The sequence below is a fragment of the Pseudomonas sp. RA_15y_Pfl1_P11 genome, assembly GCF_963970975.1.
Taxonomy (GTDB): domain Bacteria; phylum Pseudomonadota; class Gammaproteobacteria; order Pseudomonadales; family Pseudomonadaceae; genus Aquipseudomonas; species Aquipseudomonas tritici.
Genome location: NZ_CAXAOY010000012.1, coordinates 1 through 57671, shown reverse-complemented (window position 1 = coordinate 57671; position 57671 = coordinate 1). Strand labels below are relative to the sequence as shown.

The window sequence follows — 57671 nt, the reverse complement described above, 5'->3', positions numbered from 1 at the left end:
CCGCCCAAGGCTTGCTGCTGACCACCTACGCCAAGCATCAGGCGCAAGACCCGCAGTTGAGCCGTGAAGCCCTGCTGGAATTACTCAGCCAATGTGCCGACCTGTTTAAGTCTTTGGGTGAAACCGCCACCGCACAAGGCGCCCAGGCACTCGATCACGCCGGTATCGAAGCGCTGCGCCAAACCCTGAGTCAGTGGCCCGCTGCCGACAGTTCAGCCAGCGGTGAACCGCTGATCGCGATCACCAGTGAGGCTGGCATCGTCAGTGCCACCCCTGCATCCCAAGCCCATTACGCCGGGGGCAATCACGACACGACCGCCCAGGATCATCTGCAAATGACCAGCGGCGCGGCCATGCGCCTGCACGCGGGCCAAGGTATTTCCGCGTTTGCCCAGGACGCTGGCATCAGCGCCATCGCCAATCGCGGCAAAGTACTTGTGCAGGCTCAAAACGACGACATCGCCCTCAATGCACAAAAGAACCTGCACGCCTCGGCGGCTGAAGGTGAAATCGTCCTGACGGCGCCGACCATTCGTTTGGTCGCTGATGACGGCAGCTACATCAAGATTGGCGGCGGCATCGAGATTGGTACGTCGGGCAGCGCCATCGTACACGCGGCAGACCATGACTGGGTGGGTCCCAAGACCGACCGCGTACCGATGCCAGCGTTTGGCCGTACTGGGGCAGATCAGCGTCACGTTTTGCACTTTGAGGGTGACGCAAAGGCTGCTGCGTTATCGCAGGCTTACAACGTCACGTTGGAGGATGGCAGCGTGGTGCGAGGGATCACTGGAGGTGACGGGGGTACGGAACAGATTCAGCGGGAAGCCATGCAGTTGGCGAATGTGAATGCGTTGAGGCCGTTGCTCTAGTCCACCGGACAACGTGGCCTGAAATGGCCTCAGCGCACGCAATGCGCGTGGCGCATGAAAAAACAGCCAAAGGAACTAAGGCATGAGCGAACCTAACTACACTGTTATCGCGGAACAACGCAGTCGGCTTGTCCCTAATCGACCGGGTGATCGTCTGGTCGCTATCCCACGTGACATGCCCGGCATCGTGATTTTCTTGCATGGCGTTAACGATCCTGGCGCCTCGTATGAGTCGGTGGAAACCGGGTTGCTTCAAGGCTTGAACGAGCGGCTGCACCGCCCGGATTTATACGCGGGAAGTTATGGCGCTGACTTTGCGGCGGCAAAGGCGATTCCGGTAGAGCGCCTGTCTGCACGAAACAAAGACAGGCTCGACGACCCGGACACCTACCTCTACAAACGCAGCACCAACAAAACCACCCGCAGTTGTTTCATCCCGTTCTACTGGGGCTATCGCGCCGCGCCCGACGAAATCAAACGCGACAAAAACGGCGACCCGACCAAACTGCGCACCCAGTACCAGGACAACTTCGACAACCGTCTGGACCGGCACTTCGCCAAGGGCGGTGGGTTCTTCGCCAACGCCACCAACAATCTGTTGGAAATGTTTGGCGAGGGATTCAACAAAATCACCCGGCACGCCGCTAATCTTTCTCTGCCCAATCCACTGTTCATGGGCGCCAACCCGAAGCGCCGCTATTTCGTCCTGGCCGCCCATCGCTTGGCCATGCTGATCAGCGAAGCGCGCCGCCTGGCCCCCGATGAAACCATCACCATCATGGGCCACAGCCAGGGCACGCTGATCACCCTGCTCGCGCAGGCATTACTGGTGGATCGCGGCCAGCGCTGCGCCGACTGCGCGATCATGGTTGCCTCGCCGTATTCACTCTTACCGAATAAAACCCCGGAAGGCTCCGACACCCTCGGCACCCTGCTTGATATCGTGCAGGCCGTTACCGACACGCCTCACCCAGCACCGCCCCTCACGGCGATGCAATACGCGCAACCCGGTTATGGCGGTCGCACCGGCCCGAACTGGTCGCCCGGACAAGGCCAGCGCCTGGGGCCGGACGACCGCACGGTGGTGTTTCCCGAGCGTGACAATCGCGGCAAGGTGTACCTGTATTTCAGCCATGACGACTCGACCGTGGGCCTGAGCGATGTGAGCGGTATTGGCACCTTCGGGGTGCCGCCGCACTTGCCCGATGGCCAGCCTGCCATGGCCGCCATGCCTTCGGGCTTCTATCAGCGGTTGTGGAGCATGCGGCACCGCAATGAACAGCCGATCTACGTGGGTGCAGCGCCAGCCCTGGTGCCGTTGCGGGTTTGGGGTGAGCGCTACGCGGCGGAATATGATCCCCTCAAAGCGATATTGCAGGCCTCCGTCGGCATCGACGAAACCCGCTATATCAACGGCGAAGCGTTGGTGCCGCCGCATGCGCCGCAGATGTTCGGCGGCGAAGCCATCACGGGTAACCCGACCAGTCCAGGTATCGACGCACCGGACGCGGTGTCGCAGAACAATGCGCTGGGCAATAAAAACGCCACGTTCAAATGGGTTGAAGTGCGCAAAAGCCCACAGCGGGTGGACCTTGATCAGGCGTTGATTGCCTGGAATCAGGATAAACACCCGGATGACCAGACCCGTGTGCTGCGCCAGGGGATGTCGGGCAACCCGATGCTCAGCCCGGTCGGTCATTTTTTAATAGAACGCGAAGAAACCCCCAACGAAATCCGCGCCCGTCTGGCGGTAGATCCCGAGGAATGGGACAACAACAGCTATCACTCGGCAGTGTTGCGCAGCCCGGAAAACCATCGGTGGGTGACGGCGATGGATGTGGCGGTGGGGCAGGGTAAATGTTTGGACGATCCGCAGATTCGGGAGGTGTTGATTGCGATGGGGGATTGGCGGACGGATGAAAAAACATTCGAAAACGAAATTACACAAATGCCCGGATGGCCAAAGTTAAGTGCTGAGGCGCAGGCATTGGTTACCGCCAACTACAAGTATTACGACAAAGGAACATTCCCCTCCCCTGAACTGGTGCCAATGACGCCCCCGCCCATGGTCAGAAGACCCGGCCATCCAGGAGGTCAATCATGAGCAGCCGACCGCGTTTAACGGTTTTCCTCTGGATCGGGTTCGTACTGGTTCTCGGGTGGCTGACGTTCGTGACCCACGAAGTGATGAAATATATAGAGATTGAAGAGATGACGATGAGATCCGTTGGGCTGCCCACTCTCGCTGGGCTTGCTGCCATTTTTGGTGTGGTGGCGTTGCTGTATGGCGTGGTGTGGGGTGGCAAGGCCGTGATGCAGTGGGCCAATGGCGGCGCTGCTGTTGTTGCGCAACCCGTGCCATTGACCGCGGAGCAGATTGCCGAACGTGAACGGACTTATGCGTTGGAGATCAGGGCGGCGGGCTTGGCGGTGGATGAAAACCAGCAATCCGGTATTTGGCGCCTGATTCAAAAGAAAAACGACAACTTCAGTTCAATCCATTCACAGAACGCTCAGGATTATCCTTATAGTGCGGGCACCCGACGTGATGATGCCGCGATCAATACCCGCGCCGCTTTCCGCCATTCCGCCCGCGATGCCGTGGCCTACTGGCCCTTGCCGACCTTTGCGCTTGGTCCTCTCAAACGCCTCAATAGTACTGGCTCTGCGAGCAATATTTGGAGTGGCCGAAATGCCGCCACGCTCGGCGTGACGCTGTTTCTCTGGCAAGACGCAGACAACACTACTCACGCCCAACCCATGATCGAAAAGCTGTTTCAGTTTTTTGATGACAACCCAGAAGTACCAGAGGCATTGATCGTTAGCGAAGATGGCGATACGACGCGCAACGGTCTTCGGGTTACCGGAACACCAGGGATGCAGGATGGCTATGCGGTGCCCAAAGTCTATGAAGCCATGACCGGGCTGTTGGTCTCACGCTCAGACAGGGTCGATCAATACCTGCGTCCATTCGCCACCAACGAGGAAGAGGACAACCAAAACAAGCGCACTGACATGGGCAAGTTATGGGCGTTTTACTGGAAACACTCCCCGCTATTTCGCGAAGTCTATGAAGCAGAAAAACGTGCCGAAGGTTTCAAAGCCCCCAATGGCCCCGGCACCATGTCCAGCGCCTACTGGCACGCCCAACTCCCCGAACTGTGGCAAACCCTCAGCAATCGCGGCCCCGGCCGTTTCGAACCCACGCCCTGGCTCCCCGTGCGCTGGGCTGAGCATCAGATCAAGGAATTCGACGCCGCGCCCATGCTCGGCTACCTGCACCGCCCAATAAAAGTGGCGATGACCGACGAAAACGGCAAAAGCCTTAAACCCGCGCTACAAGTCAAAGCCCTGCAAGGCGCCTGGCTCACAGCCCTGAACACCCTGCCCGAAGGCGCCGCCCCAGTACGCGTGTTCTACGACAGCACCGACAACATCGACGGCCTGATTGCCCTGAACAACGCCCTGCACGCACTGAATACTGACGGCACCGGCATCGAACTGGGCAACGTCGAAGAAGGCTACGACCTGGGCCGTCGCCTGGGCAACACTGGCGTCAGCAGCGCATTGGTCGCCATCAACCTCGCCAGCATGGCCAGCTACCTCGATGGCGGCACCAGCGCCGTCGTCTACAACGGCAGCGACGGCACTACTACCGTACAAATGGTCCGCCCACCCGACGAAGCCACCAAAGCCCAAAACGCGAAAACCCGCTGGGCCGACCCCTTCCTCTTTGGCGCGCCGGGAGTGACGCAATGAAACGGCCTATCTGGGAGGACAGCATGCTTTCTGGCTTTGATACCGCTTGCCCGTGTTTTCAAGTACGAGCCGCAACAGCTACAGATAAGTGCCAGCCTCTGCATGACCTGCGAGAGCAAATCGGGCGTGCCAATTCAATAATACGTAAGGAGCGAACATGAGCTCTGATCAAAAATCAACTACCGGCGAGCGTGCTTTTCTGATTCTTGTAGGTATCGGCATATGGCTACCTATTATCGGTGTTGCTCTTTTATATATGACAAATGATCGCTCGCTGAACGGTGCATTGGCCTTTGCTTATTTCGTTATCCTTTTAGCGAAAGTGGAATTGGGTGGCATCCTGCTTTTACTCATCTACGCCGCGTGGTTTAAGCCCTGGAGGCTTACCGGTACGGTGCGTGATACATTCTATATCCACGTATTTGCCGCGAGTCTCGCCGTGCTTATTCCAGCGATATATTTCGTGCCTCTGGTGATTCGCGGTCACTGAGTTGAGTGCCTCTCTAGGTTCACATGTCGTTTCTTTTCAACTTCGACCCAGCCGGAGTCACGTAATGAAACAACCCGTTTGTTTAGGCGACGCCACCAGCAGTGGTGGTGAGGTCGTCGAGTGCCAGCTTGCAGGCACTCACCAGATCAACGGCAAAACCGTAGCCGTGCTCGGCGACAAAGTCACCTGCCCGTTGCATGTGGGTATCTACGCGTTCACGGAAGGCCATCCGCATCGACGCATGAACGGCCTAAGCATCGTCATGGATGGGCATCGGCTGGAATGCGGCTGTCATGGGGTAGCGAGCCACGCAGCCAACGTGCAGTTGGGTTGACTGCGAACTTAATACGTTTGGATTTGACCATCAACTTCGTTCCTGGGATTGAAGCAATATCATGTGCTTTCACCAAGGTGACCAGGTTTATCAATAGCTTAGGTTATTTTCCTACTTAAACAGATCCCGGTATGATCAATGACGCAGCAAGCGGAATAGGCCGTAGGGGTGTCCCCTGATCGGAGCGATGCAAAGATCAAGACAGTCCTACGAGCGCTAAGGGCAAAGCCAGCGTCTTGGAAAAAACACAAGTAAAATCAGGCCGCTACGGCAGGTTTATACTCTTAGCGTACGATTTTTTCCGAATTCTGTAGGCTCCGCGTGATAACCCTTGAGCTTGTCGGGGGCTGGCCCGCGCAAGGCGGTCACCCGCTCATTATCGGCATCCGGGTAGCTGGCGAGTGCCAGCCATGTCAATGTTCGATTCAGGCGCAGGGCGCGCAGGTCATTAGCGTTCTGGCGCAACCACCAGGCACAGAGGGAACGGGCTTGTTCCTGCAACGTACGCAGCAACTTGCTGGCGTCTTTTTCGTTGTCCACCACCGCTTCGGGTTTGAGCAATTGGCTGGTCGCCAGCTTGACCTGCGCAATGACGCCACTCAATCCCACCGCCGGGGTGTCGCCCTGCGCAGCCCGCTCCAATCGCTGGGCCAATTGCCTGCGTATCGGCAGCAGCAGCGGCGCTTCATCCCCCAAGTGCTTGGCCCACAGCTCATCGAGGCATATCAGGTGCTCAAGCACGGCACGAAATAGAGGCTGCTGGCTCTGCAGCGGCGGGCCCTGCATAAACAGGGGGTCAAGGCGCAACACCAACCATCCGAATGCCGCGCCGCGGGTGCGCGGTTTTTCAGGGTAGACCACCGACCAATGATGCTCGCAGAGATAACGCAGCAACCCGAGCCCGGCCAGTAAGCCTGGGAAGGATTCACGCTGGTGCAGCGCCCAGGTCAGCCAGACGGCCACCTTCAGGTCCTTGGACTGCTGGCGTAACAGGATCTCGCTGGTTTCCAGGACCTTATGCCAATCGGGCTGACCGTTGCCATGAATCGACTGCACCTTGGCCAGCTCTGATTCCAAGACTTCATACTCACTTGAAAAGCGCATATCGCTGCCCGCAAAACGTGTTTGCGTACACGGCGACCGTGCAACTTCAAGCCAATAATCACACAGCTCGTCCGAATAAGACATTTGGCACCGCGCGCAACTAACCGAGAAAAAAAGGCCAACTAATCGCATTAAAACTGCTTATCAGAAAGCCATCTTTACCTTGCCGAAACCCCTGCAAAGCTCCCAAACCTTAGCCACGCCTATAACATTCAGCAAGCGACGAAATTACACTTAATCCTTTTCCTACAAACATCCTAAATCGACGAATGCGCAACTTTTTGCGCAATTAAACAACCGTAGATGCTCGTCCTCTTCGAAAACTGTAAGTTTTACCAAGCGATCTACCTGAGCAACTAAATGCGCACCACTGCGCAATCAAATACCTTCCAAAGCAATCAAAAACCGCCTATCTCATAGAAACTCCATGCGCATATAACGCCGCCCCCTACTTTTATTGGGCAACGTACTTTCAGGCACGCTTTTTGTTAGAGGTATTTGCCCAGTCGGCACAATTATCGGTTGGGGCTACCTCATTAATCAGGCAAGGAAACCCGTCATGCCAACACCCGCGTATCTCTCCATCACCGGTGTCAAACAAGGTTTGATTACGGCAGGCACGTTTACCCAGGACTCGGTAGGTAACATTTATCAGGAAGGCCATGAGGACCAGATCCTGGTCCAGGCCTTTGCTCATCAGGTGATCATTCCCCGCGATCCGCAGTCGGGCCAGCCAACGGGACAGAGGGTCCACAAGCCTTTGATGATCAGCAAGGTCTTCGATAAGTCTTCACCATTGCTGTTCAGCGCATTGACCAGCGGCGAAGAGGTCAAGTGTCGGCTGGAGTGGTTGCGCACCTCGTCGGCCGGCACCCAGGAACACTACTTCACCATTGAGTTGGAAGGGGCGACCATCGTTGACATCCAGTCACGCATGCCCAATTGCCAGGACCCGGACAACGCCCATTTCACGCACCTGGAAGATGTGTACTTCACGTATCGCAAGATCGTGTGGACCCATGAAGTGTCCGGGACATCGGGGTCTGATGACTGGCGCAGCCCGGTTGCGGGCTAGATAGGATTGATACAGAAACGGCGCCAAGGAAGACGCCGTTCCTGCCAGTTGGCTACACCATCGCCAACGCATGCTTGCGCTTGGGCGCGCCAAACACGTGATCGATAGCGTCCAGGTCGTGCTCATCCAGTACCAGCTTGGCGGCGGCTGCGTTGAGTCGCACGTGCTCCGGGGTGACGGCCTTGGGTATCGCGATCACACCGTCCTGGCGCAACACCCAGGCCAGGGAAACCTGGGCGGGCGTCACCTCGTGGCGCCGCGCTATCTGCTTGAGGGTCGGGCTGGCCAACAACTCGCCACCCTGGGCGATCGGGCAGTACGCCATCAAGGGCAAGTGATGCTGTTGCCACCAGGGCAGCAGGTCGAATTCGATACCACGCTCCTCGATGTTGTAGAGCACTTGGTTGGTGGCGCAGGCTGGGGATGCGAGCTCCTGCAGGTCGGCCACGTCGAAATTGGAGACGCCCCAGCGGCCAATCTTGCCGGCCTCGCGCAAGCGCTCGAAGGCGTCGACGGTTTCTTCAAGAGGATATTGGCCACGCCAGTGCAACAGATATAGATCAATGTATTCCGTGCCCAGGCGCTGGAGGCTGGCTTCACAGGCACGGGGAGCGCCTTTGTGACTGGCGTTGTGCGGGTAGACCTTGCTCACCAGGAACACCTGGTCACGCCGACCGCGAATGGCTTCGCCGACGACTGTTTCAGCACCACCCTCGCCATACATTTCGGCAGTATCGATCAGGGTCATGCCCTCATCAATGCCCAGTTGCAACGCCGCGACTTCGGCGCGGTGCTGGTCGGGGTTTTCGCCCATGCGCCAGGTTCCCTGGCCGATGACAGGGACGGGAACGCCCGCCAGATCAATGGTACGCATGACAACCTCCTGATGAGTTCGCGGATTAACAGTGTGGCATTGACCGGACAAAAGGGTTCAATCGAAGTATGGTTAGCCTTTGCCAAGTCGCCAGGAAGAACCTGCAATGCTGTTTGTCGTCATGCTTGGGGGCAAGCACCCTCGCGCAAAGATTGAAGTGCACGATGTGGTATTCGCTGTGGCCGACACGCTGGAAGCGGCCTACCCGCAATTACGCGCCGACTGGTTCGGCAGCCCCAAGGGCGTGCATATCGATTCGTGGATGGCAGTGGACGGCGTCGACGGCTGGAAAGTCGAGATAAGCCACCTGGCACCGGCTGCCAGCGCGCATCACCTGTACTTCATCAACCTGGGTGGTTATGAAGCCAACAGCTTTGGCGAGGCTCACCACTACCTGCTGGTGGTCGCACGCAACAAGCAGGAAGCGATGAGCAAAGGCAAGCAACAGATGCTGCGTCACTGGTCCCAGGCCCATACTGACGCTGTGATGGATATAGACGACTGCCTCCCCATCGACCTGGTGGATGGCCGTTATCTGCACTTGGTGCAAGGCCCGCATCGGCCCATCATCCAGCAAAACGACTATATCGTCCTGCTTTGAACGCTTATGAGCGCTACGCCGAAGCAGCTGAACAATGGACAGATGCCTACCCAGGTTTAGCGCAGCACCCGAAACCCAGTGGAACTTTGCCAGGAAATAACCGCCTGAATCCGGTACGCTCACCCTTTTTACTCAAGGAGTTACTTCCCATGGCCAAAGCCACCGCCCGTCACATCCTCGTTTCCACTGAAGACAAGTGCAACGAACTCAAGGCCCAAATCGAAGGCGGCGCCGATTTCGCAGAAATCGCCAAAGCCAACTCCAGCTGCCCGTCCAGCCGCGACGGCGGCAACCTGGGGTCGTTCGGTCCAGGCCAGATGGTAAAAGAGTTCGACACTGTCGTATTCAGCGCCCCGGTCAACGCCGTGCAAGGCCCGGTGAAAACCCAGTTCGGCTACCACCTGCTGGAAGTCACCAGCCGCCAGGACTGATCCAGTCTGCGCTGACGCTATAAACAACGGCCCGCCTTTTGGTGGGCCGTTGTGCATGTGACGACTGGCGACGCTGATGCCGTTAGCGTACAAATCCCTTTTCTACTTCACACGGCGTTCAAGGCTGACAATGCGATTGGCTTTTTCCTACCTTTTTAGCTCGACGCTGGTCCTGTTGCTGACCAGCACCGCCCTGATTGCGGCGCCCCAACCTTACCTTACGGTATACGGCGAACCGGCCAAGTACCCCGCGGGCTTTAGCCATTTCGACTACGCCAACCCGAATGCCCCCAAGGGCGGTAGCCTGAGCCGATCAGCGATCGAAATCGGGCGCTTCGACCATGTGCTGCCGTATATCGACAAAGGCATTGGTGTTTCCCAGGTCGATGGCTGGCTCTATGCGCCACTGGCACAGCGCTCCCTGGATGAGCCCTACACGGTCTACGGCCTGGTCGCCGAGAACATGGAGCGCGCCGACGATGGCCTGTCGCTGCGCTTTTTCCTCAACCCCAAGGCACGCTTTGCCGACGGCAAACCGATCACCGCCGAAGACGTGCGCTACAGCTTCGACCTGTTGATGACCCAAGGCAGCCTGCGCTTTCGCACGCTGTTCGCCGACGTCACGCACGTCGACGTCGAGGGCGAGCGCCAAGTGCGTTTTGACTTCTCTAGCAATGAAAACCGCACCCTGCCCCTGGACATTGCCACCCTGCCCGTCTTCCCGGAGCACTGGTGGAAAACCCGTGATTTCGCCAATGGTGGCGGTTACGAGGCCCCGCTGGGCAGCGGTCCGTACAAAATCAGCAAGATCGACTCCGGCAGCACCATCACCTTTACACGCGACCCGAATTGGTGGGGCAAGGACTTGCCTGTCAGCCGTGGCCTGTACAACTTCGATCACCTGAGCCTGGAGTATTTCGGTGACACCGAAGTGGCCCGCCAGGTCTTGCGCGGCGGCGCCTACGACTTCAACCGCGAGTTTTCCGCCACCGGCTATTCCATCGGCTACAACGGCCCGGCCCTCGACGATGGCCGCTTGCAACGCGCGCATTTGGCCAAGCAGATGCCGCAAGCGGCCCAGGGTTATGTATTCAACGTGCAAAAACCGATGTTCAAGGACCGCCGCGTGCGCCAGGCGCTGGCGATGCTGTGGGACTTCGAATGGGCCAACCGGCAGATGATGCGCAACATGTACATCCGCCAGCAGAGCTTCTTCTCCAATAGCCCGCTGGCTGCCAGCCAGCTACCAAGCAAAGAAGAGCTGGCGATTCTCGAGCCCTTGCGCGGCCAGGTCCCCGACGAGGTCTTCACCCAAGTGTTCAAGGCGCCGGTGACCGATGGCAGCGGCATGATTCGCGACAAACAGCTGCAAGCCCTGGCCTTGCTGGAAGACGCCGGCTGGAGACCTGAAGGCGATAAGCTGGTGAACGCCGAGGGCGAGCCACTGGCGTTCACATTCCTCAATACGCAGAACGGCCTTGAGCGTCTGCTGCTGCCGTACAAACGCAACCTGGCACAGATCGGCATCACCTTGAATATCCGCCGTATTGACGCTTCTCAGTACGTGAATCGGATCATGACTCGGGATTACGACATGATCGTGATCGGCTTTCCCGTCACCACGTCGCCAGGCATGGAGCTGTACAACTACTTCGGCTCGGCTGCGGCCTATGACCCCGGCGCCAATAACTACATGGTGCTCAAGGATCCGGCCGTCGACACCTTGATCAAAGGCCTGGTCAAGGCCGACACCCAGGCGCAGATGCTCACCTACGCGCATGCCCTGGACCGGGTATTGCAATGGAATTACCTGTGGATCCCCAACTACTACCCACCGGGCACCTCGGCCGCGTGGTGGAACCGCTTCGGTCGCCCGGCCATCGAGGCGAAGAACGACGAAGCCCTGGAAACCTGGTGGGAAATCAGTCCCACGCCACTGACCAATGAACAAATGACAGCCGAGCTGAAAAAACGCGGAGGTTCGCGCTGATGTTTGCCTATATCGTTCGGCGCTTGTTGCTGATCATCCCGACGTTGGTGATCATCCTGCTGGTGAATTTCGTGATCGTACAGGCCGCCCCCGGCGGTCCGGTTGAGCAAGCCATCGCCCACCTGCAAGGCATCGGCGGCGGTGGCGTCGGTGGTTCATCCGGCGAAGGCATCAGCAGCGGTTCCCGCGCCAGTCGTGGCCTGGACCCGAAGTTGATCAAGGACATCGAAAAACAATACGGTTTCGACAAGCCCGCGCCGGAACGCCTCTGGCTGATGCTCAAGAGCTATGCCCAGTTGGATTTTGGTAACAGCTTCTTTCGCGGTAAAACAGTGATCGACCTGATCCTGGAAAAAATGCCAGTGACCATTTCCCTTGGTTTATGGGCAACGCTGATCACCTACCTGGTGTCGATCCCCCTGGGAATTCGCAAGGCCGTGCGCCATGGCAGCAGCTTCGATGTGTGGAGCAGCACCGCCATCGTCATTGGTTATGCAATGCCGGCGTTCCTGTTCGCGATGTTCCTGATCGTGGTGTTTGCCGGCGGCACCTCGCTGAACTGGTTCCCGGTGCGCGGGCTGGTCTCGGAAAACTTCGAAGAACTGAGCACCGTGGGCAAGATCGCCGATTATTTCTGGCACCTGGTATTGCCGGTAACGTCGTTGGTGATTGGCGGTTTCGCCACGCTGACGATCCTCACCAAAAACTCGTTTCTCAATGAAATCACGCGCCAGTATGTGGTGACCGCACGCGCGAAGGGCTTGAGCGAAAGACGCGTGCTGTACGGCCATGTATTTCGCAACGCCATGTTGCTGGTGATCTCGGGCATTCCCCAGGCGTTTATCAGTGTGTTCTTCGCCGGTTCCTTGCTGATTGAAGTGATCTTCTCCCTCGACGGCCTGGGCCGCATGAGTTACGAAGCCGCCGTATCGCGGGACTATCCGGTGGTATTCGGCTCGTTGTTTATCTTCACGTTGTTCGGCCTCTTGATAAAACTGATCGGTGACCTCTGCTACACCCTGGTGGACCCGCGTATCGACTTCGCCGCGAGGAACGCCTGATGCTTAATCTGTCTCCCGTTGCCCGTCGGCGTTTCGAGCGGTTCAAGAAGAACCGTCGCGGCTGGTGGTCGCTGTGGCTGTTTATCGGCCTGTTTATCCTGACACTCGGCGGCGAGTTGATCGCCAACGACAAGCCCTTGGTGCTGAGCTTCAAGAACGAGCTGTATTTTCCGGTGTTCAAGCGTTACACCGAGCAGCAATTCGGTGGTCAGCTGCCGTTCCAGGCCGACTATCGCAGCGATTACGTGCAAAAGCTGATCAAGCACGACGGCGGTTGGATGCTGTTCCCACCGATCCCGTTCAGCGATGACACGCCCAACTACGAGCTGACCCGCCCTGCCCCCAGCCCACCTTCAACGGTGAACTGGCTGGGCACCGATGACCAGTCGCGGGATGTGTTGGCGCGGGTGATCTTTGGCGCGCGGGTGTCGATCCTGTTTGCCTTGGCGCTCACGGCGATCAGCGCCGCCATCGGCATTGCGGCGGGTGCCTTGCAGGGCTACTACGGTGGCTGGGTGGATTTGATTGGCCAGCGCGTTCTGGAGGTGTGGTCCGGGCTGCCGGTGCTGTACCTGCTGATCATCCTTTCCGGCTTTGTCGAGCCGAATTTCTGGTGGCTGCTGGGGATCATGGCGCTGTTTTCCTGGCTGGCCCTGGTGGATGTGGTGCGCGCCGAGTTCCTGCGCGGGCGCAACCTGGAATACGTCAAGGCCGCACGCGCGTTGGGGTTGGGTGACGGCAAGATCATTCGCCGGCATATCCTGCCCAACGCGATGACCGCGACGTTGAGCTACCTGCCGTTTATCTTGACTGGGGCGATTTCGACCTTGAGCGCGCTGGATTTCCTGGGCTTTGGCATGCCGGCAGGCAGCGCGTCGCTGGGCGAACTGATCGCCCAGGGTAAACAGAACCTGCAAGCGCCGTGGCTGGGCCTGACGGCGTTTTTCACCTTGGCGCTGATCCTGTCGCTGCTGGTATTTATCGGCGAGGCACTGCGTGATGCCTTCGACCCCCGTTCGTGAGTGCTCCCGTATGAACCTGATCGAAATCCGCGACCTCAGCGTCGCGTTCAGTGGCCAGACCGTGGTGCGCAACCTGAGCCTGGATGTGCGCCCCGGTGAATGCCTGGCGCTGGTGGGCGAGTCGGGCTCGGGCAAGTCGGTGACGGCCCATTCAATCCTGCAATTGCTGCCCGAAGCGGGTACGCAAACCACAGGTTCGGTGAAGTATCGTGGCCAGGAATTGATCGGTGCCTCAGCGGCAACCCTGCAAAAGCTGCGCGGCAACCGCATTGCGATGGTCTTTCAGGAGCCGATGACCTCCCTCAATCCACTGCACAGCATCGAAAAGCAGATCGGCGAAACCCTGCTGGTGCACAAGGGCCTGGGCGGTAAGGCGGCGCAGGCGCGCATCCTCGAATTGCTTGAGCTGGTGGGCATCCAGAAACCCCAGGAGCGGCTCAAGGCCTACCCGCACCAGCTCTCCGGTGGTCAACGCCAGCGGGTGATGATCGCCATGGCCCTGGCCTGCGAGCCGGAGTTGCTGATCGCCGATGAACCCACCACCGCCCTGGACGTGACCGTGCAGCGCAAGATCCTGCTGCTGCTCAAGTCCTTACAGCAACGCCTGGGCATGTCGCTCCTGCTGATCAGCCATGACCTCAACCTGGTGCGCAGCATTGCCCAACGCGTGTGCGTAATGCACGCCGGGGAGATTGTCGAACAGGCCGACTGCCAGACCCTGTTCAATTCGCCTCAGCACCCTTACAGCCGCCTGCTGCTGGATGCTGAACCGGCCGGTGATGCGCTGTGCAGCGATGAGCGCGAGACGGTGTTGCAGGTCGACGACCTGAGCGTGCAATTCCCGCTGAGCAGCGGCCTGTTTCGGCACAAAACCTATCTGCGTGCGGTGGATGGCATCAGCCTCAGCGTGCAGCGTGGCAAGACCCTGGGGATCGTCGGCGAGTCTGGCTCGGGTAAATCCACCCTGGGCCAGGCGATCCTGCGTTTGCTCGATTCCACCGGCAGCATCCGCTTCCAGGGTGCAGCCCTTGACCCGCTGAATAACCAGCAAATGCGCCCATGGCGCAAGCAGATGCAGGTGGTGTTCCAGGACCCTTACGGCAGCCTCAGCCCACGCATGACCGTGGAGCAGATCATCAGCGAAGGCCTGGAAGTACACGCGCCGTGCAGCCTGGCCGACCGCGATGCGCAGGTGGTTCAGGTGCTCGAGGACGTGGGCCTTGACCCTGCTAGCCGGCACCGCTATCCGCATGAGTTTTCTGGCGGTCAGCGCCAACGTATCGCCATCGCCCGCGCCCTGGTGCTCAAGCCGGCGCTGATGCTGCTGGACGAACCCACCTCGGCCCTCGATCGTACGGTGCAGAAACAAGTGGTGGCACTTCTGCGTGAACTGCAACAGAAATACGGCCTGACTTACCTGTTTATCAGCCATGACCTGGCGGTGGTGCGCGCCATGGCACACGACATGATCGTGATCAAGGACGGCAAGGTGGTGGAGGCCGGCGCGAGCCACCAGGTGTTTGATTCACCGCAGCATGCCTATACCAAAGAGCTTTTAGCAGCGGCGCACATTCCCTTATAGGCGTGCGCGCCCACAAGGATCGCGATTCCATGTCCAATTTGTGTTGGTAGCCTAAACATGAACATCACCGATAACCTCAAGGACTACCAACAGGTTCGCGGCCTGGCCATCCAGTCGCTGTTCGAGATTATCGAGCAGTCCAGCGAGGGCACAGTGATTGTCGACCGCGACGCCAATATTGTCTGGATGAACGAGCGTTACGCCAAGCGCTTCGGCCTGAAAAGCGCTGACGAAGCCATCGGCCAGCCCTGTGAACAGGTGATTTCCAACAGCCTGCTGCGCCAGGTGGTGCGCAATGATCAGCCGATCTTGCTGGATATCCAGGACACGCCCAAAGGCCCGCTGGTGGTGATGCGCCTGCCGATCCACAACGACGCAGGCGCGGTGATCGGGGCGATTGGTTTTGCCTTGTTTGATGAGCTGCGCAACCTGTCGCCATTGATCGAACGTTACCTGAGCATGCAACAGGAGCTGGCCTCCACTCGCTCATTGCTGCGTTCGCGCCAGAGCAAATACAACTTTGCGCACTTCATCGGCACCAGCGCCGCCAGCCTTGAAGTGAAACGCCGGGCGCGGCGCAGTGCGAGTGCCGAATCGCCGGTATTGTTACTGGGGGAAACCGGCACCGGCAAGGAGTTGCTCGCCCAGGCGATTCACGGCGCCTCCACGCGGGCGCACAAGGCCTTCGTCAGCGTCAACAGCGCGGCGATTCCCGCAGACCTGCTGGAAGCCGAGTTCTTCGGCACCGCACCGGGCGCGTTTACCGGTGCTGACCGCAAGGGCCGTCCCGGTAAATTCCAGATCGCCCAAGGCGGCACGCTGTTCCTCGACGAGATCGGGGACATGCCCCTGCCGCTGCAAAGCAAATTGCTGCGGGTATTGCAGGAAAAAGAATTCGAGCCAGTAGGCTCCAACGAGATGCTGCACAGCGATGTGCGCGTGATTGCCGCGACGTCCATGGACCTGGAGGCGGCGATCAAGCGCGGCGAATTTCGTGCGGACCTGTATTACCGGCTGAATGTGCTGCCCATCCAGGTACCGCCGTTGCGTGAGCGGCTGGAGGATGTCCCGGCGCTGAGTGAGGCGATCCTTGAGGAACTGCGCAGCCAGCATGAACTGGATCATGAAGCGTTAGCGTTATTGGCGCAGCATGCGTGGCCGGGGAATATCCGTGAGCTACGTAACGTGCTGGAGCGCGCGGCGTTGTTGAGTGATGACTTGGTGTTGGATGCCCGGGAAATTCGTGCGGCAATTGGTACGTTCACCCCGGTGCAGCGTGGCAGTGCGGTGGTGCCGGTGGAGGGGGAGAGTTTCGGTGCGGCGCGGGAGCGGTTTGATCGGCAGGTGATAGGGGCGGCGTTGGAGGCGTGTGAGGGGAATGTGGTGGAGGCGGCGAAGCGGCTGGGGCTTGGGCGGTCGACGTTGTATAAGAAAATGGTGGCGTTGGGCATCAGCGAGTCTCAATAAAGAGACATAAATCTCGAATTCAAGACAATCTAATGTGGGAGCTGGCTTGCCTGCGATCGCTGTGGTTCAGCTTGCATATAGGCTAGCAGGAAGACCGCTATCGCAGGCAAGCCAGCTCCCAAATTTGAACTGCACCTGTCTCAAATAAGAGACAAACCTCAGAGCTGTTGTTTGAAATATCTTAAATATCCTTATATTTCAATAGCTTGTGATCTTGGCACACATCTCGCTATAGCCCTCCTTCAAGCCTCACCCCACAAAAATAACAACCCGATGGAGACACACCATGAGTGTGATCATTGCCCTGGCAGCCCTGGCGCTGCTGATGCTGGCTGCCTACCGTGGCTATAGCGTTATCCTGTTTGCCCCCATCGCCGCCCTCGGCGCTGTGCTGCTCACCGACCCGTCCGCCGTCGCCCCTGCGTTTACCGGGGTGTTCATGGAGAAAATGGTCGGATTTATCAAACTGTATTTCCCGGTGTTCCTGCTCGGTGCGGTGTTTGGCAAGCTGATCGAGTTGTCGGGCTTCTCGCGCTCGATTGTCGCCGCCGCGATCCGCTTGCTCGGCACGCGCCAGGCGATGCTGGTGATCGTGCTGGTCTGCGCCCTGCTCACCTATGGCGGCGTGTCGCTGTTCGTGGTGGTGTTTGCGGTGTACCCGTTCGCGGCGGAGATGTTTCGCCAGAGCAATATTCCCAAGCGGCTGATACCGGCAACCATCGCCCTCGGTGCGTTTTCGTTCACTATGGACGCCCTGCCCGGCACGCCGCAGATCCAGAACATCATCCCCAGCACCTTCTTCAACACCACCGCCTGGGCCGCGCCGTGGCTGGGGCTGGTCGGCACAATCTTCGTGTTCTGCGCCGGCATGCTGTACCTCGCGCGCCAGCGCAATAAGGCGCAACGTGCCGGTGAAGGCTATGGCACCGAACTGCGCAACGAGCCCGAAACCGCTGAGAACCTGACCCTGCCCAACCCATGGATCGCGCTGTCGCCGCTGATTCTGGTGGGGGTGATGAACCTGTTGTTCACCCACTGGATCCCGCAGTGGTACGGCAAGACCCACAGCCTCAGCCTGCCGGGCATGAGCACACCGGTGACCACCGACATCGCCAAGCTGACCGCAATCTGGGCGGTGCAGGCGGCGTTGCTGGTGGGCATCATCATGGTGCTGGTGTTCGGCTGGTCGGCGATCAAAAGCAAGCTGGCCGAAGGCAGTAAAAGTGCGGTCAGCGGTGCGCTGCTGGCGGCGATGAACACCGCCTCGGAATACGGTTTTGGCGCGGTGATCGCCTCGTTGCCAGGCTTTTTGGTACTGGCAGACTGGCTCAAAGGCATTCCCAACCCGCTGGTCAACGAAGCAATTACCGTGACCCTGCTGGCCGGTATTACCGGCTCCGCGTCGGGCGGCATGAGCATTGCCCTGGCGGCCATGTCCGAGAGCTTTATTTCGGCGGCCCATGCGGCCAATATCCCCCTTGAAGTGCTGCACCGGGTGGCGGCGATGGCCAGCGGCGGCATGGACACCCTGCCCCACAACGGCGCGGTGATCACGCTGTTGGCGGTGACTGGCCTGACCCACCGCGAAGCCTACAAGGACATTTTCGGCATCACGATCATCAAGACCCTCGCGGTGTTTGTGGTGATCGGTACTTTCTACGCCACCGGCATTGTGTGAGGTTTTCATGACGACATTGAACGGCAAGACCGCTCTGGTCACCGGCTCCACCAGCGGCATCGGCTTGGGCATCGCGTTGAGCCTGGCAAAGGCCGGGGCCAATCTGATCCTCAACGGCTTCGGCGACGCCGGCGCGGTGATCGCGCAAGTGCAAGCGTTTGGCGGCAAGGTCGGCCATCACCCGGCCGACGTCAGCGACCCGGCGCAGATCGCCGACATGATCGCCTACGCCGAGCGTGAATTCGGCGGCGTGGATATCCTGGTGAATAACGCCGGCATCCAGCACGTCGCGGCGGTGGAAGACTTCCCGGTTGAGCGCTGGGACTCGATCATCGCGATCAACCTGTCCTCGGTGTTCCACAGCACGCGCCTGAGCTTGCCGGGCATGAAAGCCAAGGGCTGGGGGCGCATCGTCAATATCGCGTCGGTGCACGGGCAAGTCGGTTCGGTGGGCAAGGCGGCGTATGTGGCGGCCAAGCACGGCGTGATCGGACTGACCAAAGTAGTGGGCCTGGAAACGGCAACCAGCAACGTCACGTGCAACGCCATCTGCCCTGGCTGGGTGCTGACGCCGCTGGTGCAGAAGCAGATTGATGATCGCGCCGCCAATGGCGTGGACCCGCAGCAGGCGCAGCATGATTTGCTGGCACAGAAGCAGCCGTCACTGGCGTTTGTCACGCCGCCGCAGCTGGGTGAGTTGGTGCTGTTTTTGTGCAGCGAAGCGGGTAGCCAGGTGCGCGGTGCGGCGTGGAATATGGATGGCGGTTGGCTGGCACAATAAACACAGACTTCCACACCAATGCAGATCCAAATATGGGAGTGGCGGTGCGACGATTCGACTTGCTCGCTCCCACATTGGATCTATGTTGTCTCGTAGATTTGTATAAGAACAAGAGACTCGCGCATGTCCGACATCCTCTGGCAACCCTCCCCGGCACGCATCGCCAACACGCGCATGGACCAGTTCCGTCGCTACCTCAACGAACGCTACAGCGTGCAGCTCAGCGACTACCCGGACCTGCACCAGTGGAGCATCGACCAGCGCGCGGATTTCTGGCGGGCGATCGTGGCGTTCTTCGACGTGCAATTTCGCAGTCCGCCCACGGCCGTGCTGATCGAAGACACCGAGATGCCCAGTGCCCACTGGTTCCCCGGCGCCACGCTGAATTTTGCCGAGCACCTGCTGCGCCGCCGCGACGATCACCCGGCGGTGGTCGCCATCGGCGAAGACGGCCAGCGCGAGCAATTGACCTACGCCGAACTGGCTGCCCATGTCGCCGGCCTGCAAAAAAGCCTGCGCGCTGCCGGCGTCACCCAGGGCGACCGGGTTGCCGCGTGCATGCCCAACACCTGGCAAACCCTGGTGGGCATGCTCGCGACCACCAGCCTGGGCGCGATCTGGTCGTGCTCATCGCCCGACTTTGGCACCCAGGGCGTGATCGACCGTTTCGGCCAGATCGAACCCAAAGTGCTGATCACCTGCGCCGGTTACCGCTATGCCGGTAAGCACATCGACCAGACCGCCAAGCTCAATGAAATCCTCGAGCGCCTGCCGTCCCTGGAACAGTTGATCATTGTGCCTTATGCACGGCCCCAGGCGCGGATCGAGGACTACCGCACCCACGCCAGCATCTCCCTGTGGCAGGACGCCTACCAAGCCGGTGGCGAGCCGGAATTCGTCGCCGTACCGTTCGATCATCCGCTGTACATCCTCTATTCCAGCGGCACCACCGGTATCCCTAAATGCATCATCCATGGGACCGGCGGCGTGCTGCTCACCCACCTCAAGGAACACGGCCTGCACGCCGACCTGTCGCGCGAGGACTGCCTGTTCTACTACACCACCTGCGGCTGGATGATGTGGAACTGGCTGGTGTCGGTGCTGGCCATCGGCGCCACGGCGGTGCTGTATGACGGTTCGCCGTTTCACCCGGGCCCCGAGCGGCTGATCGACCTGATTGACGCGGAAAAGATCAGCGTGTTCGGCACCAGCCCCAAGTTTCTTGCCACGCTGGAAAAGTCAGGCCTGCAACCGCGCATGACCCACGACCTGAGCAGCCTCAAAGGCCTGATTTCAACAGGTTCACCGTTGTCGCCGCAGAGCTACGACTACGTGTATCGCGAGATCAAGCGCGAGTTGTGCCTGTCCTCCATGTCAGGCGGCACCGATATCGTCTCCTGTTTTGTGATCGGCAACCCAGTGTTGCCGGTGCGGCGCGGCGAAATGCAGTGCAAGAGCCTGGCAATGGCCATTGAAGTGTGGAACGACCAGGGCCAGCCACTGATCGGCGAAAAAGGCGAACTGGTGTGCACCCGGCATTTCCCGGCCATGCCGATCGGCCTGTGGAACGACCCGGAGCGCCATAAACTGCGCGCCTCGTATTTCAGCCAGTTCCCCGGCGTATGGGCCCAGGGTGACTACGCCGAACAGCGGCCCAATGGCAGCCTGCTGATTCACGGGCGTTCCGACGCCGTGCTCAACCCGGGCGGCGTACGCATCGGCACGGCAGAGATTTATCGCCAGGTGGAAAAAGTCCCACAGGTGCTGGAAAGCCTGGCGATTGGCCAACGCTGGCAGGACGACGTTCGTGTGGTGCTGTTCGTGCGCCTCAATGACGGTGTGGACCTGGACGCAGCCCTGGAGCAACACATTCGCCAGGTGATCCGCGCCAACACCACACCACGCCATGTACCGGCGAAGATCCTCGCTGTCACCGATATCCCCCGCACCATCAGCGGAAAGATCGTTGAATTGGCGGTGCGCAATGTGGTGCACGGCGAGCCCGTGAAGAACACCGACGCCCTGGCGAACCCGCAGGCGCTGGAGCAGTTTCGCAATCGCCCTGAACTGGCTGAAGGATGAAAGGTTTCAGCCCCGGCGCACTGTTTTGAAGACAAACCCCGAATGCATGCTATTTTTCGGGGGTAGTCACTCATTCCCACGTCACGGGATAATGGGTGTTGTCATCTTTCAAAGCGTTACGCTCAGGGCTTTTACATGAAGGGAACATCCACCGGTAGCGAAGCCGCCGCTTTAATTGCGCGGCTGGACTGGACGCAAAGCCCACTCGGTGAGGCCAATGATTGGCCACAAAGCCTGCGCACTGCCCTGGATATTGTCGTGCACTCGCCGATGCCGATGCTGCTGCTGTGGGGCAGCCAACTCACGCAACTCTATAACGACGGCTTCGCACTGCTGGCGGGTAACAAACACCCCGAAGCCATGGGCAAACCCGCGCACCATACCTGGCCGGAGCTGGAAAGTTTTGCCGCGCCGGTCTACGACGCTGTGCTCAGCGGCGAGGTGCGCACGTTCAGCGAGCAGCGCTTCGTGCTGCAACGCAATAATCGCGACACCGAGATCTGGCTGGACCTGACCTACAGCCCGGTCCGCGATGAAAGCGCCAACGTGGCTGGCATCCTGGTCACCGCCATCGAAACCAACGAACGCCGCCGGGCCCAGCACAACACGGAACAACGCCTGCAACTCGCCCTGGCGGCCACTGACGCCGTAGGCACCTGGGACTGGGATATCGGCGAAGACCGTTTTATTGCCGACGCGCATTTCGCCTACCTGCACGGCGTCGAGCCCAGCGATGCAGGCCTGCTGCCGATCAGCGACTACCTGAAAGGCGTGCACCCCGAAGACCGTGGCACGGTGACGCGCAGCATCAAACACTGCATCACCTTCGGCACCGAATACGCTGAGGAATACCGCCTGCTGCAGGCCGATGGCAACGTGCGCTGGGTGTTTGCCCGGGGCCGTTGCTACAAGGACCATCAAGGCCGCCCGGCGCGGTTCCTCGGTGCCGCATTGGACCTCACCGAGCGCAAGCACACCGAACAGGCCCTGCGCCACCTCAACGAAAACCTTGAGGAACGCGTGGCCCAGCGCACCCAGGCGCTGGCCGAGTCCAACCAGCGCCTGCAAAACGAAATGTACGAGCGTGAGCGCGCCGAAGACGCCCTGCGCCATGCGCAGAAAATGGAAGCGGTCGGCCAACTCACCGGCGGTATCGCCCATGACTTCAACAACATGCTCACCGGTATCATCGGCAGCCTGGACCTGATGCAGCGCTATATCACCGCCGGGCGCAGTGATGAGATCGGGCGTTTTACCGATGCTGCCGTGTCGTCCGCCCATCGTGCGGCCGCCCTCACCCACCGCTTGCTGGCGTTCTCACGCCGCCAGTCACTGGACCGACGCCCGCTGAACCCGAACCAACTGGTGACGTCTCTGGAAGATTTGTTCCGGCGTACCACGGGCGCGCATATCTCGCTCAAAGTGCAACTCGGCCATGACATCTGGCCGGTGAACACCGATGCCAGCCAACTGGAAAACGCTTTGCTCAATTTGGTAATCAACGCCCGCGATGCCATGCATGATGGCGGTGAAATCCTGATTGAAACCGCCAACAGTTACCTAGACGGCTCCGACATCACCACCCTTGAACCGGTCAAGGCTGGCGACTACGTGATGCTGGGCGTGTGCGACAACGGCACGGGTATGGCGCCGAAGATCCTGGCCAAGGCGTTCGACCCGTTCTTCACCACTAAACCCATCGGCCAGGGCACCGGCCTGGGGCTGTCGATGATCTACGGGTTCGCCCAGCAGTCCGGCGGCCACGTGACCATTCAAAGTGATCCGGGCCAGGGCACGTGTGTGCGCCTGTACCTGCCGCGCCTGTACGGTACGTCGCTGGAAAGCAGCCAGCCGCCGCACCTGAGCGAAGCCCCGTTGGCGCTGGCGGGTGAGGCGGTAGTGGTGGTCGAAGACGACCCGGCGGTGCGCATGCTGGTGGTCAATGTGCTCGATGAACTGGGCTACACCGCGCATCAGGCGGCGGACGCACGGGCTGCACTGCCGCTGCTGGAGTCGGACCTGCGCGTAGATTTGCTGGTCACCGATGTCGGCCTGCCGGGCATGAACGGCCGGCAGTTGGCGGAAATTGCCCGTCAGCAGCGGCCCGGTCTCAAGGTCCTGTTCATGACCGGGTACGCCGAGAAAGCCGCTGAGCGCCAGGGCTTTCTGGAAGACGGCATGAACATGGTTGCCAAACCGTTTTCCATCGACCTGCTGGCCACGACAATCCGCAGCATGATCAGCGTGGACGAATGAGTTCAGGCATAATCGCGCGCCGTCGCACACCTGGTAGAGATCAATGAAAGCCCAAGCCCGTCATATCCTGGTGAAAACCAGCGAAGAAGCCGAACAACTCAAGCAGCGCATTGCCAAGGGCGAGGCGTTTGACGTGCTGGCCAAGAAGTACTCCACCTGCCCGTCTGGCAAGCGTGGCGGCGATCTGGGTGAAGTGCGGCCTGGGCAGATGGTCGGGGCGATTGATGCGGTGATTTTCAAGAAGCCGGTGAAGGTGGTTCACGGGCCGATCAAGAGTAAGTTTGGGTATCACTTGGTGCAGGTGTTTTACCGGGACTAAGGGGTTGGCTTTGGACCGCTTTCGCGAGCAAGCCCACTCCCACAGTTGACCGCATGTCATCTGAAGGAATGCAGTCAACTGTGGGGCTTGCTCCCGAACCGCCGCAGGCGGCCATTCACCCGGGAATCAAAGCTCCCGACACCTGGATCACCCGACTCGCCAACCGATGCCCAGCCAAGGCGGCCTCTTCGGGTGAGCCCCCCTTGAGCCGACCAGCCAAATACGCCGCACTGAACGAATCCCCCGCCGCCGTCGTATCCACCACCTTCTCCACCTTCAGCGCGGGCACTGCAAAGCGCTCCCCTGCACAACGGATCAAACACGCGTGCGCCCCGCGCTTGAGCACCACCTCAGCAATCCCCGGATACGCTGCGAATACCTGCTCACTGTCGGCATAACCAAACAACGCGCGCTCGTCATCCTCGGTCAACAAGGCAATATCCACCTCGGCCAACACTTGGTGATACGCCGCCCGTGCCGCCTCGACACTGGCCCACAGGCGCGGTCGGTAGTTGTTGTCGAATACCACCTTACCCCCGCGTCGACGGGTTTCGATCAAGGTTGGCAGCAAACGCTCACGGCCGATTTCACCCAGTACCGCCAGGGTAATGCCGCTCAGATACACCACGTCGTAGTCCGGCAAGGCGGCCAGGATCGGCTCGGCCGCAGGCGTAGTGAAGCACTCGCGCACGGCGGCTTCGTTACGCCAATAGAGGAATTTACGCTCGCCATTGGCATCGGTCTGGATGCAATACAAGCCTGGCAAACGCCCGGGCAGGCGCTGGACCCTGCCCAGGCCCAAGCCTTCTTGCGCCCACTGTTGGCACATGGCGTCACTGAAGCTGTCATCGCCCAGTGCGGTGACGTAGTCGACGTGAGCGGTGTCGCCCAGTTCACGGCGCAGGTAGACCGCCGCGTTAAGGGTGTCGCCGCCGAAGCTCTGGTGCAGGCTGCCGTCGGCGCGGTGTTGCAGTTCGATCATGCATTCGCCGATGAGGGCGATGTGGGGTTGGGGGGGCATGGCATATCTCTCGAGTGGGCTGATGGCCCCTTCGCGAGCAAGCCCGCTCCCACAGTTGACTGCATACCTACAGATAAAATGCGGTCAATGTGGGGGTGGGCTTGCTCGCGAAGGGAGCGACACGGTCTAGAAGCAGGTATGCAAAGACTCAATCACCTGCAACTGCTCATCCACCAGGCAACCCACTTGCCACTTGTCAAAGGTCAGGCAAGGGTGGGAAGTGCCGAACGAGATGATGTCGCCAATACGCAACTCGACCCCCGCGGCGACGGTCATGAATGCGTGCTGGTCCATCACTGCCGTGACCTTGCACGCGCCCACATCATCGCCTTCCGCCGGAACGATACCGGCCTTGTAGCGCTTGAGCGGCACCGGCAAACCGGCGTCATAGGCGACGTCACGCTTGCCCAGGGCGATCACCGCAAAACCCGGCTCCGGCATAGACTGCACATGCGCCCAGACTTCCAGCGCCGGGCGCAGGCCTTCGCTGAGGTCGCTACGGCGGTCAAGCACGCAGCATTGCGCCTCTTTGTAGATGCCGTGGTCGTGGGCCACGTAGCTGCCAGGGCGCAGCACACTGAGGAAGCGGCCGGCGGCGTTTTGCGCCTCGAAAGACTCGGCGATCAAGTCATACCAGGCCGACCCCGACGCGGTGACGATGGGCTTGGGCAGGTCGAAAGAGCCGTTGTTCTGCAGGTCAACTGCCAAGCGCACCAGGCTGGCGGCGAACTCACGGATGCCGCTGATGGCGTGCTCGCCATGGATCACGCCTTCATAGCCTTCGATACCGGTAAGGGCCAGGGCGGGCTGGGCCTTGATCGCCTTGGCCAGATCACGGACCTCCTGCTCGCTACGGCAACCGCAACGGCCACCGACCACGCCGTATTCGATCATCACGTTGAGGCGCAAACCGCGAGCGGCGAAAAACAGGCCGAGGTCGGCGACGTTATCCGGGTGGTCGACCATGCAGTGGAAGTCGAAATCCTTGTCGGCCAACAGGTCAGCGATCAACGCCATGTTTGGCGCGCCCACCAGTTGATTGGCCATCAACACACGGCGCACGCCGCCGGCATAAGCAGCACGGACCTGTACGGCGTTGGCCAGGGTGATGCCCCAAGCACCCGCTGCGATCTGGCGCAGGAACAGTGCCGGCATCATGCTGGTCTTGCCATGGGGCGCGAGCTCGGCGCCGCTCTTGCTGACAAAGTCCTGCATCCAGCGGATGTTGTGTTCCAGGGCGTCACGGTGCAGCACCAGGGCGGGCAGGCTGACGTCACGAACCAGGTGGGCACCGACGGCAGCCGCGCCCTTTTCAACGGCATTGATGGCAGACATGGAAAACTCCTATTCGTTGATGCGCCGGGCCAGGTGGTTGGCGCTGTCGATCAACACCCGGCGATAGTCGTTGTAGTTTTTGAGCGCGTCGGCGCGTGGGGCGACGATGCACAGGGTCGCAATGCTGATGCCTTGGGCGTCCCGTACCGGGGCGGCAAAGCAATGGGTAAAGGTGTCGGCCACACTGTCGAAGGAAAAGAAGCCATCGAGGGTGGCCTGACGGATTTGCGCCAGGAAGGTCTCCAGCGATAGGCGCTCGCCATCCGGCAGGATGAAGTCGTCGGGATCGATCAGATCAATGATCTGCTGATCGCTCAAGTGCCCCAGCAGCAGGCGTCCGGAGGCGGTCCAGGGGATCGGTGCGTTTTCGCCGATGTCCGAGGAAATCCGGAAATGCCGCTCGCCTTCGCGCATCAGCGCCACCGTGTATTTGCGCCCGTTGAGCAGGCACATCTGCGCGGTTTCGTGGGTTCGGCTGACGATTTCCTGCAAGGCGTGGTCGGCCTCGCGGGTCAGGTCGAAATGGCGCAGGTGCGCCTGGCCGAGAAAGTACAGTTGGCGGCCGAGGTAGACGTGACCGTCCTTGCCCACCGTTTCGAGGATGCGTCGTTCGAGCAAGGACGCGACCAATTCGTAGACGGTGGATTTGGGGCTGCCGATGCCGCTGGCAATATCATTCGGGCGCAGGGGTTGGCCGATTTCCTTGAGGAAATCGAGGATATCGAATGCACGGTCCAGGCCCTTGGCGCGGCGTTTGATGGTGTCTTCGGTCATGGCGGTTCTGGTCTCGTTCAAAACGTTACTGTCAACACAGCCCCCTGTGGGAGCGGGCTTGCTCGCGAATGCGGTGGATCAGCTATAGATGCATTCACTGAAACACCGCTTTCGCGAGCAAGCCCGCTCCCACATTTGATCTCGAGTGGTCTCAAGAGTGGGGGCATTTAGCCTTTTTTCTTGTAGGCCACGCAATCAATCTCGACCTTGCAATCGACCATCATGTTCGCCTGCACACAGGCACGTGCCGGGGCGTGTTCCGGGGTGAAGTATTCGCCGAATACCTTGTTGAAACTCCAGAAGTCCCGGGGGTCTTCCAGCCATACGCCGACGCGCACGACGTCTTTGAGCTCGTAGCCGGCTTCTTCGAGGATCGCCACCACGTTGCGCATGGTCTGGCGGGTTTGCTCGATAATCCCGCCGGTGATGATTTCGCCGTCCACCGCAGGCACTTGGCCCGAGACGTACAGCCAGCCGTCCGCTTCCACCGCGCGGGCGAAAGGACGTGGCTGGCCACCGCCGGCTGTGCTACCGGCACCGTAACGAGTGATGCTCATAAAAATAGGCTCCTGATTAAAAACGAATGTTCTTGAGAAATTCCGCCAGGCGCGGCGATTGCGGGCGTTCGAAGATGTCCTTCGAGGTGCCCTGCTCTTCAATGCGGCCCTGGTTCATGAAAACGATTTTGTCCGAGACTTCATAGGCAAAGCGCATCTCGTGGGTAACCAACAACATGGTCATGCCCTCTTCCGCCAGGCCCTTGATCACGCTGAGCACTTCGCCCACCAACTCGGGATCGAGGGCCGAGGTGACTTCGTCGAACAGCATCAGGCTCGGGTTCATGGCAATCGCGCGGGCAATGGCCACACGTTGTTGCTGCCCACCGGAAAGCTGGCCGGGGAAGTGGTTGCGACGCTCTAAAAGCCCTACGCGGTCCAGCCATTTTTCCGCCAGCGCGACGGCTTCGTCCTTGCCCATTTTCTTGACCTTGAGCAGGCCAAGGGTAACGTTCTGCAACGCAGTCAAATGTGGGAAAAGGTTGAATTGCTGGAACGCCATGCCGGTCATCGCACGGTGCTGGGCGATCACCCGTTCAGGATGACGTACGCGCTTGCCGGCAATCTCGCTGTAGCCGATGGACTCGCCATCCAAGGTGATCTGGCCGCCCTGGAACTCTTCGAGCAGGTTGACGCAGCGCAACAGCGTGGTCTTGCCCGAGCCGCTGGAGCCGATCAAGGTCACCACATTGCCGCGCTGCATGGAGAGGTCGACGCCCTTGAGCACTTCGACTTCGCCGTACTGTTTGCGCAGGCCGCGAATGTTCAGCAGCGGTTGGGTTGTTTGAGGTTGGTTCATGGCAAGGCCACCCGCTTTTCAATGTAGCGACCGAATAATTCGATGGCGTAGTTGATGACAAAGAACAGAAACCCGGCGAACAGGTAGAACTCCAGGGTCATGAAAGTGCGTGCGATCACTTGCTGGGTGCTCAGCAGCAGCTCGGCCACGCCGATCACCGAGAGCAAGGTCGAGGCTTTGACGATTTCCGTCGAGGAGTTGACCCAAGTCGGCAGGATCTGGCGCAGCGCCTGGGGCAACAGCACGTAGCCCAGGGACTGGTAGAACGTCAGGCCAATCGCCCTGCCCGCTTCCAGTTGCCCACGGGGAATGGCTTGCAGCGCGCCGCGCACGATTTCCGATACGTGGGAGCCGCAGAACAACGTCAGCCCGACCGCACCGGCCTCAAACGCGCTGATTTGCCAGCCGAGTGCCGGCAGCATGTAGAAACACGCCAGCACCAGTACAAATACCGGTGTGCCACGGATCAAGTCGACATACAGACGAAACGGCGCACGCATCCAGAATTTGCCGTAGGTGAGGATCAACCCGGCGACGATGCCGATCAGGGTGCCAAAGATAATGGCCAACGCCGAGACATACACGCTGGCCTGGAAGCCCGCCCAGAGCGTCTCCCGGGCGATCCACAACTCATGCAGCCAGCTTGGGGATTGGTACATGGAAACCTCGCTTAACGACGGATCGCCAGGCGCTGTTCCAGGTAACGGAGCAGCATGGCGATGAGGTAACAGGCAGCCACGTAGAGCGCGGTCGTGACCATCCAGGTTTCAATCACCCGGTAGCTTTCGACGTTGATCTTGCGGGCGTAATAGGTCAGCTCCGGCACCGCGATGGCGGCGGCGAGCGAGGTGTCCTTGAACAGCGAAATGAAGTTGTTCGACAGCGCAGGCAGCACGTTGCGCAGCATCACCGGCACGGTGATGTAGGCGCGGATACGCCACTCTCCCAGGCCAATGGCCAAGCCGGCTTCACGCAGGCCCTTGGGAATGTTCAACAGCCCGGCGCGGAACACTTCCGTCAGATAGGCACCGGCGTAAAGCGACAAGGTGAGGATGAACGAGGGGATCTTGTCCAGGCGGATACCCAGGCTGGGCAAGGCGAAGTAGATCAACAGGATCAGTACCAGGATCGGCGTATTGCGCACCACCGTCACATACACCGAGGCGAAGATTCGCAGCGCGCCGTGCCTGGATAGCATGGCAAACGCCATCAGCAGGCCAATCACGCAGCCGATGGCGATCGACAGCAATGCCAGTTCCAAGCCCAGGCCGAGCCCCAACAGCAAGGTATCGAAATCGCGCCAGACGGCGGCAAAGTTCAACTGATAGTTCATGGTCGACAGTACCTGAATGGGGGCGCCGCTCGCGGCGCCCCGACTTTCATGAATTACTTGAACTCAACCGGGAAACCGATCGCCGGCTCCGGCAGATCAACGCCGAACCACTGCTTGAACGAGGCCTTGTAGGTGGGGAATTCCACACCGGTCATGGCTTCATGCAACGCGGTGTTGACGAAGTTCAGCCAATCCTGATCGCCACGCTTGACGGCGCATGCATAGGTCTGCGGGCTCCAGGCGTAGGCCGGGCTGCGGTAGCGGCCTGGGTTCTGCACCATCAGATATTTGACCGAGGACTGGTCGGTGGCGGCGGCGTCGGCGCGGCCGGAGTTCACGGCCTGGTACATCAGGTCGACGCTGTCGTACTGGTCGACCTTGGCCTTGGGCAAAGCCTGATGCACCAGCTCTTCGGCGTACACGTTTTGCAGCACGGCCACAGTCACGCCATCGCCGCCCGCCTGCAGGTCTTCAATCTCTTTGTACTTGCTGTTGTTTGGCAGCAGCAGGCCCACGCCTTCGCGGTAGTACGGCAGGGTAAAAGCCACTTGCTGCGCGCGGCTGGCGGTGACGGTAATGAACTGACAACTCATGTCGACCTTGTCGGTCAGCAGGTTGGGAATGCGTGCGTCGGACGACTGCACCACAAACTCGACCTTGCTTGGGTCGTTGAACAAGCCCTTGGCCACGATGCGGCCGATGTCGATATCAAACCCCTGCAACTTGCCATCCGCTCCCTGGAAGTGCCACGGCGCATTGGTACTGCCTGTACCCACGATCAGGTGCCCCCGTTTGAGCACGTTATCGAGCTTGCTGTCCGCCGCTTGCACAAGGCTGGCGAGGGAAGCCGATGCGACGAAGAGAAAAACACACGCTTTAAACACGGAAGGTCGGTGATGCATGACAAGCACTCCAAGAGATGTGTATTCCGCTATACCGGAACATAGTATGTAACAACGGAATAGACAGCAGGAAGTGTGCCACACGTAGTAACAGAAAAATATGATTGGAATAAATTCGTTATGAATCAGTTAGATGAGTATTTTTTCGACGAGGCGTTGCGCCATCACCTGAAATGCCCCTGCTACCCAAGGCCCCCCACAACGGTGATCAGCCCCACTGGGGTGCGCCATAACAGTGTTACCGCGCACCCGTGCAGTGCACGCCCACCATTGAAAAATCCTTGCCCTGGGCTAGCCTTGGCATATTCATGTCGATAAGGACCCCGCCCTGATGAAGCTACGTCTCAGCCTGTTTCTGCTGGCCTTCCTGGTGACCAACGGCGCCTCCGCCAGCAAAGATCGTCGTGACTGCAAGGAAGAACTGCGCAAGCTCAACGAAGCCTTCAGCACTCGCTACACGAGCCAGAATCACCACGGCTATCGCGAAGCGAAGGCCTCCAGGAACAACTTGGAATACAAGAAATGCGCGAGCCAGGCGCGCAAGGCGCGGGAACGCTTGGAGCGTAAGGAGGACCTGTGAAGATTGACAGTAGACGAGGGTGATTGCCGGGCTTAGCGTTGACAAAAACCAGCGCTGCCCGGGAGATCATTATGGAGATTGCTACGCAAAAAATTTCTGATGCCAAACACTTTCAAAGGGTGCTGAATACGCCACGCCCAGTGTTCATTCTGTTTATTTCCGACCACTGCCCCGCCTGCGTGAGCGCAGGCCCCTTGTTCGAACGGATTGCCTCAAGACATCCCTGGATAGTGAGCATCGTGCTTAATTGCGTGAAAACGCCGAGGCACCCAAGCGTAATGGGCACCCCAACGTTGCTGATCTACCTCAACGGAACCTTGATGGAGGTGTTCAAAGGTTTCGGTCCTGAGCAAGAACAGGTGCGGTTTGTGACAGATACGTTCAAACGTTATGACCAGCGCAAGGTCGCAAAACCACCTGCGTTACCCGCCGCTCCTCCACCGCCGCCACCGTCAAGCGCCAGCCTTCATGCTCCAGGCTATCGCCCACCACCGGCAAACGGTCCAGCAGGCTCATCACCAGGCCGGCCAACGTCTGATAGTCCTCGGTCGCAGCAGCCTTGAAGCCTGTGCGCTGACTAACCAGATTGAGGTTCAACGCACCATTGGCGCGGAAACCATCGCCCTCCTCGACGATATCCGGCCCCTCGACCTCACTGGCATCCGGCAACTCACCAGCAATCGATTCAAGAATGTCGGTCATGCTCAACACGCCCATGAAATCACCGAATTCGTTGATCACAAAAGCGATGTGGGTCGACTCCTGACGCATCTGCTCCAGGGCGTTGAGGATCGAAAAACTCTCCAGCAAGTTGATTGCACGGCGCGCCAAATGCTCCAGGTTAGGTTCGTTGCCGGCCAGGTACTCCTTGAGCAGCTCCTTCTTGTGCACAAAGCCTAGGGGCTCATCGACGGCACCGTTGCGAATCAACGGCAAACGCGAGTAGGACGAATGCATCAATTTTAGGCGGATAGTGTCGGGATCGTCCGCCAGATCGATACAGTCAACCTGGGCACGCGGCGTCATCAGCGTGCGAATCGGCCGTTCGGCCAGTTGCAGCACGCCACTGATCATCACGCGTTCACGTCGGCCAAACAGCGGACCTTGCGTCGCATCAGACTCGCCGAGCAAATCGGCCACGTCTTCGCCCACCTCTTCCACCGCGAGGCTGCGGCCGCCGAGCAAACGCATCACCGCGTGAGCGGTACGCTCGCGCACCGGCAGCACACCTTGCGCCGACTTCTTGCGACGGGCGCGGGCAATCTGGTTGAACACTTCGATCAGGATCGAGAAACCAATGGCGGCGTACAGGTAGCCCTTGGGAATATGGAAGCCCAGGCCTTCGGCGGTCAGGGCGAAACCGATCATCATCAAGAAGCCCAGGCACAGCATGATCACGGTCGGGTGCGCATTGACGAAGCGGGTCAACGGCTTGCTCGCCACGATCATCAGGCCGATGGACACGATCACCGCGATCATCATCACCGCCAGCTCGTCGACCATGCCCACGGCGGTAATCACCGCATCCAGGGAGAACACCGCATCAAGCACCACGATCTGCGCCACGATTGGCCAGAACATCGCGTAGGCGACGTTACCGGTTCGCTGTGTGACATGGCCCTCCAGGCGCTCGTGCAATTCCATGGTGGCCTTGAACAGCAGGAACACACCACCAAACAGCATGATCAGGTCACGGCCGGAGAAGCTCTTGTCGAACACCTCGAACAGTGGCTGGGTGAGGGTCACCAACCAGGAAATACTCGCCAACAGGCCCAGCCGCATCAGCAGCGCCAGGGACAAACCGATCAAGCGCGCACGGTCACGCTGCTCGGGCGGCAGCTTGTCCGCCAGGATCGCAATAAACACCAGGTTGTCGATGCCCAGTACCAGTTCCAGCACAATCAAGGTCAACAGGCCGAGCCAGGCCGTTGGATCCGCTAACCATTCCATCTATAAAGCCTCTTCAATCGAATTTCAGAATGCCAGACACGGCAAGGCACGGTCAGGGGCCCGGGACAAGACTAGCAGTCGGAATACGGGGTGCTTCAGCGGGAATAGCAGCAGCGGTTGTCTTGGGGAAAGACGACTGGGAGGCTCCGAGAGGGTGTTCATGCAAATCCTGCAATGACAAAAGGATCTGAATCGTACAGGCGAATCCGAACCTCTCCACAACCCAAACTATTACAAGATCTGTAAAACCTGCCAAATTAATACGACCATATGATCATCAATTGAAATTAATATCACGCGAAAACATTAAAAATAAGGCAATAACCTCATAAAAAATCCAATAATTTGCAATAGTAGGCCTATTTTCAGGTTTCATGCGAAAAAATTTGACTGATCAGATTTTCATTTGCTAAACATATGATCACAACAAGGCAATGCATGAACGACTGACCACAACAATAAATAGGTGCTCATCATGAAACCTGGTTCGACCATCGCCGCCGCAGCGGCCCTCACCCTACTCGCCAGCAGCCTCGCCCTGGCCGCCGACGGCAAGACCTACAAGGTCGGTGCCGCGGTCTACGGCCTCAAGGGCCAGTTCATGCAGAACTGGGTACGCGAGCTCAAGGAACACCCCGCCGTCAAAGACGGCACCGTGCAACTGACCGTATTCGACGGCAACTACGACGCACTGACCCAGAACAACCAGATCGAAAACATGGTGACCCAGCGCTACGACGCCATCCTGTTCGTGCCCATCGACACCAAGGCCGGCGTGGGCACCGTCAAGCAAGCCATGAGCAACGACGTGGTGGTCATCGCCTCCAATACGAAAGTAGCCGATGCCTCCGTACCCTATGTGGGCAACGACGATGTGGAAGGCGGCCGCTTGCAGGCACAAGCCATGGTCGACAAGCTCAACGGCAAGGGAAATGTGGTGATTATTCAGGGCCCGATCGGCCAGTCGGCGCAGATCGATCGGGAAAAAGGTGAACTGGAAGTGCTGGGCAAGCACCCGGACATCAAGATCATCGAGAAAAAGACCGCCAACTGGGACCGCGCCCAGGCCATGACACTGACTGAAGACTGGCTGAACGCCCACCCCAAAGGCATTAACGGCGTGATCGCGCAAAACGATGACATGGCCCTAGGCGCCGTACAGGCACTGAAATCCCACGGCCTGACCGCCAAGGACGTACCGGTCACCTCCATCGACGGCATGCCAGATGCGATCCAGGCGGCGAAAAAAGACGAAGTCACCACCTTCCTGCAGGATGCCCAGGCTCAATCCCAAGGCGCGCTGGACGTGGCCCTGCGTGCACTCGCCGGGAAGGACTACACACCACAATCGGCGATCTGGGAGCGCTACGCCAAAGACGTGAAATGGGCCGATGGCACCGCGAAGAACTACATCTTGCCCTGGGTGCCCGTGACTAACGCCAACGCCGACGCGCTGTACAAGCAAGTCAGCGGCGCCAAATAAACCATTGCCGGTTGATCGCTCCCGTGTCCGCACGGGAGCGATGAGTTCACTTTTGCCCCGAGGCCCGCCATGTCCACCGTTACCGAACGTTCGCAAGAACAACTATTCCCGATCATCCCGAAAACCATGCAGGCAGTGGTCTGTTATGGCCCGGAAGATTATCGTCTGGAAACCGTCGATGTACCTGTGCCCGGCCCTGAGGAAATCCTCACCAAGGTCGAGCTGTGCGGCATCTGCATGGGCGATATCAAGACCTATCGCGGCGCGCCCTCGTTCTGGGGCGATGCCGAGCAGCCGCGCTATGTGAAACCGCCGATGATCCCCGGCCACGAATTTGTGTGCCGTGTGGTCGCCCTGGGCCCCGGCGCGGAAAAACGCGGTGTGAAGGTCGGTGATCGGGTCATTTCCGAGCAGATCGTACCGTGCTGGGGCTGCCGCTTCTGCAATCACGGCCAGTACTGGATGTGCCAGAAACACGACCTGTATGGCTTCCAGAACAATGTGCAGGGCGCCATGGCCCAGTACATGATTTTCACCAAGGAAGGCATCATCCACAAAGTCCCGGACGCCATCGCTCCGGACGAAGCCATCTTGATCGAACCTCTCGCCTGCTCGCTGCATGCCGCCGAGCGCGCCAATGTCGACTTCGATGACGTGGTGGTAGTCGCTGGCGCTGGTACGCTGGGGCTGGGCATCATCGGCGCAGTGCGCATGCGTAATCCGAAAAAACTTATCGTGCTGGACATGAAACCCGAACGCACCGCGCTCGCCCTACGCATGGGCGCGGACGAAGTGTGGAACCCGGCGGACGTTGACGTGCTGGCGAAGATCCGTGAAATCACCGACGGCTACGGCTGCGACATCTACATCGAAGCCACCGGCCATCACAAAGCGGTCAACCAGGGCCTGGCGATGCTGCGCAAGCTGGGGCGTTTCGTTGAGTTCAGCGTATTCAATGACGAGGCGACGGTGGATTGGTCGATCATCGGCGACCGCAAGGAACTGGACGTGCTCGGCTCGCACCTGGGGCCCTACATGTACCCACGCGCCATCGACTTCATCGGCAACCGCAAGATCGACATGCGCGGCGTAGTCACCCACACGTTCGCCCTGGCAGACTTCAAGGAAGCGTTCGCAGTGATGGAGCGCGGCGACAAGTCCCTCAAGGTCGTACTCGAGCCTTAACCGTCACCGCCAAACCAATGTGGGAACGGGCTTGCTCGCTCCCACAATGGATTCAACTAAACGCTCAGAATCGAGTTACCAAAATCGCTGCTGGGTCAACCGGCTCCACCAGGTCAGCAGAACCCGGTCTACCGAGCCACTCGCCGCCAGGCCAACCCGCTCCTGCAAGCTCTTGCGCTCGGCGTAGTGCAGGTGGAACACCTCGGCGGTCTTGGCCTTGGTGGCCAGGTATTCGTCGCTGGTTTGCAGCTCATCGACCAATTGCTTGTCGAGCGCAGCAACACCCAGCCACACTTCTCCGGTCGCAACATCATCGATTGCCAACTGCGGGCGATAACGCGAGACGAAATTCTTGAACAATTGGTGAGTGATGTCCAAGTCTTCCTGGAACTTCTCGCGGCCCTTCTCAGTGTTTTCGCCAAACACCGTGAGGGTGCGCTTGTATTCACCCGCGGTCAGCACTTCGAAGTCGATGTCGTGTTTTTTCAACAGGCGGTTGACGTTGGGCAACTGCGCCACCACGCCAATGGAGCCAAGGATGGCAAACGGTGCACTGATAATCTTCTCGCCAATGCACGCCATCATGTAACCGCCGCTGGCTGCGACCTTGTCGATGCACACGGTCAACGGTACGCCCGCCTGACGGATACGCGCCAGTTGCGAAGACGCCAAGCCGTAGCTGTGGACCATGCCGCCGCCACTTTCCAGGCGCAGTACGACTTCGTCCTTTGGCGTGGCCAGGCTCAGCAGTGCGGTGATTTCATGGCGCAGGCTCTCAGTGGCCGAAGCCTTGATATCGCCGTCGAAATCCAACACAAACACCCGTGGCTTGGCCTCGGCTTTCTGTTTGCCTTTCTTCTTTTCAGCCTTGCCTTCGGATTTTCGCAACGCCTTGAGCTGGTCTTTGTCGAGCAGGCTCGACTCCAGGCGCTCACGCAGGCCCTTATAGAAATCATTGAGCTTGCTGACCTGCAACTGGCCGGCGGATTTGCGACGACCTTTGCTGCGCAACGCCGCGAAGCTGATCAGTACCACCAGAATAGCGACCACCAGGGTAACGGTCTTCGCCAGAAAGCTCGCGTATTCGGCCACAAAATCCATAGTTCTCCTTACAAGTGCAGTGCGCCAGGCGCGGATGGCCCCAGCATACCGACGGTGCTTGCCGTGAGCCAGCGCTCAAACCGCCACCAGGCGCCCTCCAACGCACTTTTAAAACAAGCGTATGTTTTTTCATTGACAGCTTGAAGGCATCCTCATAACCTCGCCAGACTTTCAACGTACCGGGAAAACGGACGTGGGCAGCATCTATCTGATTCGACATGGCCAGGCCTCCTTCGGTGCAGACGACTATGACGTCTTGTCGCCCGTCGGCGTGGAGCAAGCGCAAGTGCTCGGTCGCCACCTGGCGGACATGGGCCTGGTGTTTGATCGCTGCGTGGCCGGCGACCTGCGCCGCCAGCAACACACCGCCACCGCCGCCTTCGAACAATACAGCGCACTGGGCCTGCCGGTACCGGCATTGGAAGTCGACAGCGCTTTCAACGAATTCGATGCCGAGGCGATCATTCGCGCCCTACTCCCTGACCTGCTCAGCCACGAACCCGAAGCCCTGGAGATCCTGCGTAATGCCGCGCAGAACCGCAGCGAATTCCAGCGCATCTTCGCCTTGATCATTGAACGCTGGCTGGCCGGCACCTATGACACGCCAGGACTGGAAAGCTGGTTGGGTTTCGTCGAGCGTGTCCAAGGCGGCCTGCAACGTATTCTTGAAGCGGCGGACAACACGCAGAAGATCGCGGTGTTCACCTCCGGCGGCACCATCACCGCCCTGCTCCACCTGATTACCCGAATGCCCGCCGCCCAGGCGTTCGAACTGAACTGGCAAATTGTTAACACCTCGCTCAACCAGCTGAAATTCCGCGGTCGCGAGGTGACACTGGCTTCCTTCAACAGCCATACCCACTTGCAACTGTTGAGGGCGCCGCAGCTCATCACCTTCCGATGAACTGCGGCCAACCGTGACCCCAAGGTCACTGGACTCTACCCTAAAGGATCGAAACCATGACTGACGTAGCCAAAGCTGTAGAAGCAATGAAAGCCAAGTTCAACCCAAGCGCTGCCGAAGGCCTGGACCTGGTGTTCGGTTTCCGTATCGACGACACGAAGAACTTTTCCCTGGTCGTCAAAGACAAGACCTGCGAGCTGCAGGAAGGCGAAAACCCGGACGCCCAAGTGACCCTGGTCATGGACAGCGAAACCCTGGAAGGCATCGTCGACGGCTCCACCGACGGCATGCAGGCCTTCATGGGCGGCAAGCTGCGCACCGAAGGCGACATGATGCTGGCGATGAAGCTGAGCGAGCTGTTCCCTTCCTGATTCACGGGTAACCCTGGATCCCTGTGGGAGCGGGCTTGCTCGCGAATGCGGTGGGTTAGTCACATATTCGTTGACTGACCCACGCATTCGCGAGCAAGCCCGCTTTTTATTGTGCGGTGTGACTCAGATTTTCGGCTGCAGCAACAACGCCACCAACGCACTCCACCCGGTCTGGTGCGACGCGCCCAGCCCACGCCCGGTCTCGCCATGGAAATACTCATGGAACAGCACCAAATCACGACTCTCCGGATCCGCCTCCAACGGCGCATACCCCGCCATCGACGGCCGCAGGCCATTTTCATCCCTTAGAAACAACCGGGTCAGCCGCTGACTGAGGCTCTCAGCTACTTCCTCCAGCGACGACAGATAACCACTGCCCGTCGGGTACTCCACCGAGAAGTTATCCGCGTAGTAACGGTGGAACTCGCGCAGCGACTCAATCAACATATAGTTCACCGGCATCCACAACGGCCCCCGCCAGTTGGAGTTACCACCGTACAAACGCGAGTCGGATTCGCCTGGCTGATAGCAGGCACTCAGCGTGGTGCCATTCATCTTCAACGCCATGGGTTGCTCGGCGAAGGCCTTGGACAAGGAGCGCACGCCAAAGGGCGCCAGAAACTCGCTGTCATCGAGCATGCGCCGCAGCAGGTCTTTGGTGCGCTCACCGCGCAACAGCGCCAGCAGCAGGCGATTGCCCTGCCCCGGCTCATTCCAGCGCGAGACCAGCTTTGCCAAGTCCGGCCGGTGATGCATGAAACCCAAGAGCCGCTCGCGCAACCCCTCCACACGTTGATGCTCGTGCTGTTCCAGCACCAGTACGGCAAACAGCGGCATCAGGCCGACGATGGAGCGCAGGCGCACCGGCTCGTTCTGGCCGTCGGGGCGGTGCAGCACATCGTAGAAGAACAGGTCCTGCTCATCCCACAGGCCTTCGGCACTGTCGTCGACGCGGTTGATAGCGCCGGCGATGTACAGGAAGTGCTCGAAAAACTTCACCGCGATGTCGACGTAGACGACGTTACGCTTGGCCAGCTCCAGGCCGATGCGCATCAAGTCCAGGGCATAGGCCGCGACCCATGCCGTACCGTCGGCCTGATCCAGTTGGTAACCCGGAGGCAACGCGGCCGAGCGGTCGAACAAGGCGATATTGTCCAAGCCCAGGAAACCGCCCTGGAACAGGTTGCGGCCCTCGGCATCCTTGCGGTTCACCCACCAGGAAAAATTCAGCAGCAACTTGTGGAATATCCGCTCAAGGAAATCCATATCGCCTACACCGTTCAGCGTCTTGTCCTGCTGATACACCCGCCAACTGGCCCAGGCATGTACCGGCGGGTTGGCGTCGTCAAAACGCCACTCATAGGCCGGCAACTGGCCGTTGGGATGCATGAAACGGTCTTTCACCAGCAGCAACAGCTGTTGCTTGGCGTATCCCGGATCGATCAGCGCCATGGCCACCGCCTGGAAGCCCTGGTCCCACGAGGCATACCACGGGTACTCCCAGGTGTCGGGCATGGAGAGAATGTCGAAATTCGACAGGTGTCGCCAATGGGTGTTGCGGATAAGCAGGCGCTCGGGCGGTGGCGCGGGTTGCGCCGGGTCGCCGTCGAGCCATTGGTTTACGTCGAAATAGTACAGCTGCTTGGACCACAGCAGTCCGGCCAACGCCTGGCGCTGCACATTGCGCGCATCGTCGCTGGCCATGCCGTGTTGCAAAGCGGCGTAGAACTCGTCGGCCTCCTGGCGGCGCTGTTCGAACAGCTTGCGCGCGTTGACCTGCGGCGCGTCGACGGGAGCAAAACGCAGGTAGAGGGTTTTACTGTCAAGGCCGTCCAGCTCGAGAATGAAGCGCGCCGCGACTTTGGTGCCGCTGTCACGACGAATCGCCGCTTGAACACCCTCGACCACGTAATCATTGATCCCGTCCTTGAAGGGGCCTGGCGCCGGTTGCCCATGCAGCCTGGGATAGTTGCTTTCGTTCTCGCAGAACAGCCACTCCACCCCATCCTGGCCCCAGGCGCTGAGATGACGATCAGGCAGTTCATGATGGCGCGCCAGCACCGACTCTGCATCCAACGTCAACAGCGGCCTGGGCGCATCAATGGTCCAGCTCCAGTCATTGCGCGCCCACAGTTGGGGCAGCACCTGCAAGCGGGTCGGCTGGTCCGAGCGGTTCTTCACGGTGACCCGCATGAAGATGTCGTCGGGCTGATGCTTGGCATATTCGACGCTGACGTCACAGTAACGGTTGTCTGCGAACACCCCGGTGTCGAGGATTTCGTACTCGGCATCCTCCAGGCCACGGCGGGCGTTCTCACTGATCAGGTCGGCGTAGGGAAAGGCTGCGTGGGGATATTTGTAGAGCATGCGCATGTAAGCATGGCTCGGCACGCCGTCGACGAAAAAGTACAGCTCCTTGACGTCTTCGCCGTGGTTGCCCTCGGCGTTATTAAGGCCGAACAGGCGCTCCTTGATGATCGCATCGCGCTCGTTCCACAGGGCCAGGCCCAGGCACCAGCGTTGCGCCTTGTCGCTGAAACCCGCCAGGCCATCTTCGCCCCAGCGGTAGGCACGGCTGCGGGCATGTTCATGGGGAAAGTAAGACCAGGCGTCGCCGTCGGCGCTGTAGTCTTCGCGCACCGTGCCCCATTGGCGTTCGCTCAAGTAAGGGCCCCATTCGCGCCAACGCTCGGCATCCGGCGTCGCCAGGCGTTGGCCTTCGATGGTTCCAACTATTCGGGTGTCGGGTGCGGCCGCCATTGGGTCCTCCATCGCCTACCAGGTCAGAGGCAGTGTAGAGCCCAATGACGCCCGGGTGCACATGAAGACTTAGAAGATGGCGTACGTGTAGTTGAAGATCAGACGGGTTTGATCCTGATCGGCAGTGCCGGTGTTTTTACCGTGGTAGATGCCGGTACGGAAAGTGGTACCGAAGCCTTTCAGCGGACCTGGCTGCACGACGTAATCCAGGCGGAAGTCGGCTTCGTTTTCTTTCTGGTCAGGGCCGCCGGCGGCTTTCGACTTGATATCCGTACCGTCCAGGTTAGCCACGGACGCTTTCAGGCCAGGTACGTAAGCCTTGAAGTCATACGAATACTGGCCAAAGTTGATCTGCTCGCCCGCGCGGGAGAACTGGCCGACCACAGCGTCGGTGAACAGGTACAAGTCGCTGCCACCGGCGCCTTGCGCATGCGGGTCGGCCAGGCTGCCCTGGTTGACCCACACAAAGCCGCCGTCGTCACCCACACCAACGTCGTCGAGCATCAAGCTGCTGCCGCCCAATTGGTAGGTGAAGGCCGCACTGTAGGTTTTGTTGTCGACTTCGCCTGCGTGCTTGGCGTAGCCACCGTTGTTATTGAACGGGTAGCCGTTCTTGCCGTCGCTGCTGCTGTCGAAGTAGCGCAGGTCGTTGTTGGTCCCCGGACGGTTATCCGCGCTGTAGTACATGGTCCGCGAACTAATCGCCGCATGACTGTCCTCAAGGAAACCGCTGTGACCGTTACCTGTGCCCAGAGCGCCGATCCCGAAATCATCAGCGTAAGCCTGTTGTTCATTCATTTGCAGAATGAAGTCCTGAGGATTCTTCGTTTGCAGGCAAGCCTTGCGCTCAACAAACTCCAGGCAACGGCCACCCTCATCGCCATAGCCATCAGGAATTTTTCTATGCCCACCACCGCACATGTCAGCCCCGACGAGATCCGCAAGGGTTTTTCCAAGGCCATGTCCGACATGTATCGAGATGAAGTTCCTCTGTATGGCGCGTTGATGGAGTTGGTGGCCGAGACCAACACCCGTGTGCTCGACGCCGAACCGAGCTTGGCGCAGCAACTGCAACGCACCGGCGAAATCCAGCGACTGGACATGGAACGCCACGGAGCGATCCGCCTGGGCACGCCTGCAGAGCTGGCGACCATCAGCCGCTTGTTTGCGGTGATGGGCATGCAGCCAGTGGGCTATTACGACCTGACCCCGGCTGGCGTGCCCGTGCACTCCACCGCCTTTCGCGCGGTGCATGAACAGGCGCTGCAGACCAGCCCGTTTCGCGTATTTACCTCATTGCTACGCCTGGAATTGATCGAGAATTCCGACCTGCGCACCTTCGCCGAAACCGCCCTGGCCAAACGCTCGATCTTCAGCCCTGGCGCCCTGGCGCTGATCGAACAGTCGGAAAAGGACGGCGGCCTCAACCCCGTGGATGCGGATGAATTCATCCGCCAGGCGTTGGAAACCTTCCGCTGGCACCACACCGCTACCGTCACCGCCACGCAGTATCAGCAATTGAGCGGCCAGCATCGCCTGATCGCCGACGTGGTTGCCTTCAAAGGCCCGCATATCAACCACCTGACCCCGCGCACGCTGGACATCGACCAGGTGCAGGCCGCCATGCCCGGCAAAGGCATCACCCCCAAGGCGGTGATTGAAGGCCCACCGCGCCGTAATTGCCCGATCCTGCTGCGCCAGACCAGCTTCAAGGCCCTCGACGAACCCATCGCCTTCACCGACGCCAAAGGCAGCCACAGCGCACGCTTCGGCGAAATCGAGCAGCGCGGTGTGGCGCTCACACCCAAAGGCCGTGCGCTGTACGACCGACTGCTGAACGCCGCGCGCGACGCACTGGGCGCCTTCCCGAATGAGGACAACGCCGCACGGTATAGGCAATTGATGGAGCAGCACTTCCAGGCCTTCCCGGATAACTACGGGCAAATGCGTGAACAGGGCCTGGCGTACTTCCGCTACTTCGTCACCGAGCAAGGCTTGGCGGCGCGCGGCACAGCGGATCAACCGCGCACCCTGGAAGCACTGATGGTGGCAGGCCACATCGATGTGGAGCCGTTGGTCTATGAAGATTTTCTGCCGGTGAGCGCGGCGGGGATTTTCCAGTCGAACCTGGGGGATGCAGCGCAAAGCCACTACGCGGCCAATTCGAACCAAGCCGAGTTTGAAAAGGCGCTGGGGCGCCGGACGATCGATGAATTGAAGCTATACGCCGAGACTCAGCAGCGCTCTATAGACGAATGCACCCTGGCGCTGCTGGCCTGAATGAAGTACCCACCCGGCTCACCGGCGCAATCCTTACGCCGCCACAGTCCCCAGAGCCGGGTAGGCGGTGGGCATCATAGGCGGTGAAGGGAACCCAGTCCCTCAGAGAATCCTGAATAAATATGTCCGCGCCCTGTGGGAACGCGGACTGTCGCTTAAGCCAACTTTGCCGCAATCTCGTCTTTGATCAACAACCGCTTCTTCTTCAGTTTCTCCACATCCTCATCGCTGGCGCTTGCCGATTCCGCCTTCAATACCTCCTTGTCGGCGTCGTCGTATTGAGTGAGCAGCGAATCCAGGCGTTTGTCGCTCGCCCTGCGTTCGTGAACGACTTCCTTGCTCAACCCCAAGTCCTGATACAGGTCGTGTTTCACTGGCATGGCGTACCTCCGCAAGTTGATCAATGGCTTACGCCCTAGAAGCTAGACCATTGCGAGGGGTCTTGTCATGTTCGGGGTCAACACACCCCCGTTCGTCGCGGCACCGGCGATGCGATCAAACCTTCCTGGCGCCCCGCCCTCCACTGTAGATAGTCACTCGAGGGAGACCGGTTTCATGACTCATGCTGCCACCGCTGTCGACACGCAATGCATCAACACGATCCGCACCCTGGCCATGGACGCCGTGCAAAAGGCCAACTCTGGCCATCCGGGCACGCCCATGGGCCTGGCACCGGTAGGCTATACGCTGTGGAGCCGCTTCCTGCGATACCACCCGGAACATCCCGACTGGCCCAACCGTGACCGCTTTGTGCTGTCAGTGGGGCATGCGTCAATGCTGCTGTATTCGCTGCTGCACTTGGCCGGCGTGGTCGAGATTGATGAACATGGCAAACGTTCCGGCCAGCCGGCGATCAGCCTGGACGATATCAAGCAGTTCCGACAGGCCGGTTCGAAAACCCCAGGCCACCCTGAGTACCGTATGACCACCGGGGTCGAGACCACCACCGGCCCACTTGGTCAGGGTTGCGCCAACAGTGTCGGCATGGCCATGGCCGAGCGCTGGCTGGGAAAACGCTTCAATCGCGACGCTAAGGTGTTGTTCGACTACAACGTCTACACCCTGTGCGGTGACGGCGACATGATGGAAGGCATCAGCAGCGAAGCCGCGTCGATGGCCGGGCACTTGAAGCTGGAGAACCTGTGCTGGATCTACGACAACAACACCATCAGCATCGAGGGTCATACCGAGCTGGCCTTCAGCGAGGACGTGATCAAGCGCTTCCAGGCGTATGGCTGGCACACCTTGCACGTGACCGACGCCAACGACTTGCAGGCGTTGAGCGCGGCGCTGGAGACCTTCAAGAGCAACACCGGTGCGCCCACCCTGATCGTAGTCGACAGCGTGATCGGCTATGGCTCGCCGCATAAACACAACACCGCCGCTGCCCATGGCGAGCCCTTGGGCGATGAAGAAATACGGCTGACCAAAGCGGCTTACGGCTGGCCGCAGGATTCGAGTTTCCTGGTGCCCGACGCAGCCCGCACGGTGATGCGTGATGCGCTGGTGGAGCGCAACCAGCCGTTGTATGAAGCCTGGAACCAGCACCTGTCGCAGCTTGAGCAATACGAGCCGAAACTGGCCGACGAGCTGCGCCGTATGCGCGCCGGGGAAATGCCTGAGCACTGGCAGGACGATGTGCCTCACTTCGACAGCGACCCCAAAGGCGTGGCCAGCCGTGCCGCCGGTGGCGAAGTACTGAATGCGTTTGCCGAGCAAATCCCCTGGTTGCTGGGCGGCTCGGCGGACCTGTCGCCGTCGACCAAGACCCATCTGACCTTCGAGGGCGCCGGGCGTTTCAGTGCCGACGACTACAGCGGACGCAACCTGCACTTCGGCATTCGTGAGCACGCCATGGGCGCGATTGCCAATGGCATGGCGCTGTCCTATCTGCGGCCGTACACCTCGACATTCCTGGTGTTCAGCGATTACATGAAGCCGCCGATTCGTCTGGCGGCGATCATGGAGTTGCCGGTGGTGTTTGTGTTTACCCATGACTCGATTGGCGTGGGTGAAGATGGGCCGACGCACCAACCGATCGAGCATCTCACGCAGTTACGCGCGACGCCGGGGCTGTTGACCCTGCGACCCGGTGATGCGAATGAAACCCTGGAACTGTGGAAGGTGGCCCTGGCGCAAACCCATCGACCGAGTTGCATGGTGTTGTCGCGCCAGCCATTGCCGACGTTGGACCGTACGAAGTATGCAGCGGCGTCCGGCGCGGCCAAGGGGGCTTATGTGTTGGCGGGTGGCGATGAGCCCAAAGTCCTGTTGTTGGCGACGGGCAGTGAAGTCAGCCTGGCTGTGGCGGCGTATGAGCAACTGAAAAGCGAAGGGATTGCTGCGCAGGTAGTCTCCATGCCCAGCTGGGAGTTGTTTGAAGACCAGGACCAAGCCTATCGCGACAGCGTATTACCGCCGGCAGTGAACGCTCGGGTGGTGGTCGAACAGGCGGGGCCGTTGGGCTGGGATCGGTATGTGGGGCAGAACGGGGCCAAAGTGGTCATGAACAGCTTTGGCGCGTCGGCACCGTTGGCCAAGTTGCAGGAGCAGTTTGGGTTTACGCTGGAGAATGTAGTGAAGCAAGCCAAGGCACAAATCCAACTGACCCGACACTAATCAAAACTGTGGGGGCTGGCCTGCCTGCTCCCACAGTTGATCTTCAGTGTCTGTTAGCTCAGCTCCCGGGCCAGGAACGGCGCGGTGCGGCTGGTTTTGCTTTGGGCGACTTTATGCGGCCTACCGCTGGCAACCACTGTCCCGCCCAAATCGCCTGCCCCCGGCCCGATATCAATCACCCAATCACTCTGCGCCACCACGCGCATCTCATGTTCCACCACAACCACCGTATGCCCCGAATCGACCAGCTGATTGAGCTGGCTTAGCAAGCGGTCCACATCCCGCGGATGCAGCCCCGTCGTGGGCTCATCCAGCACGTATAACGTGGCGCCCCGCGCATTGCGTTGCAACTCGGTCGCCAGTTTGATGCGTTGCGCTTCGCCGCCCGACAGCTCGGTCGCCGGTTGCCCCAGGCGCAGGTAACCCAGGCCGATATCCCGCAGCACTTGCAATGAACGCAACACACTGGGTTGTTCGGCAAACACGTCGACCGCCTGCTCCACCGTCAGCCCCAGCACCTGGGCGATGCTCAAGCCCTGCCATTTGATCGCCAACGTCTCGGGGTTATACCGCGCGCCGTGGCAGGTCGGGCATGGCGCGTACACGCTGGGCATGAATAGCAGCTCGACGCTGACAAACCCTTCACCCTCGCAGTTCGGGCAACGGCCCTTGGCGACGTTGAAGGAGAATTGGCCGGCGTCGTAATGACGTTTCCTGGCTGCCGGCGTGGCGGCGAACAGTTTGCGCACGTTGTCGAACAGCCCGGTGTAGGTCGCCAGGTTGGAGCGCGGGGTACGGCCGATGGGTTTCTGGTCCACCTGTACCAGGCGGCGGATCAGCTCGAGCCCGGCGCTGATACGTCCACCGCTGGTTTGCGGCGTGTCGTCTTCCAGGCTCGGCTCTTCGTCGCTTTCCACCACACGGCCGAGGCCGCAGCCTACCAGCTCCAGCAGCGCCTGGCTGACCAGGCTGGACTTGCCCGAACCGGAAATCCCGGTGACTGCGGTGAAGCAGCCCAGCGGAAAGTCGACGTTAAGGGCCTTGAGATTATTACGCGTCACGCCGTCCAGTTTCAGCCAGCCGGAGGGCTCGCGGCGTTCCTGATTCGACACGCGTTTTTCGGCGAACAGGTATTCACGCGTCTGCGACGCCTCCACCTGCACCAGCCCCGCCGGCGGCCCGCTGTACAACACTTGCCCGCCATGCTCACCGGCCGCCGGGCCCACGTCGATCAGCCAGTCGGCACGGCGCATGGTTTCCAGGTCGTGCTCCACCACAAACAACGAGTTGCCCGCCGCTTTCAAACGATCCAGCGCGGTGAACAGCGCCTCGCCATCTGCCGGGTGCAGCCCCGCCGACGGTTCGTCCAGCACATAGATCACGCCGAATAATTGCGAGCCCAACTGTGTAGCCAGGCGCAATCGCTGCAACTCTCCGGACGATAAGGTCGGTGTGCTACGCTCCAGGGACAAATAGCCCAAGCCCAATTCGGTCAAGGTACTGACCCGCTCGAGCAAGTCCTGGGCGATACGTTGTGCGGCCAGGCGTTTTTCCACCGACAGCTTCATCTTGTCCTGCCCCGCCGCCACCGGCCGCAGCAACTCGGCCAGTTGCGCCAATGACAACTGCGACAACTCACCGATATCCACCCCGGCGAACTTCACCGACAGCGCGGCCCTGGTCAGGCGTTTGCCCTCGCATAACGGGCAAGCGCTGCCCTGCATGAACTGCGAGACGCGCTTTTTCATCAACGCGCTTTGGGTGTGGGTGAAGGTGTGCAGGATGTAGCGCCGCGCACCGCTGAAGGTGCCTTGGTAGCTGGGCTCAAGCTTGCGTTTGAGCGCATCGCGGGCCTGTTCGGGGGTGAAGCCAGCGTATACCGGGACAGTGGGGGTTTCTTCGGTGAACAGGATCCAGTCGCGTTGCTTTTTCGGCAGGTCGCGCCACGGGATATCCACGTCATAGCCCAGGGTCACCAGAATGTCGCGCAGGTTCTGCCCTTGCCACGCTAACGGCCAGGACGCCACTGCGCGCTGGCGAATAGTCAAAGAGGGATCGGGCACCATCAATGCCTCGGTCACTTCGTACGCGCGGCCAAGGCCATGACATTGCGGGCACGCACCTTGCGGCAGGTTCGGCGAGAAGTCCTCGGCGTACAGCATCGCCTGGCCCGGCGGGTAACTGCCGGCGCGGGAGTACAGCATGCGGATCAGGCTCGACAACGTGGTGACGCTGCCCACTGACGAGCGCGCACTCGGCGTACCACGCTGCTGTTGCAGGGCCACGGCGGGCGGCAGGCCTTCGATGCTGTCCACATCCGGCACGCCGACCTGGTCGATCAGCCGCCGCGCATACGGCGCCACCGACTCAAAATAACGCCGCTGCGCCTCGGCATACACCGTGGAAAACGCCAGGGACGATTTGCCCGAACCCGAGACGCCGGTAAACACCACCAAGGCATCCCGTGGAATATCCACATCAACGTTTCGCAGGTTGTGTTCGCGGGCGCCGCGTACGCGGACGAAACCAGTATGTTGGGCGGTGATCGAGGGGATGTTGCGCTGTGAAGTCATGGACAACCTTGTTGGGCGGCAAGCACGCTGCGGACCCGTTGCGTCAGGGCCTCGGGGCTGTAGGGTTTGCTCAGCAGATGAATCTCGGGACTCAGCAAATGATTGCTGGAGAGAATGTCGCGGGTGTGGCCGGAAGTGAACAGCACCGCCACGGGAGGTGTTTGCGCGCGAGCCCAGTCGGCCAGGTCGGTACTCTTGACGCGACCGGGCATCACCACGTCGGTGAAAATCAGCTCCGGCGGTACACCGGCCTGTAGCATCTTCATCGCGCGGTCACCGTCTTCGGCCGAGAGCACGGTATAACCCGCCTGCTCCAGCAGTTCCACGACCGTCTCGCGCACGTCTTCGTTGTCCTCGACCACCAGGATTGTTTCATGGCCATGGGCATGCGGCAGAGGCTCGTCACAGGCGTCCTCGCACTCCTCGCCGAGGCTGCGCGGGAAATACATCTGCACCACGGTTCCGCGCCCTTCCTCACTCCACACGTCGACATGCCCGCCGCTCTGGCGCACAAAGCCAAACACCATGCTGAGGCCAAGGCCGGTCCCATGCCCGTTACGCTTGGTGGTAAAGAACGGCTCAAACACCCGCGCCAGGATCGCCGGCGGCATGCCCACGCCGATATCGGTAACAGCCAGGCGCACGTACTCACCGGGCTTGATGCTTTTACCCGCGCAATCGCCGGGGTTGAGGATGATGTTCGCGCCGGTGATATGGATCACACCCTCACCTTGCATGGCGTCGCGGGCATTGATCGCGAGGTTGAGCAGTGCGTTTTCCAACTGGTTGCGGTCGACGTTGATGCACCACGAATCCTTGGGCAACTGCACATCGATGTGGATGGTTTCCCCAAGCGCCCGTTGCAGCAGCTCGCCCAGGCCCGCGTAGATGCGTTGCGGGTTATACACCGCCGGTGACAACGGTTGGCGTCGGGCGAATGCCAGCAATTGCGATGACAGCTTGGCACCACGATCCACCGCCGCAATGGCCGCCGCGACACGTCGCTGCACCTGCACGTTGTCCGGCTCGTAGCGGGCGAGCAGGTGCAGGTTGCCGGCGATCACTTGCAGCAAGTTGTTGAAGTCGTGCGCCACGCCGCCGGTCAGGCCGCCGATGGCTTCGAGTTTCTGCGACTGGCGCAACTTATCCTCGGCGGCAGAGCGCGCCTGCACTTCGGCGGCCACACGCTGCTCAAGGTTATGGGTGAGCTCCTGGCGCACCTGCTCGGATTTCACCAGCTCGGTGGTCTCCACCACAATCGCCAACACTCCTGCGGGTTGCTGACTGTCGCCGGCGACAGGGCTGTAATAGAGATCCAGCCACACGGTTTCCGGTTTGCCGTTACGCAACAACACCAGGTCTTTGTTATTGAACGACAAGGTCCCGCCCGCCAGGCAGGTGTCCAGCACATGACGGTTGAAGTCGGCCACTTCCGGCCAGCCCAGTTCTACCGGCGTGCCCAGCAGGTACGGGTGGCGACCACCCGCAAACACCGAATAACTGTCGTTGTAGATCATGTACCCCGCGCGGCCCCACAACATCACCATCGGCACGGGTGATGCGAGCATCATCTGCACGTTGCAGACCAAGCTGGTGGACCACTGTTCAATGGCCCCCAGCTCGGTCTCCGACCAATCGAATGCACGGATCCGCCGGGCCATTTCACCGGCCCAGCCTTCACAGCCGTGAGAGTTGGATAAAAATTGCATCGGTTGGCTCTGCGCTAAGAGAAGACGGTCGCAAAAATTTGGAGCGCGTCGGACGCGGATGGTTCATCTCTTATAATTTAGGGGGTTACGCCTCCACAAGCCCCCGCCTCAGTGAAAGTCCCGGCTGAGCACATTTATCCCTTCCAACAGTGGTGTCAGGTCGGTAAGCCGGCCGGCGATCAGGTGCCGCACTTCACCCACTGCTTCCCAGCGCCCGTCCACTTTCAGCAGGCGCGAGCCCACCAGCGCCTGGCGCTGACGCTCAGCCAGGTCGCGCCAGACCACCACATTGAGGTTACCGAATTCATCTTCCAGGGTGACAAAGGTCACACCGCTGGCGGTGCCTGGGCGCTGCCGACCGGTCACCAACCCGGCGACGCTGACGTTGCGCCCATGCTCGACCAGCATCAGCTCTTGGGAACTGCGGCAACGCCGCTTACGCAATTGCGCGCGCAACAACGCCAACGGATGCGGGCCAAGGGTGGTGCCGACCGTCGCGTAGTCAGCGTACAGGTCCTCGCCCACTGTCGGTGCCGGCAACTCGACCACGGCTTCGTCGGGGCTGGGCAGGCCGGCAAACAGCCCGAGTTGCTTGTGCACCCCCGCCACTTCCCAACGCGCCTTGTGCCGGTTGCCGGCCAGGGCGCGTAAGGCACCGGAATCCGCCAGCAACGCCTGCGCACGCGCATCCAGTCCGGCGCGTTCGTCCAAGTCAGCGATGTCGCTGAACGCCCGACGTTGGCGCGCCGCTTCGATGCGCCGCCCATCTTCTTCGCGAAACCCCGAGATCATGCGCAACCCCATGCGGATCGCCGGCTGCGCACCGTCGATGGGTTCCAGGCTGCAATCCCAGTCGCTGGCCTGCACATCCACCGGGCGAATCTGCAGACGATGGCGCCGCGCATCCTGCAGGATCTGGTCGGGACTGTAGAAGCCCATGGGCCAGCTGTTGATCAGCGCACAAGCAAACGCCGCGGGTTCATGGCATTTGAGCCAGCAACTGGCGTAGGTCAGCAAGGCGAAACTGGCGGCGTGGGATTCAGGGAAGCCATAGCTGCCAAAGCCCTTGATCTGCTCGAAGAGCTGCGCGGCAAACTCTTCGCTGTAGCCGTTTTTCAACATGCCAGTGCGCAGGCGTTGCTGGTGCGGTTCCAGGCCTCCATGGCGTTTCCAGGCAGCCATGGAGCGGCGCAATTGGTCGGCCTCGCCGGGGCCATAGTCGGCGGCGACCATGGCGATTTGCATGACTTGTTCCTGGAACAGCGGAATGCCCAGGGTGCGCTCGAGCACGGCTTTCAGTTCCGGCGAGGGATAGGTCGTCTCCTCCTCCTTGTTACGCCGACGCAAATAGGGATGCACCATGCCGCCCTGGATCGGCCCCGGCCGCACGATGGCGACCTCGATCACCAAGTCATAAAACGTCTGAGGCTTGAGCCTGGGCAACATCGACATTTGCGCCCGCGACTCGATCTGGAACACGCCGATGGTATCGGCCTTGCTGATCATCGCGTAAGTAGCCGGGTCCTCCTTGGGCACCGACGCCAGGCTCAAATCCCGGTTGCGATGGCGGCGCAGCAGGTCGAAACAGCGGCGGATCGCGCTCAGCATCCCCAGAGCGAGAATATCCACCTTGAGCAGGCCGACGGCGTCGAGGTCGTCCTTGTCCCACTGGATGATCGTGCGCTCGGCCATGGCCGCATTTTCCACCGGCACCAGGGTGTCCAGCGGGTATTCGGAAATCACAAAGCCGCCGGGGTGCTGGGACAGGTGCCGGGGGAAGCCGATCAGTTGCTGAGTGAGCGTGAGCACACGACGCAAGATTGGGCTTTCGGGGTCAAAGCCGGCTTCACGCAGGCGCGCCAGGGGCGGCGTGTCGTCGCTCCAACGCCCGCAACACTCGGCCAGCGCATTGATCTGGTCCGGCGGCAAGCCCAAGGCCTTGGCCACATCGCGTACCGCGCCGGTCGCGTGGTAACTGCTGACCACCGCCGTCAGCGCTGCACGTGTGCGGCCGTAGCGCTGAAACACGTACTGCAGCACTTCTTCACGGCGTTCGTGTTCGAAGTCCACGTCGATGTCCGGCGGTTCATTTCGCTCCCTGGAGAGAAAGCGCTCGAACAACATGCTCGTCAGGCTTGGGTCGATCTCGGTGATGCCCAAGGCAAAACACACCGCCGAGTTGGCCGCCGAGCCCCGGCCCTGGCACAGGATCGAACGGCTGCGGGCGAACTGCACAATGTCATGCACCGTAAGGAAGTAGCTTTCATAGCCCAGCTCGCTGATCAGCTCCAGTTCGTTGTTGATCTGCTGCAAGGTCTTGGCGTCGACACCCTGCGGCCAACGCTGGGCGATGCCTGCTTCAGTCACGGCGCGCAGCCAGGATTGGGCGTTGTGGCCGGTGGGGACCAATTCGCGTGGGTAGTGATAGCGCAATTGGCTGAGGTCGAAGGTGCAACGGCGGGCGATGGCCTGGGTTTCATCGAGCAGCGACGCGGGGTACAGCGTGCTTAACGCCTCCAGGCAACGCAGGTGCCGCTCGCCATTAGGGTGCAGCCGCGTGCCGGCCTCGGCCACTGGCACGTGATGACGGATGGCAGTCATGGTGTCTTGCAGGGCGCGGCGACCGCGCGCATGCATATGCACATCGCCACAGGCCACCGCCGGGATTTTCAGGCTGGCCGCCAGTGCCAGGCGCTGCTCTAGGTGGCGCGCATCGTCCTGGCCGCAATGCAAATGCACCGCCAGCCACAAGCGCCCGGCAAAGGTGCGGCGCAGCCATTGGATCTCGGTTTGAGTGTTGCTGTCTTCGGCGACCCACAGCGCCAGCAGGCCGGGCAACGGTTGCTCGAAGTCTTCCAGCAGCAGGCGATAGCTGCCTTTTTCGGCACGCCGCCTGGCCAGGGTGATCAAGCGGCACAGGTGCTGGTAGCCGCTGAGGTCTTGCACCAGCAGCACCAGTTTCGGGCCGTTCTCGATGCGCATCTCGCTGCCGATAATCAGCGGCAGCGCCACCGCCTTCGCCGCCTGCCAAGCGCGCACGATGCCCGACAACGTGCATTCGTCGGTGATCGCCAAAGCGCTGTAGCCCTGGCGCTTGGCCCGTTCGAACAACTCCAGCGCACTGGATGCACCGCGCTGGAAGCTGAAGTTGGACAGGCAGTGCAGCTCGGCATAGCTCATGCAAACCAGCCTTGCAGCCACAGGCCATCGCTTTGCCCCACGGTGCGATAGGCCCAGCCTTGCTGGCCGGCGCGGGTCTGGACGAGGTAGTAATCACGGCGGATATCGGCGCCGTCCCACCAGCCGGATTCGATGCGTTCCGGGCCCATGAGGATGTGCACACCGTGATCGGCCAGCAGCGTGGGTTCGTGCAGCAGCCAGCCGGGCCGTTGTACTTTGTTCAAGGCCTGGCACGGATTTTTATCCGCCGCCGCTTGCCAGGCGCATTCTGGACGATGGTCGGCGTGAAAGCGCAGGCCCTGCACTGCCTCATCCCCCAAGCGCGCGCGCAGGCGCTCGCGCAATTGTTCCCACGGCAGGGTCTGTTGCGGGCGGTCGTCGAACAGGTCATGGCGTTGCGGCACGAACACTGGCAGGTCCTGGGCCACCAGGCGAAAGCCGCGTACCGGTGAGGTCACTTGAACGTGCTCCAGGCGGCCACGGGCCAATTCAAACAGCATCGCCGGTTCACGCTCGGCGCTGAGCAGGCCGACCTTGATCACACTGTCCGGCGCCTGGGCGTGTTCCAGGTGCAGGTCGAAACGCTGCACGCCACTGTCGCGGCCGCACAGAAACGCGGACAGATCGCCGGTCAACCGTCTTAAAGGAAACAGCAGCGCCTGGTGGGATTGCACATCGAAATTCAGCTCGATACGCACATCAAACTGGTCCGGCGGCTGGTAGAACGCCAAAGCCAGCGGCCGCTGCCCGGTCAGTGCATCCAGGTGCTTGAGCAAACTGGCATCAAAACGTCGCGCCAAGGTATGCCGGGGCAACGCCTGCACCTGGGCCAGGCGGCGCAGGCCCATGCGCGAAAGGGCCGTGGCGGCCTGTGGTTCGAGCCCGGCGCGGTCGATGGGCAGCGGCGCCAGGGCCTGCATCAGGACGTCATCGGTAACCGCCAGGCCATCATCGATATTGGCCAGCACCCGCGCGGCGGCCGGGTTGGGCGCCGCGACGATACGGTGACGAAAGCCCAGTTCGGTCAATTCCTTGCGCAAGCGCGCTTCAAACCGCGGCCACGGCCCGAACAGCCCCAGGCTCGATTCGATCTCGAACAGCAAGGCCCGCGGGTAATACAGGCTGACTTGGGAGCTGAACTGGTAGGCCCAGGCGGCGAGGAACTGTTGGCAGCGCTCGATCTCGGCAGGGTCGTATTCGGCGCTGGCAAAGGTCTTGGCCAGGGCATTCGCAGCCGTCAGGGATTGACCGGGGCGCAGGCCCAAGGCGCGGGCGGCGTCATTGACGGTTTGCAGCACGCGTCGCTGCGGCGTGCCGGCCAGCAGGGCCAGGGGTTGGTCCGGTTCGGGGTGCACACGCAGCACCCCGTCCAGCGCCAATTGCGGGAAAACAATACACACCCAGCGCATGGCAACCTCAGTGCCCCGCCAGCGCAATCGGCGCCGGATGGGCCAGGCCGCCCCGGCACTTGAGCACTCGCACCTGCGCGGGCTTGGCCTCGACCGCCAGGCGCAAGGCGGCGGGCGATGAGTTGATCGCCTCGCCCAAGGCGCGCCAGGCAAATGCCAGGGTCTGCCCGGTTTCCGCCGCGACTTGCAGGCGACGCAGCGCCCGGTCATCAGCCTTGCGCGGCCAGCACAACACCGCGCCGCAACTGCCGGAACGCAGGCACTGCTCCACTGCCCATAAGGCGTCGCGCTCCTCGGCCTGGATCACCGAGAGCAGGCGCAGATCGATCCCGGCGTTCTGCCACGCATGCGGGTAGGGCGTATGAGGCGGCGCCACCAACACAATTCGCTCCCCCGCCTTTGATAAGCGCGCCAGGGTCGGCAGCACCAGTTGCAGCTCACCCACACCGTCCTTGGCCATGAGGATTTCACTCAAGGCCGCCTCCGGCCAGCCGCCCGTGGGCAACACCGCATCCAGCGCCGCCAACCCCGTGGGATGCACACTCGCCGGCGGCGCGGCGGGTCGGCCTTTCCAGACACGCCCGCCATTGAACAGCGTGTCCAGTGCAATCACGGCGCCCATCAGCCTTGCCTCACCAAACCGCAGAACACGCCTTCGATGGCCAGGTCCTGGTCGGGCTCCACCACGATAGGCTGGTACGCGGGGTTGCGCGGCAGCAGGCGCACGCTGTCGCCATTGCGTTCGAACCGTTTGATGGTCACTTCACCGTCCAGGCGCGCCACCACAATCTGCCCATTCAACGCCTCGGCACTGCGTCGTACGCCCACGAGGTCACCATCGAGGATGCCGTCCTCAATCATTGAGTCACCCTGCACCCGCAACAGATAGTCCGGAGTTTTTGCGAAGGTAGACGGGTCGAGTTGCAGGCGGCTGTGCACTTCGGCATCGGCGCCGATGGGCAAACCGGCAGCGACTCGACCGAGCACCGGCACATCCAGCCATTCCGGACGCACCGGTTGATTGAGCAGGCGAATGCCCCTGGCCTGGTTAGTGTTGACCTCGATAAACCCGGCTTCGGTCAGCGCCAGCACATGCTTGCGCGCCACGCTGCGCGAGGCAAAGCCGAACGCCTCGGCAATCTCGGCGAGGCTGGGTGGCTGGCCTTGCTGCGCGATGCGGTCACGGATAAAGGTCAGGATGGCGGTACGGCGTGGGGTCAGAGTCGTCATGGAGTACATTTGTACTCTTTTGGGAAATTTCTGACAATAGCCGCCAGTCGCGTGGAGGAAGGACGAGCGTTGTCGAAACGTCCCACGTGATGGTCGGATTACCTCTACTCCCCTCCCCTGAAAAGGTCCGCAAAGTCCTTCGCCTGAATACACAGTGCGAGGGATTGCAGATGGCGTTTTTTGTGTGGGCCCCAGCTGATGGGGCTGCTTCATGATAGGCCTAACCAGCCAAGCTATTGGCTACCTGGTGCTGGCCACCATGGATTCGAAGGCGCGAGACGTCGAAGCCGTTATCAGCGACTTCAAGCGCTGCCTTAATCACTACGACGCCTGGGCCGAGAATTTTTTCAGCTTTTCGGCATTGGATATCGAACAGGTATTCAAGGTCGGGGATGAAGTGACGCTGGTCGCGCCGATCAGCCCTTCGCTTTTTCCCAGCACCACCACCGCAACCTGCCAGGCCAACGGCACGCTGACCCTGGTGCATATGTTCCAGAGTTCACGGTTCGTGCCCATTGGCAGTACGCCCGTGATGGTGCAACGCATCGACCCCAACGGTGGCCCGCTGGGTGAGCCGATCCATAAGACGATTGGCCCCAGCGGCATTCTCGAAATCACAGAATGTGATCGCAACCAGCAGTACCGGGTCAGCTTCTACCCCACTGTTTCCAAAGCGCATTTCAAGGCGTTGTACGCCTCTTATCAGTCGGTTATCGCACCGCTGGAAGGTTGGCTGCGCGCGGAATGGAGCAGCACCTTCGAGCCGCTGTGGAAGGGTTATTCCGAAGCCAACTTCCTCAAGCGCTACCTCTCACTGCATCAAGGCTATGCCCGCGGGTTTGGTGAGGCGTTGCATTCGCTGTGGGACACCATCAAGCAGCTGTTTCAGTGGCTCTCAGACCCGCTGGGGCATGCCGAAAAACTTCTGCATTACCTGTCTCAGGACCAATTTGAACAGTTGCTGAAACTCGGCACCGAAAGCATCGCTAAGGGCTTGTTAGTGCTGAGCGATGAGCCGCTGCTGTTTATCTATCTGTCGGCGATGGTCAGCTGGATCCGCCTGTTGCCGCCGGCGTACATGAACGAGTTGCTGGGGGAAATCAGCGCCGAGGTATTGATCAATTTGTTGCTGAGTCTTGCTACTGCCGGGATGGGCATGGCGGTGCGCATGAGTGCGAAGGTGCTGGGGGGCATCAAGTCTCAGCGAGCGGGCAGGTGGCTGGAACATATGGCTGGGCAGTTCGGGAAGGCACGCGTGGAAGACCATGCAGAGCTGGCCAAACCGATTCTGCTGGGGGGCCCGGCGACGCCGATCAGGGTGATTCCGGATGTGCCGCTGAAGGTTGGGGATCAGGTGGTTTCCAATCCGGTGCCGATGGTTAGGGACAAGGTGGAACAGCGGACGGTGTTGGTGCGAAAGGAACCTGTCGACGATGCCCCTGCGGTTGCGAAAAACCCAGCTGGCGATGCGACGGCTTCTTCGGACAAGACCGCAACCAATGGCTGCCCAGTATCGATGGTCACTGGCGAGGAATTGCTGACACTGACCGATGGTGCGCTCGATGGGATTCTGCCGTTTGAGTGGACACGGTTGTATCGCACCAGTGCGGTGGAAGTGGATTGCGGGCTGGGGTTTGGCTGGAGTCACTCGCTGGCGCATCGGCTTGCTGTTTCCGGTGACTCGGTGGTGTGGACGGATCATGAGAATCGCTCGACTACCCTGCCCTTGCCTTCTGTTTCTCGGCCTGCAATTACCAATAGCTTGGCTGAAGCGGCGATCTACCTGGGGTCTTTGCCTGATGAGTTAGTCCTGTCTCAAGGGTCACGTTTCTACCATT

45 protein-coding genes and 3 pseudogenes (1 of these 48 running past the window's edge) are annotated in these 57671 nt (G+C 60.4%); 27 read left to right on the top strand and 21 right to left on the bottom strand.

Annotated features, from left to right (window positions below):
• The 5 genes from AACY44_RS16310 to AACY44_RS16290 all read left to right on the top strand — a co-directional run.
• Positions 1-872, top strand: the final stretch of a protein-coding gene (locus tag AACY44_RS16310; RefSeq protein ID WP_339415888.1) for a type VI secretion system Vgr family protein. The gene continues 1738 nt to the left of window position 1, outside the view; 872 of the gene's 2610 nt are visible here — the last part of the coding sequence; its start codon lies off the left edge, out of view; the stop codon is at positions 870-872.
• 82 nt (positions 873-954) lie between these two features.
• On the top strand, positions 955-2976 hold the full coding sequence (locus AACY44_RS16305) for a T6SS effector phospholipase Tle3 domain-containing protein (protein WP_339427594.1): 2022 nt from the start codon (positions 955-957) through the stop codon (positions 2974-2976).
• Entirely contained in the window at positions 2973-4631 is a 1659-nt protein-coding gene (locus AACY44_RS16300) for a type VI lipase adapter Tla3 domain-containing protein (protein ID WP_339530648.1), read from the top strand. The genes AACY44_RS16305 and AACY44_RS16300 overlap by 4 nt, the downstream gene beginning before the upstream one ends.
• 157 nt (positions 4632-4788) lie before the next feature.
• Positions 4789-5121 (top strand): hypothetical protein, encoded by a 333-nt coding sequence (locus tag AACY44_RS16295; RefSeq protein WP_339415887.1) that lies wholly within the window; start codon positions 4789-4791, stop codon positions 5119-5121.
• Positions 5122-5185: 64 nt separating this feature from the next.
• Entirely contained in the window at positions 5186-5455 is a 270-nt protein-coding gene (locus tag AACY44_RS16290; RefSeq protein ID WP_339415886.1) for a PAAR domain-containing protein, read from the top strand.
• 324 nt (positions 5456-5779) lie between these two features.
• Here AACY44_RS16290 and AACY44_RS16285 read toward each other — a convergent pair.
• A pseudogene (locus AACY44_RS16285) lies at positions 5780-6643 on the bottom strand (type VI secretion system ImpA family N-terminal domain-containing protein); the annotation flags it as partial.
• 475 nt (positions 6644-7118) lie between these two features.
• Between AACY44_RS16285 and AACY44_RS16280 the strand changes: the two are divergent.
• A complete protein-coding gene (locus AACY44_RS16280) occupies positions 7119-7634 on the top strand; it encodes an Hcp family type VI secretion system effector (protein ID WP_012724698.1) in 516 nt (171 codons plus the stop codon).
• 52 nt (positions 7635-7686) lie between these two features.
• Here AACY44_RS16280 and AACY44_RS16275 read toward each other — a convergent pair whose 3' ends face one another.
• Positions 7687-8508 carry an aldo/keto reductase gene (locus tag AACY44_RS16275; protein ID WP_339415884.1) on the bottom strand — a complete coding sequence of 274 codons (822 nt, stop codon included), beginning with the start codon at positions 8506-8508 and terminating at the stop codon, positions 7687-7689.
• A gap of 106 nt (positions 8509-8614) precedes the next feature.
• On the opposite strand from AACY44_RS16275, the gene AACY44_RS16270 reads away from it, so the two are divergent.
• The 12 genes from AACY44_RS16270 (at position 8615) to AACY44_RS16215 (ending at position 23778) form a co-directional block, all read left to right on the top strand.
• The gene (locus AACY44_RS16270) at positions 8615-9109 is read left to right on the top strand and encodes a DUF1543 domain-containing protein (RefSeq protein ID WP_339415883.1); all 495 of its coding nucleotides are present in this window, start codon (positions 8615-8617) and stop codon (positions 9107-9109) included.
• A 149-nt stretch (positions 9110-9258) separates the two neighbouring features.
• The gene (locus AACY44_RS16265) at positions 9259-9540 is read left to right on the top strand and encodes a peptidylprolyl isomerase (protein WP_339415882.1); all 282 of its coding nucleotides are present in this window, start codon (positions 9259-9261) and stop codon (positions 9538-9540) included.
• 130 nt (positions 9541-9670) lie between these two features.
• Positions 9671-11530 carry an extracellular solute-binding protein gene (locus AACY44_RS16260; protein WP_339439172.1) on the top strand — a complete coding sequence of 620 codons (1860 nt, stop codon included), beginning with the start codon at positions 9671-9673 and terminating at the stop codon, positions 11528-11530.
• On the top strand, positions 11530-12591 hold the full coding sequence (locus AACY44_RS16255; RefSeq protein ID WP_065890854.1) for a microcin C ABC transporter permease YejB: 1062 nt from the start codon (positions 11530-11532) through the stop codon (positions 12589-12591). Before AACY44_RS16260 ends, AACY44_RS16255 begins: the two co-directional genes overlap by 1 nt.
• Positions 12591-13613 carry an ABC transporter permease gene (locus AACY44_RS16250; protein ID WP_339427597.1) on the top strand — a complete coding sequence of 341 codons (1023 nt, stop codon included), beginning with the start codon at positions 12591-12593 and terminating at the stop codon, positions 13611-13613. Before AACY44_RS16255 ends, AACY44_RS16250 begins: the two co-directional genes overlap by 1 nt.
• Positions 13614-13623: 10 nt before the next feature.
• Entirely contained in the window at positions 13624-15195 is a 1572-nt protein-coding gene (locus AACY44_RS16245; RefSeq protein ID WP_339415877.1) for an ABC transporter ATP-binding protein, read from the top strand.
• 57 nt (positions 15196-15252) lie between these two features.
• Positions 15253-16662: a sigma-54 interaction domain-containing protein gene (locus AACY44_RS16240; protein ID WP_339415876.1), complete on the top strand. Its 1410-nt coding sequence runs from the start codon at positions 15253-15255 to the stop codon at positions 16660-16662.
• A 286-nt stretch (positions 16663-16948) separates the two neighbouring features.
• Positions 16949-18340 (top strand): GntP family permease, encoded by a 1392-nt coding sequence (locus AACY44_RS16235; RefSeq protein ID WP_339415874.1) that lies wholly within the window; start codon positions 16949-16951, stop codon positions 18338-18340.
• A 7-nt stretch (positions 18341-18347) separates the two neighbouring features.
• Positions 18348-19121 (top strand): 3-hydroxybutyrate dehydrogenase, encoded by a 774-nt coding sequence (hbdH, locus tag AACY44_RS16230; RefSeq protein ID WP_339415873.1) that lies wholly within the window; start codon positions 18348-18350, stop codon positions 19119-19121.
• Between the two features lie 123 nt (positions 19122-19244).
• Positions 19245-21203: an acetoacetate--CoA ligase gene (locus AACY44_RS16225; protein ID WP_339530645.1), complete on the top strand. Its 1959-nt coding sequence runs from the start codon at positions 19245-19247 to the stop codon at positions 21201-21203.
• A gap of 135 nt (positions 21204-21338) precedes the next feature.
• Positions 21339-23459, top strand: coding sequence for an ATP-binding protein (locus AACY44_RS16220; RefSeq protein ID WP_339427600.1), 2121 nt, complete (start codon positions 21339-21341; stop codon positions 23457-23459).
• A 43-nt stretch (positions 23460-23502) separates the two neighbouring features.
• Positions 23503-23778: a peptidylprolyl isomerase gene (locus AACY44_RS16215; protein WP_003174397.1), complete on the top strand. Its 276-nt coding sequence runs from the start codon at positions 23503-23505 to the stop codon at positions 23776-23778.
• A 115-nt stretch (positions 23779-23893) separates the two neighbouring features.
• Here AACY44_RS16215 and AACY44_RS16210 read toward each other — a convergent pair whose 3' ends face one another.
• The 8 genes from AACY44_RS16210 to AACY44_RS16175 all read right to left on the bottom strand — a co-directional run bounded on the left by AACY44_RS16210 (position 23894) and on the right by AACY44_RS16175 (position 30499).
• Positions 23894-24799, bottom strand: a complete 906-nt coding sequence (locus tag AACY44_RS16210; RefSeq protein ID WP_339439166.1) for a sugar kinase — start codon at positions 24797-24799, stop codon at positions 23894-23896.
• A 126-nt stretch (positions 24800-24925) separates the two neighbouring features.
• Positions 24926-26134: an amino acid deaminase gene (locus AACY44_RS16205; protein WP_339436608.1), complete on the bottom strand. Its 1209-nt coding sequence runs from the start codon at positions 26132-26134 to the stop codon at positions 24926-24928.
• A 9-nt stretch (positions 26135-26143) separates the two neighbouring features.
• On the bottom strand, positions 26144-26908 hold the full coding sequence (locus AACY44_RS16200; RefSeq protein WP_339415868.1) for an IclR family transcriptional regulator: 765 nt from the start codon (positions 26906-26908) through the stop codon (positions 26144-26146).
• A gap of 167 nt (positions 26909-27075) precedes the next feature.
• Positions 27076-27465 carry a RidA family protein gene (locus tag AACY44_RS16195; protein ID WP_010210958.1) on the bottom strand — a complete coding sequence of 130 codons (390 nt, stop codon included), beginning with the start codon at positions 27463-27465 and terminating at the stop codon, positions 27076-27078.
• A 16-nt stretch (positions 27466-27481) separates the two neighbouring features.
• Positions 27482-28264: an amino acid ABC transporter ATP-binding protein gene (locus AACY44_RS16190; protein ID WP_339415865.1), complete on the bottom strand. Its 783-nt coding sequence runs from the start codon at positions 28262-28264 to the stop codon at positions 27482-27484.
• Complete coding sequence (locus AACY44_RS16185) at positions 28261-28923, bottom strand: amino acid ABC transporter permease (protein WP_339427604.1); 663 nt, start codon at positions 28921-28923, stop codon at positions 28261-28263. The genes AACY44_RS16190 and AACY44_RS16185 overlap by 4 nt, the downstream gene beginning before the upstream one ends.
• An 11-nt stretch (positions 28924-28934) precedes the next feature.
• The gene (locus tag AACY44_RS16180; RefSeq protein WP_339415861.1) at positions 28935-29597 is read right to left on the bottom strand and encodes an amino acid ABC transporter permease; all 663 of its coding nucleotides are present in this window, start codon (positions 29595-29597) and stop codon (positions 28935-28937) included.
• Between the two features lie 53 nt (positions 29598-29650).
• Positions 29651-30499, bottom strand: a complete 849-nt coding sequence (locus AACY44_RS16175; RefSeq protein WP_339415860.1) for a transporter substrate-binding domain-containing protein — start codon at positions 30497-30499, stop codon at positions 29651-29653.
• A gap of 331 nt (positions 30500-30830) precedes the next feature.
• Between AACY44_RS16175 and AACY44_RS16170 the strand changes: the two genes are divergently transcribed.
• Positions 30831-31079 carry a hypothetical protein gene (locus AACY44_RS16170; RefSeq protein ID WP_339415859.1) on the top strand — a complete coding sequence of 83 codons (249 nt, stop codon included), beginning with the start codon at positions 30831-30833 and terminating at the stop codon, positions 31077-31079.
• A 71-nt stretch (positions 31080-31150) separates the two neighbouring features.
• Positions 31151-31432, top strand: a pseudogene (locus AACY44_RS16165) (thioredoxin family protein); the annotation flags it as partial.
• A gap of 28 nt (positions 31433-31460) precedes the next feature.
• Here the strand turns inward: AACY44_RS16165 and AACY44_RS16160 are convergent.
• Complete coding sequence (locus AACY44_RS16160) at positions 31461-33029, bottom strand: TerC family protein (RefSeq protein ID WP_339427605.1); 1569 nt, start codon at positions 33027-33029, stop codon at positions 31461-31463.
• Positions 33030-33504: 475 nt separating this feature from the next.
• On the opposite strand from AACY44_RS16160, the gene AACY44_RS16155 reads away from it, so the two are divergent.
• Together AACY44_RS16155 and AACY44_RS16150 are read left to right on the top strand one after the other, a co-directional pair.
• The gene (locus AACY44_RS16155) at positions 33505-34512 is read left to right on the top strand and encodes a substrate-binding domain-containing protein (RefSeq protein WP_339415857.1); all 1008 of its coding nucleotides are present in this window, start codon (positions 33505-33507) and stop codon (positions 34510-34512) included.
• Positions 34513-34581: 69 nt separating this feature from the next.
• The gene (locus tag AACY44_RS16150) at positions 34582-35697 is read left to right on the top strand and encodes an MDR/zinc-dependent alcohol dehydrogenase-like family protein (RefSeq protein WP_339506363.1); all 1116 of its coding nucleotides are present in this window, start codon (positions 34582-34584) and stop codon (positions 35695-35697) included.
• Between the two features lie 75 nt (positions 35698-35772).
• On the opposite strand, the gene sohB is transcribed toward AACY44_RS16150, so the two are convergent.
• Complete coding sequence (gene sohB, locus AACY44_RS16145) at positions 35773-36798, bottom strand: protease SohB (protein ID WP_339415853.1); 1026 nt, start codon at positions 36796-36798, stop codon at positions 35773-35775.
• A 193-nt stretch (positions 36799-36991) separates the two neighbouring features.
• On the opposite strand from sohB, the gene AACY44_RS16140 reads away from it, so the two are divergent.
• Together AACY44_RS16140 and AACY44_RS16135 are read left to right on the top strand one after the other, a co-directional pair.
• A complete protein-coding gene (locus AACY44_RS16140) occupies positions 36992-37702 on the top strand; it encodes a histidine phosphatase family protein (protein ID WP_339415851.1) in 711 nt (236 codons plus the stop codon).
• Positions 37703-37758: 56 nt separating this feature from the next.
• The gene (locus AACY44_RS16135) at positions 37759-38073 is read left to right on the top strand and encodes an SCP2 sterol-binding domain-containing protein (protein WP_005788868.1); all 315 of its coding nucleotides are present in this window, start codon (positions 37759-37761) and stop codon (positions 38071-38073) included.
• 123 nt (positions 38074-38196) lie between these two features.
• Here the strand turns inward: AACY44_RS16135 and AACY44_RS16130 are convergent, their stop codons facing one another.
• Together AACY44_RS16130 and AACY44_RS16125 are read right to left on the bottom strand one after the other, a co-directional pair.
• Entirely contained in the window at positions 38197-40833 is a 2637-nt protein-coding gene (locus AACY44_RS16130) for an MGH1-like glycoside hydrolase domain-containing protein (RefSeq protein WP_339530642.1), read from the bottom strand.
• A 69-nt stretch (positions 40834-40902) separates the two neighbouring features.
• Positions 40903-41484, bottom strand: a pseudogene (locus AACY44_RS16125) (OprD family outer membrane porin); the annotation flags it as partial.
• Positions 41485-41736: 252 nt separating this feature from the next.
• Here AACY44_RS16125 and hglS point away from each other — a divergent pair.
• Entirely contained in the window at positions 41737-43113 is a 1377-nt protein-coding gene (gene hglS / locus AACY44_RS16120) for a 2-oxoadipate dioxygenase/decarboxylase HglS (protein ID WP_339415848.1), read from the top strand.
• Between the two features lie 155 nt (positions 43114-43268).
• Here hglS and AACY44_RS16115 read toward each other — a convergent pair whose 3' ends face one another.
• Complete coding sequence (locus AACY44_RS16115; protein WP_339415846.1) at positions 43269-43493, bottom strand: DUF465 domain-containing protein; 225 nt, start codon at positions 43491-43493, stop codon at positions 43269-43271.
• A 175-nt stretch (positions 43494-43668) separates the two neighbouring features.
• On the opposite strand from AACY44_RS16115, the gene tkt reads away from it, so the two are divergent.
• Complete coding sequence (tkt, locus tag AACY44_RS16110; protein ID WP_339415844.1) at positions 43669-45732, top strand: transketolase; 2064 nt, start codon at positions 43669-43671, stop codon at positions 45730-45732.
• Positions 45733-45785: 53 nt separating this feature from the next.
• On the opposite strand, the gene uvrA is transcribed toward tkt, so the two are convergent.
• The 6 genes from uvrA to lexA form a co-directional block, all read right to left on the bottom strand.
• Positions 45786-48305 carry an excinuclease ABC subunit UvrA gene (gene uvrA, locus AACY44_RS16105; protein ID WP_339506360.1) on the bottom strand — a complete coding sequence of 840 codons (2520 nt, stop codon included), beginning with the start codon at positions 48303-48305 and terminating at the stop codon, positions 45786-45788.
• Complete coding sequence (locus AACY44_RS16100; protein WP_339530640.1) at positions 48302-50014, bottom strand: ATP-binding protein; 1713 nt, start codon at positions 50012-50014, stop codon at positions 48302-48304. Before AACY44_RS16100 ends, uvrA begins: the two co-directional genes overlap by 4 nt.
• Positions 50015-50122: 108 nt before the next feature.
• Positions 50123-53215: an error-prone DNA polymerase gene (locus tag AACY44_RS16095; protein ID WP_339415839.1), complete on the bottom strand. Its 3093-nt coding sequence runs from the start codon at positions 53213-53215 to the stop codon at positions 50123-50125.
• Positions 53191-54603, bottom strand: coding sequence for a Y-family DNA polymerase (locus AACY44_RS16090; protein ID WP_339506358.1), 1413 nt, complete (start codon positions 54601-54603; stop codon positions 53191-53193). Before AACY44_RS16090 ends, AACY44_RS16095 begins: the two co-directional genes overlap by 25 nt.
• A 7-nt stretch (positions 54604-54610) precedes the next feature.
• A complete protein-coding gene (gene imuA / locus AACY44_RS16085) occupies positions 54611-55225 on the bottom strand; it encodes a translesion DNA synthesis-associated protein ImuA (protein ID WP_339456803.1) in 615 nt (204 codons plus the stop codon).
• Complete coding sequence (gene lexA, locus AACY44_RS16080) at positions 55225-55842, bottom strand: transcriptional repressor LexA (protein ID WP_339530639.1); 618 nt, start codon at positions 55840-55842, stop codon at positions 55225-55227. Before lexA ends, imuA begins: the two co-directional genes overlap by 1 nt.
• Before the next feature lie 202 nt (positions 55843-56044).
• Here lexA and AACY44_RS16075 point away from each other — a divergent pair.
• On the top strand, positions 56045-57671 hold a 1627-nt coding region (locus tag AACY44_RS16075; protein WP_339530637.1), incomplete at its 3' end, for a DUF6531 domain-containing protein.

Excerpts from the sequence above, each read along its gene's own strand:
- AACY44_RS16305 (WP_339427594.1), top strand. The coding sequence starts at position 955 with ATGAGCGAACCTAACTACACTGTTATCGCGGAACAACGCAGTCGGCTT.
- AACY44_RS16300 (WP_339530648.1), top strand. The coding sequence starts at position 2,973 with ATGAGCAGCCGACCGCGTTTAACGGTTTTCCTCTGGATCGGGTTCGTA.
- AACY44_RS16295 (WP_339415887.1), top strand. The coding sequence starts at position 4,789 with ATGAGCTCTGATCAAAAATCAACTACCGGCGAGCGTGCTTTTCTGATT.
- AACY44_RS16290 (WP_339415886.1), top strand. The coding sequence starts at position 5,186 with ATGAAACAACCCGTTTGTTTAGGCGACGCCACCAGCAGTGGTGGTGAG.
- AACY44_RS16280 (WP_012724698.1), top strand. The coding sequence starts at position 7,119 with ATGCCAACACCCGCGTATCTCTCCATCACCGGTGTCAAACAAGGTTTG.
- AACY44_RS16275 (WP_339415884.1), bottom strand. The coding sequence starts at position 8,508 with ATGCGTACCATTGATCTGGCGGGCGTTCCCGTCCCTGTCATCGGCCAG.
- AACY44_RS16270 (WP_339415883.1), top strand. The coding sequence starts at position 8,615 with ATGCTGTTTGTCGTCATGCTTGGGGGCAAGCACCCTCGCGCAAAGATT.
- AACY44_RS16265 (WP_339415882.1), top strand. The coding sequence starts at position 9,259 with ATGGCCAAAGCCACCGCCCGTCACATCCTCGTTTCCACTGAAGACAAG.
- AACY44_RS16260 (WP_339439172.1), top strand. The coding sequence starts at position 9,671 with ATGCGATTGGCTTTTTCCTACCTTTTTAGCTCGACGCTGGTCCTGTTG.
- AACY44_RS16255 (WP_065890854.1), top strand. The coding sequence starts at position 11,530 with ATGTTTGCCTATATCGTTCGGCGCTTGTTGCTGATCATCCCGACGTTG.
- AACY44_RS16250 (WP_339427597.1), top strand. The coding sequence starts at position 12,591 with ATGCTTAATCTGTCTCCCGTTGCCCGTCGGCGTTTCGAGCGGTTCAAG.
- AACY44_RS16245 (WP_339415877.1), top strand. The coding sequence starts at position 13,624 with ATGAACCTGATCGAAATCCGCGACCTCAGCGTCGCGTTCAGTGGCCAG.
- AACY44_RS16240 (WP_339415876.1), top strand. The coding sequence starts at position 15,253 with ATGAACATCACCGATAACCTCAAGGACTACCAACAGGTTCGCGGCCTG.
- AACY44_RS16235 (WP_339415874.1), top strand. The coding sequence starts at position 16,949 with ATGAGTGTGATCATTGCCCTGGCAGCCCTGGCGCTGCTGATGCTGGCT.
- hbdH (WP_339415873.1), top strand. The coding sequence starts at position 18,348 with ATGACGACATTGAACGGCAAGACCGCTCTGGTCACCGGCTCCACCAGC.
- AACY44_RS16225 (WP_339530645.1), top strand. The coding sequence starts at position 19,245 with ATGTCCGACATCCTCTGGCAACCCTCCCCGGCACGCATCGCCAACACG.
- AACY44_RS16220 (WP_339427600.1), top strand. The coding sequence starts at position 21,339 with ATGAAGGGAACATCCACCGGTAGCGAAGCCGCCGCTTTAATTGCGCGG.
- AACY44_RS16215 (WP_003174397.1), top strand. The coding sequence starts at position 23,503 with ATGAAAGCCCAAGCCCGTCATATCCTGGTGAAAACCAGCGAAGAAGCC.
- AACY44_RS16210 (WP_339439166.1), bottom strand. The coding sequence starts at position 24,799 with ATGCCCCCCCAACCCCACATCGCCCTCATCGGCGAATGCATGATCGAA.
- AACY44_RS16205 (WP_339436608.1), bottom strand. The coding sequence starts at position 26,134 with ATGTCTGCCATCAATGCCGTTGAAAAGGGCGCGGCTGCCGTCGGTGCC.
- AACY44_RS16200 (WP_339415868.1), bottom strand. The coding sequence starts at position 26,908 with ATGACCGAAGACACCATCAAACGCCGCGCCAAGGGCCTGGACCGTGCA.
- AACY44_RS16195 (WP_010210958.1), bottom strand. The coding sequence starts at position 27,465 with ATGAGCATCACTCGTTACGGTGCCGGTAGCACAGCCGGCGGTGGCCAG.
- AACY44_RS16190 (WP_339415865.1), bottom strand. The coding sequence starts at position 28,264 with ATGAACCAACCTCAAACAACCCAACCGCTGCTGAACATTCGCGGCCTG.
- AACY44_RS16185 (WP_339427604.1), bottom strand. The coding sequence starts at position 28,923 with ATGTACCAATCCCCAAGCTGGCTGCATGAGTTGTGGATCGCCCGGGAG.
- AACY44_RS16180 (WP_339415861.1), bottom strand. The coding sequence starts at position 29,597 with ATGAACTATCAGTTGAACTTTGCCGCCGTCTGGCGCGATTTCGATACC.
- AACY44_RS16175 (WP_339415860.1), bottom strand. The coding sequence starts at position 30,499 with ATGCATCACCGACCTTCCGTGTTTAAAGCGTGTGTTTTTCTCTTCGTC.
- AACY44_RS16170 (WP_339415859.1), top strand. The coding sequence starts at position 30,831 with ATGAAGCTACGTCTCAGCCTGTTTCTGCTGGCCTTCCTGGTGACCAAC.
- AACY44_RS16160 (WP_339427605.1), bottom strand. The coding sequence starts at position 33,029 with ATGGAATGGTTAGCGGATCCAACGGCCTGGCTCGGCCTGTTGACCTTG.
- AACY44_RS16155 (WP_339415857.1), top strand. The coding sequence starts at position 33,505 with ATGAAACCTGGTTCGACCATCGCCGCCGCAGCGGCCCTCACCCTACTC.
- AACY44_RS16150 (WP_339506363.1), top strand. The coding sequence starts at position 34,582 with ATGTCCACCGTTACCGAACGTTCGCAAGAACAACTATTCCCGATCATC.
- sohB (WP_339415853.1), bottom strand. The coding sequence starts at position 36,798 with ATGGATTTTGTGGCCGAATACGCGAGCTTTCTGGCGAAGACCGTTACC.
- AACY44_RS16135 (WP_005788868.1), top strand. The coding sequence starts at position 37,759 with ATGACTGACGTAGCCAAAGCTGTAGAAGCAATGAAAGCCAAGTTCAAC.
- AACY44_RS16130 (WP_339530642.1), bottom strand. The coding sequence starts at position 40,833 with ATGGCGGCCGCACCCGACACCCGAATAGTTGGAACCATCGAAGGCCAA.
- hglS (WP_339415848.1), top strand. The coding sequence starts at position 41,737 with ATGCCCACCACCGCACATGTCAGCCCCGACGAGATCCGCAAGGGTTTT.
- AACY44_RS16115 (WP_339415846.1), bottom strand. The coding sequence starts at position 43,493 with ATGCCAGTGAAACACGACCTGTATCAGGACTTGGGGTTGAGCAAGGAA.
- tkt (WP_339415844.1), top strand. The coding sequence starts at position 43,669 with ATGACTCATGCTGCCACCGCTGTCGACACGCAATGCATCAACACGATC.
- uvrA (WP_339506360.1), bottom strand. The coding sequence starts at position 48,305 with ATGACTTCACAGCGCAACATCCCCTCGATCACCGCCCAACATACTGGT.
- AACY44_RS16100 (WP_339530640.1), bottom strand. The coding sequence starts at position 50,014 with ATGCAATTTTTATCCAACTCTCACGGCTGTGAAGGCTGGGCCGGTGAA.
- AACY44_RS16090 (WP_339506358.1), bottom strand. The coding sequence starts at position 54,603 with ATGCGCTGGGTGTGTATTGTTTTCCCGCAATTGGCGCTGGACGGGGTG.
- imuA (WP_339456803.1), bottom strand. The coding sequence starts at position 55,225 with ATGGGCGCCGTGATTGCACTGGACACGCTGTTCAATGGCGGGCGTGTC.
- lexA (WP_339530639.1), bottom strand. The coding sequence starts at position 55,842 with ATGTACTCCATGACGACTCTGACCCCACGCCGTACCGCCATCCTGACC.